Raw genomic sequence first — 57671 nt, forward strand, 5'->3', positions numbered from 1 at the left:
GTAGCCGTTTTCCCGGTCATGGTCACAATTACGAATTATACGTCTCCCTATACAAAGAACTCAATCTTTATGGCATGGTGGAGAATCTCTCCACCGTGAAACAGGTAATTAAACGAGAGATAACCAGTCAATTAGACTACTCCTATCTCAATCAAGTCTGGCCGGAATTTCAGCAAACCCTACCCACCACAGAAAATATCGCTAGAGTTATCTGGCAAAGATTAGCACCCTATTTACCATTGGTCAAAATTCAACTATTTGAACACCCCGAATTGTGGGCAGAATATCAAGGAAAAGATATGGAAGCAACTTTAACTATCAAAACCCATTTTAGTGCCGCTCATCGTTTGGCTTTACCGCAATTAACCCTCGAACAAAACTCGGAAATCTACGGCAAATGCGCCAGGGTAAACGGTCATGGTCATAATTATCACCTAGAAGTATCCGTGGCGGGAGAAATTGATCCCCGCACCGGTATGATTGTGGATCTAGGAGATTTACAAAAAGCGATCGATGAATTGGTAGTAGAACCCTTCGATCATACTTTTTTAAATAAGGATATTCCCTACTTTGCCGAAGTGGTTCCCACCGCGGAAAATATTGCCTTACATATCGCTCAACTATTGGAGGAACGGATCCGCCAATTAGGAGCCGAATTAGATAAAGTTAAACTAATTGAAAGTCCCAATAATTCTGCGGAAATCCACTGTCGTGGTTCGGTTCAAGCTCCCCGACAACTTCTAGAAAAAACCCTGACAGCCGTTTAATTGCCTGTTGGTGAAGGTGATTAGGGTGAGCATGGCTCACCCTGATGGATTTAATCAAACCCTAGTTAAACACTTCTCGCCATCCTCGCTTTCCTTTGCTTTGGCGCAAGGGAGAGGCTAAATCGACAATTTTCTCCAGCAGTTTCGGGGCCAATTTTTGACACCAAAGAGCTAGATGACTTTGCCAACCGACGACAATTTCCGTTTTTTCCCTATTTAACCCGGTAATTAGGGTTTGGGCGACTTCTTCGGCGCTCATCGGCTTTAACCATCGAAATAACTGCAATTCTCGCACCATATCCGTATCGGTTAAAGAGGGTAAGAGGGTGACAACTTTGATGTTGTGTTCCCGTAATTCCGACCTGAGAGCCTGACTAAAACCCAAAATGGCAAATTTGGTGGCCGAGTAGGTAGCGAAGCTAGGAGCGGCAATTTTACCCATCATGCTGGAAACATTGACGATGGTTCCCTGTCCCCGAATTGCCATCCGGCGGGCAATTAAGCGAGTAACTGTGTACATGGCCATCAGATTTAAAGATATTTCTGCTTGCACTTGCGAAAATTGCGATCGCAGAAAGGGGGTTTGATGGGCAATACCGGCACAGTTAACGAGGATATCAATGCCACGACATTCTTGCCAAACGCGGATAATTGAAGGACTAACAAGGTCATTTTCGGTTAAATCTAGGGCTAAAGGTGTGGCAATGACCCCTAGAGACTCAATTTCTTTGGCTAGTTTGTCTAATCGCTCTTGATCTCTGGCAACAATCACAATTCTGCTTAAACCTTGTCGGGCTAATTCTAAGGCGATCGCTCGTCCAATGCCCCGGGATGCCCCCGTGACTAGGGCTGTTTTTCCCTGTAATTTCATGATCAAACTCCTGTTTTAAGCAACAGTACAGAAATTTATTGGTTTTGCTTCTGAAATCTTTGATTTGTGCATCTATGCCCTACATAAGTAGCGAAGCAATCGGGGGATAGATGGATAGGTTAGGGTGCATGGGATTTTTCCTCCTTCAAAGCGCACTCTTGAACCCACGGTAACAGTTGTCTTTACAAACAGCAATCTTTTTTAACACTTTTCCGCAAAATCACTCGATCGGATGAACGCTCAGGGTGATCCTCAATCCTATGGAAGGGGAGCAGGGAGAGAGGAGAGGTAGGGTTGATTCATGAATCAACCCTACTATGAATCAACCCTAGGGGAGAGGGGCAGCAGAAAAAAAAATTGTGGTTCCACCCTATTGTTGATCTCAATTTAGGTGTTCAATGTCGGTAATAATCGGTAGAATCACCGTGATCTTTGTGCCTTTTCCTTCCTCACTTTCTATGTAAATTTGTCCTTTGTGCGCTTCCACACAGCGTCCGACAATGGCTAATCCTAATCCCGTTCCTTGAATATTATCGACATTGCTACCGCGATAAAAAGGTTTAAATAAATTTTCTTGATCTTTGCTGGGAATACCAATGCCTCGATCAATAATTTTAAAGACTACCTGCTCGGATTCGACAATAATCTTAAATTCTACGGGGTTTCCCTGTGGTGAATATTTGATAGCATTTCCCAGTAAATTTGTCAAGATATGTTTAATTAAATTAACATCCCAAAGTCCTCTTTCTAAGCTGCCCTCAATTTGGAAAATAATTGCCGATTGTTTTTCTGGCTTAACCATAAAAGATTCTACCAATTTCTGACAATAATCGAGCAAATCCACTGGATCAAATTGACAGTATAATCTCCCAGAATCGGCCCTACCAATTAATAACACTTCTGTGAGCAATTGATCCATGTCTTTAATGGCCGATCGAATCATGCGAAAATAGCTAACTTGCTGATCTTTTGTCAACCGATCGCGACTTTCTTCTAATAATCCAGCCGAGAGTAAAATTTTATTTAAAGGATTGCGAAAATCGTGAGATAACATGGAAACAAATTCAGTTTTTAACTGATTTAATTCCTGAGCTTTTTCCAGTTGATTAGTGCGTTCAATCACGCTCATTTTTAAAGCTTCGTTCGATTCTCGTAAAGCTTCCTCCATCTGTTTTCGCTCGATCGCATAACATAGCGATCGAGTTAAAATTTCTAAACTTACTTCTCTTTTAATTAAATAATCCTGCGCTCCCTGACGTAGTGCTGCCAAAGCTAAATTATCATCATTAGTATTAGTTAAAACCACGATTGGTAATTTCGGAGCCGTAATTAAAAGGGGAGCTAAGGATTCCAAATCCTGACTATCTGGTAAAGTTAGATCTAATAAAATTACATCAAAATTTGTTTGTTTTAAAAGAGAAATTGCCTCCGATAATCTTGACACATTAACCAGATGAAATTCTTTTTTTTCATTACCCTTAAGAATTTCCTTTAATAATCGAGCTTCGGCTAAATTATCCTCGATTAAAAGAACTTTTATATCCTGCGAGAGTCCCATTGTTTAATCAAGAGTTAAAGAGATTTGGGAAGTTAGGAAGTGGGGTGTGGGGTGTGGGGAGAATAAAGCTGCCTCCTGACTCCTGACTACTGACGACCGACTCCTGATAACTGATAACTGATCACTGATAATGATTCACTCCCCAGGTAAAGTAGCGGTTTCTAACCAAAAAGCCTCGATATTTTTGACAATTTTGAACAAATCGTTGAGATTGCGCGACTTGGTTATATAACAATTAACGTGCAGTTCATAGCTATAAAAAATATCCTCCTCGTTGCGAGAAGTGGTTAAAACCACCACAGGAATTCTTTTTAAACTGGGATCGTTTTTGATTTCCGCTAATACCTCCCGTCCGTCTTTTCTTGGCAAATTCAGATCGAGAAGAATCAGATTAGGACGAGGAGAATCGAGATACTCCCCTTCTCGACGCAGATAATCCATGGCGTTGACACCATCCCTAACGATAACTAATTCGTGCGGGACGGTGCTAGTTTTTAATGCCTCTTGGATGAGGCGAATATCAGCTTTACTGTCCTCCACTAATAAGATAATTTTGTGTGGCACGTCCTCGCCAGCGCTCACGCTCGTTACCTCCTAGGGGAATTGTAAAATAGAAAACCGCTCCTTTACCTAATTGGGATTCTACCCAAATTCGTCCGCGATGACACTCGATAATTTTCTTACAAATCGCCAAACCCATACCTGTGCCGGGGTACTCGTCGCGGGTGTGCAGTCGTTGGAAAATTACGAAAATGCGTTCGGAAAATCGGGGATCGATGCCAATTCCATTATCGCTGATAGAGAACAGCCATTCCTCCTCTTGACGTTGAGCAGCAATATGAATAGTGGGGGTTGCTTTTCCCCGGAATTTAATGGCATTACCGATGAGATTTTGGAACAATTGCATTAACTGAGTTTTATCTGCCATGACAATTGGCAAAGGATCAACGGTGATTATAGCTTGACTTTCTTGAATTCTCCCTTTCAGGTTAGCGAGAGCTTTTTCCAGTGCCAGATTAGCATCGATGGTATTAAACTCTACCGCCTGCATATCCACTTTTGAGTAAGCCAGCACATCATCTATTAATGTTTGCATCAAGCTGACACCTTCGACGGCAAAAGTAATAAATTCTTTAGCATCTTCGTCCAGTTCTTCGGTGTAGCGCATTTCTAGCAACTGCACATAGTTGGCGACTTGATTGAGGGGTTCCTGTAAATCGTGGGAAGCGACGTAGGCGAATTTTTTTAATTCGGCGTTTGATAGTTCCAAATCCCGCGCTAAACGTGCCAATTCATCGGCTTGTTTTAAGATGATATTGACGATCGCTTTTCGTAATTCTAGTGCGGCGTTAATTTCTACCGCTTTCCAGGGTAAAGATTTGAGGCGAACGGTTTCTTTCCAGAGGGAGAAAGATTTACGCGGACAGAGACGAATATTACCATCTATGGCAGTCGTTTTGATCGCTTTACCCGGATCACCACCCCAGTTCACGGTTTGAATTACTTCTGGACGAAACCAGAGGAGATAATTACGTTTAGAAATGGGAATTGCTAGTAAACCACTGGCAATATCTTTAAACTTACCCGCATCGGTATAAATTCGCGGCAAGGAATTAGTATAGTAAACATCTTCATGGACGTTTTTTTCTAGCCAAGTAATCAGATAATTTAGTTCTTCTTCGCTCGGTGTTACTCCAATTAAGGTATAATTGCCGCCTAAACAAATAGCGGCTCCTGTGGCTTTAGTTAGATCGAGCAGATTCGGTTTATGGGCAATTAATCCATCAATAAAGTTATTAGCTTCCGCCATATAATCGATTAATTGCGATTGCACAAAGCTTAATTTTACTCGATAGTCATAATCCTCGGTTTCTTCCCGTGCCGATATTTCCGAAAAAATCACTCTTCCTAAGAACTCACAGGCTTTACGGAGTTCGTAGGGTACATATTTAGGGGTGCGATGATGACAGGCAATAATGCCCCAGAGACGTTTATTTTCAATCAAAGAAATGGTTAGAGATGCTCCCACTCCCATGTTATGCAGATATTCTAAATGACAGGGAGAAGCACTTCTAAGACTGGACAGGGTTAAATTTAAGGGTTGTTGGGTTTCGGGATGAAGACTAGGCACTAGCTCGACGGGTTCAGAGGTAGCATCGGGAATCTGTCGAATCCAATTAGCGCTTAATAAATTTCGTGCCGGGAGAGGGATATCGGAAGCGGGATAACGTAAACCTAGATAGGGTTCTAGTTGCTCTATTTTGTCTTCTGCTATCACATCACCGTTATCTTCTTCGTCGAATTTGTATAACATAACTCGATCGAATCCTGTCATTTTTCGCACTTCTTTAACGATGATATTACAGAAATCTTTCAGGCTACGGGTGGCTTCAAGTTTATCGATCGAAGTTTTGGCTAGGTGATAGAATCTCAGGAAAGGAATGTTTTCATAGGAAATAGCTGGTTCTAACTCTAAAATCAGCATTTGTTCGGCGTTACGGTGGAAAATAGCATCAAAGACGGCAAAATCATCCCCTTTAACCCGCGCCCAAATTTTGGCAGGATTGAGAGCATCAAAATCGTTATTTTCTATGGCTGATTTTAGAGGATCGATCTGAAAGGGATCGAAGATTTCCTCTAGGGTTTTACCGATAATTTCCCCCGGAGAAATACCCAATAAACTGCGGCTATTATTGCTAGTTTGGCTGACTTTTAGCTCCGGTTCGCTGAGAACTAAAAGCACCCCGTGCGGTTGAATTCGGTTATAGAGATGGATCGGTTCCCGTTCGATCGAAGTTGGGTTAATTGTCTCGGTTATAACTTCCATGTGTATTGCCCCTAGAGGATTTTTGCCAAGTTGAAAACTCTTTGTTTATTAAAACTATTTCTTCTCACTTTCAGGGAGCGATCAAGAATAAATTTACTTCTCTTAATCCCAGGCCATCAAAAGTAATAAAACTTTAATTAATCAGTTATCTATCGATCGAGCAGTTCTGTTCAGTTCCCTTTATTATAATCAGTTTTTCTCTGAGAATCTAGGGTAATTTGTTAAGAATTAAGATTTAATGTTACAAGGGACGGATAATTCTTAATAAAAATATATAGTAGGGTGTGTTAGCGAAGCGTAACACACCAAAATCTAAGATTTAAATATGATAGCAACCCTTTTTTGTTAATTACCTGGAGGCAAAATATTATGATTGTTGATCATTTCTACCAGCTTATAAACATTGACAGGGAGACTAATTGGCGGATTAATCTTTTGTGCTTTTTCTGGAACTATTTTTGTTAAAAATTCATGTAATTTTTGCCATACATTTTTCTTAGTTTCTCTATCTTCGCCTTCGACTTCATTAATTCTCAACTCAGCCAGAGTAGCCAAAATTTCCTTGCGAAGACCATTATAGCCAACGATGTAAAATTTGTTAAGAGCTTCTAGGACTTCATTTAATTTAATCAGCAGAAATTGTTTAAACTCTTGCGTAATTTTGCTATCTTCAATCATTTGAATTAAACCTAAGATTTCTTCCCTTAACCTGTTCAAATCCTCTTTGCTTAAATATATTTGCTCAACATCTTCTACACAAGAAGGAAGCCAATGTAGAGCGTGCCAGTCAGGAGAGTTTAATGGATATGCTGAATGACTTAACCACTTTATTTGAAGTTGTGAAAATACACTAATTAATTCATCACTAATTTCTTTCATAAGTCTTTTATAGGAAGACTGTTTGTTTGAAGAAAAATATTGTAGTTGATCTTCTATGTGATAAATAAGCTGTAGTAATTGAATCAACCCTTTCTGAACAGAATCAGTGTCATTTTTCACTTCCATTGCTCTTGCTAAAACTGCTTGAACTGATTCGTCAGTTTCGTCTTGAGAACATCTTTGTAGGATAATTAATAAACGTTCGGCTGGATTATGAATCGGTAGAGTAGATGATTCCATAAATTTTATCAAAGGCTAGATTGGTAATGTATAGAACAATAGTATTGTAACTTATCATTTCTATTTTTACAGCAAGTTTGAGAGCCTATTTATGAAAGTAGGGTGCGTTAGACAATCCCTTGTTTTTAGGGAAAAAATCAAGAGCTAAATATTACCGTAACGCACCACAAAGAAAAGTGTTTGACTACTTTTATAAGCCGCTATGACGGAGGAGAGGCTCGGTACTAGGTTCACGACCGCGGAAAGCTTTAAAAACATTCATAGGATGGGAACTTCCCCCCATAGCTAAGACAGTGTCGCGAAAACGACGACCGATCGCTTTCACTGCTTCTTCGTTATCTAATCCTACTTCCTCGAAAGCGGCAAAAGCATCGGCACTGAGGACTTCTGCCCATTTATAACTATAGTAACCCGCCGCATAACCGCCAGCGAAAATATGTCCAAAAGAACACAAGAAAGCATCTTCCGGTAGGGGAGGAATGATCGTCGTCGTTGCCGCTAAACGCTGTCTGACTTGTTTAGGAGTTTCGCTGCCATTGGGTTGATAGCGATGGTGTAATTCCAAATCTACTAAAGACAAATGTAACTGACGCAGCATAGCCGAACCGCTCATATAATTCTTAGCTAGGAGCAGTTTTTGATAGTAATGTTCGGGGAGAGTTTCACCGGTTTGGTAGTGTTTGGCCATACTCATTAAAGTAGGGCGATCATAACACCAATTTTCCATAAATTGACTGGGCAATTCCACTGCGTCCCACTCAACGTTATTAATACCCGCCGCGCCAGAATAGTCCACAGTGGTTAACATATGCTGTAAACCGTGGCCAAATTCGTGAAATAGGGTAGTTACCTCCTCAAAGGTCATTAAACTGGGGTTTCCGTCCACTGGAGGGGTTTGATTGCAGATTAAATAAGCCACAGGTAAACGCACCTCGGTGCCGGTTTTGGCCCGACCGATACAGACATCCATCCAAGCACCGCCGCGTTTTTCGGCGGGACGACTGTAGGCATCGAGGTAGAAATAGGCGATTTTTTCGCCCTTTTCGTCGTTAATCTGGAAATAACGCACATCGGGATGCCAGATAGGTGCTTTACCGTCGGCAGCGATAATTTCTACCCCAAAAATCCGTTTAGCGAGGCTAAATATGCCTTCTAAAACCCGTGGTAGGGGGAAATAGGGGCGTAATTCCTCGGCACTAAAGTTAAACTTGGCCTGACGCTGTTTTTCTGACCAATAGGCTATATCCCAATTCTTGAGATCGTCGGTTCCCGCAAAAGTTTTTAAGGCCTCTAAATCCTGTTTTGCCGCTTCATAGCTTACTTGGCGCAAATTGTCAAGCAATTTCTCGATTTCATCCACAGAATTGGCCATTTTCCGGGCAAGACTGACCTCGGCGTAGGTACTATAACCTAGAAGATGGGCCTGTTCCTGACGAAGTTGCAAAATGCGATCGATTAAGGGATTATTATCCAATTCTCCCAGATCAGCCCGACTAACGTAGGCTTTATAGAGTTTTTCGCGCAATTCCCGATTATCGCTGTACTTCATAAAGGGGAAATAACTGGGAAAATCGAGGGTAATCACCCAGGGGCCAGTTTCGTTGCTGGCGTTAGTTTCTCCTTGGGTGCGGGCGGTTTGGGCGGCTAAACTGAGGAGACTAGGGGGTAAACCGGCGATATCTTCTGGGGTTGTTAGTTTTAGTTGAAAAGCTTTGGTGGCATCGAGGAGGTTATTAGAAAATTTCGTGGTGATTTCCGCTAATTCCAGTTGAATCGCGTTAAATCTGTCTTTTTTCTCCCCTACCAATCCCACCCCAGCCAATTGGGCATCCCGCAGGGAAGCTTCGACAATGCGCTGTTGTGCCTCGTCTAATTGCCCCCAGCTTTCCCCTTGGCGCAGGGACAAAAATGCTTCATAAATGGGTTTACTTTGGCTTAAACGGCTAATAAACTCGACTACCTGTGGTTGTACGGTTTCGTAAGCTTGACGCAATTCTGGGCTATTTTTTACCCCCATCAGATGACCGATAATCCCCCAACTCCAGCTTAAACGTTCTTCAATCCGGGTGAGGGGTTCGACTAATTTTTCCCAGGTGGGGGTAATCTGCGCTTCTAGTTCGGTTAATTCTCTGGCCAGTTCCTGCAAAAGTTGCGTCATGCCAGGGACAATCAGGCCGGGTTGGATTTGGTCAAAGGCCGGTAATCCTTGACCGGCAAGCAGCGGGTTACTGGTATTCGTCATAATTTTTGGTCTGGAAGGGTGGGTAATCTGTATCTTTTACTACCCTAACCCAAATCCCCGACCATCTATCCGGGCGATCGAACGCCGGAGCTTTTTCAGTGGGGTGTAGGGTGTGGGGTGTGGGGTGTGGGGTGTGGGGTGTGGGGTGTGGGGAAAGAAACCTCTTTCATCTGTGGGGGTGAAAATTTTTTCATTGGGACTGCCTCTGTTGATCAAAGATAAGCAAAAATTATTTATTGACTGCAAAAACTTGAGAATATTTAAATTAACATTCCGCAATATTTACAAATTCTTAAGAATTAATTGAGAAGGATTTTTATTTAACAACGATGTTACAAGGGTTACAGCGATTTGATAGAATTTCACAATGGGTTATTTTGTGCTTTTTTGGGCAGCAATGGTTGAAACCCTTGCCACACCTAGAAGGTGATCCTAATTAAGACGGTCAAATCAGTCAATTTCACCCATAACGATGATCTTTTTTTTGTGTAGTTTTATTGCAAAAAAAAAGTTTTTTTGACAAAAAGCACAAAGTATGATACTACCCAACGTATTTCTGGCTGCGAGTAATTATTGTAGAGGGGGAGAAAGGAGAAGGGAGAGGGGAGAATAAATAAAAATAATCTCCCTACCCCACACCCTGTCCCTAGGAAAAACTTCTTCAGCAAACCCTAGTTAAGGCCTGCTCGATTCTCTGACTATCGAGGGAGCGGCCGATAAAGACCAAGCGAGTTTGCCGCGTTTCCGTGGATTGCCAGGGTCGATCAAAGAAAGAATCAAAGCGATCGCCGACTCCCTGTAACACCATACGCATCGGTTTGTTGGCCACGTTAACAAATCCCTTGACCCGATAGATTTCTTCTCGGGCCACCAATTCCTTGATCCGTTGGGTCAAAATTCGGGCATCTACGGGAGAATCGAGGCAAAACTGCACAGAATTGATATCCTCATCGTGATCGTGTTCTTCCTCGTGATCATGATGACTAGGACGACTAGCTAAATTATCCTCGACGGCGGCATTAAATCCCAATAGCACATCGGGGCTAATTTGTCCATCGGCACAAGTAACTATTTTTACCGTCGATCGCAGTTGTGTTTTCAGCCAATTAATAATTTTTTCTAATTCAATTTCGCTGATGAGATCGGTTTTAGTTAGGAGTACCAGGTCAGCGCAGGCTAACTGATCCTCAAATAACTCCTCAATAGGCGTTTCGTGTTCTAAATTGGGGTCTGCTTGCCTTTGTGCCGTTAAAGCATCTAAATCCGCCACCAGACGACCCCTAGCGATAGCAAAACCATCCACCACGGTGATTACTCCGTCCACCGTCGCACCGTTGCGGATTTCCGGCCAGCGAAAAGCTTGAACCAGAGGTTTAGGTAAAGCTAATCCGGAAGTTTCGATCAGCATACAATCCAACTGTTGCCGTCGCTCCAGCAATTTCTGCATGGTGGGGAGAAATTCTTCCTGTACTGTGCAGCACAGACAACCGTTGGTCAATTCCACAATATTATCGTTGGGGTTGTCGTCGCAGGTCTGACAACTTTTCAACAAATCACCATCAATTCCCACTTCTCCGAATTCATTGACCATAACGGCCACCCGTCGGCCTTGATTATTTTGCAGTAGATGACGGATGAGGGTAGTTTTTCCCGCACCCAGAAAACCCGTGATCACAGTAACTGGAATTTTATGCATAGATAGGGCGATCGATCATGTTTCTAGATCAATGTATCAGACTCTCGGTCTAGGGTTGAGGGTTTCAGCACTAATTCTTTAGGATTGCCCCACCAATTGCCGGACTGTCACAAACTGGCTGAAATTTTCCTAGTTAGTCGTTATTCTGTTAGAAGTTTCAGCCGGCTAAATAATCGCTGAAGAACTTTTGTGGGAGTGGATCATGTTACAACGTCTTTTTTTAGCCTTTACCCTCGCTTTTCCTCTTTATTTAAGCATTGCTATTCAACAAACTTCTCCTCTAGCTGATAGAATAAATCGCCCTTCTTCTCGCGGAATCAATAAAATTGAGCAGACGGTAAAAGCTATCCAAAAGCAATTAAAACAAGAGCATTCGGTTCAATTAGATTAAGAGGAGAGATAAAACTCCTCTTTTTCACTTTTGATTTGACAAATTACTTGCCATTTGCTGCGGGGGTTGGTATTCGGGAACTAAATCTTGTAGGGACTTAACTAGGCCCTGACGGTCATTAACTTGAATAGAATTAAGCAGTTGTTCTAATTTGATTTGCAATTCCTCCCAAGCAAGAAAGTGTTCATGAGCGCAAAAAATCTTTGGGTGAGAGGTGGGACGAGCTTTATCGGTATCGATTAATAATTCTTCGTAGAGTTTTTCCCCCGGTCTTAATCCCGTGATTTCAATATCGATATCTTGCCCTAATTCCAAGCCACTTAAACGAATCATCTGTAGGGCCAAATCGTAAATTCTTACCGGTTCACCCATATCTAACAGGAATACCTCACCCCCCTTAGCCATGGCTCCCGCTTGTATAACCAAACGCACCGCCTCTGGAATAGACATAAAATAGCGAATAATATCGCGATGGGTGAGGGTAATATTCTTACGTTGGGCGATTTGTTCCCGGAAACGCGGCACCACGGAACCGCTACTATCGAGAACATTGCCAAAGCGGACGATCGCGCAACAGGTGGAACTGTCGGGTAAAGCGGCCAAAGCTTGCACGACTAACTCAGCACAGCGTTTGCTGGCCCCCATAATGTTAGTTGGTCTGACGGCCTTATCGGTGGAAATAAGAACTAAATTACTAACTGAATTCTCGATCGCGGTCTGAGCGACATTTAAACTGCCCCAAACATTAGTGTAAACCCCCTGACTAGGATTGGCTTCCACAAGGGGAACGTGCTTATAGGCGGCCGTGTGATAAATTGTCTCAATCTGGTGTTGTTGGATGACTCGGTCTAGATGATTGCGGTCGAGAACATTGCCTAGATAGGCATACTTGCGTAAATCGCTATAATTTTCGCTTAAATCAAGATCGATTTTGTAGAGAGAAAACTCGTTTAATTCGTAGATTACCAGGCATTTTGGGTTGAGGAAGGCGATTTGTCGGCATAATTCCGAACCGATGGAACCACCACCCCCGGTGACTAACACCGCTTTACCGGTGACATTTTTTCCCAAAAGTTCGGGATGAGGTAGAATTTCTTCCCGTCCTAATAATTCCGAGACATCGACACTGCGAATCTGATTGATGGTCGTTTCTCCCGATAAAATTTTTGAGAGGGGAGGAACGGTTTTAATGTCGATGGGTAAAGTTTCTAGACTTTCGATGATTTGCCGCTTTCTGGCCTTGGCTACATTAGGAATAGCGAGAATAACCCAGTCAAAGGCTGTTTTTTGGTGCAGTAGTGCCAATTGAGAGGGGGGATAAACCCTAAAGCCTTGGATCACTCGGTGCTGCAAATCGGGATTATCATCAACAAAGGCCAATAAACGATAGTGGGGGTCATTTTGTAGGGAACGTGCCAATTGACGACCCACAACCCCCGCACCATAGATAACAATTGTCGGTTCTCTATCCACACTACTGACGTAAATATTCAGACGGTGAAAGACAGAACGAATCAACAATCTCACCCCGATAACCAATACTAGGGTTAACAATGCGTCGATAATCAGGACTGAACGCGGCAAAAAGGCATCCCCTTGAAAGTAGGCCAGAATGATTAAAAACCCTGAACTATAGAGAACCGCTTGCAGTACGGAGGAAAGAAACTCTAATCCTGTATAACGTACTACGGGACGGTAAATACCTTTGAGATAGAAAACTAGAGTTTTAATGGCAATTAAGCCCAATATTGGCTCTAAAAAAGGTCTAATTTCCCGATATTCGAGGCTCAGATTCAACCTGAGAGAGAAGGCCAGATAGATGGTTAGACAAAAAACAAGGCAGTCGGTGATCATTAAAAGAGATCGCTTCGATGACCTAGATAGGTAATTAGCCAATTTAAGGATTTTGTTCGCCAGTTTTCTATACATTATCCAATTGATTAATTAATCTTAAGGTAAATTACTTGGCTCCTCTCGACTTTGTCTGGTAATCAGTGCTTATTATTCGGACGAGTCTTGCTAGGCAAGGCTTTGAAGAATATATTTACGGAAAACTACCCCTATTCTTCTCTCTTCCATACACAAACGAGAAGAGCCAATATTTTTTATAACAGTAGCACTGTCCGTCTTTCCGCAACATAATATCACCTAAATCCAATTATGTCAAGCGGCGGGATTTGTCAAGACTTTGGCTCTCTTAGGTTTGGTGGGCAAAATATATTCTAAGATACAGTCCTGCTGGCGAGGGAGTGGAGGGAACCACTCCAGACACAGAGGACACAAAGATTGATCACTTCTAGAGTAAGTTAAACTGGTCGCAACGCGCTCGCTACGCGAGATCACACAAAGAATAAGAGAGCCGGACTTTTTTCCTTTTAGCAACTTTTCATCGCTCCCCAAAAATTTTTTGCTCCCCCAAACTAGCCGATAGATGACCGCTAGTCAAGGGTTACAATCAAGAATTGATGCAAAAATTTATCGAGTCAAGTTATGAGTAATCAGTACGATGCGATCGTGATTGGGTCGGGAATCGGGGGATTGGTGACAGCGACGCAATTAGCGGCAAAAGGAGCAAAAGTCTTGGTTTTAGAGAGTTATCTGATTCCGGGGGGCAGCGCGGGTTATTTTGAACGAGAGGGTTATCGTTTTGATGTGGGTGCTTCGATGATTTTTGGTTTTGGCAAAAAGGGGACGACTAACCTCTTAACCAAAGCTTTGGCAGCGGTGGATATGAGTATCGAAACCATTGCCGATCCCGTCCAGATCCATTATCATCTCCCGGACGGATTAGACTTAAAAGTTCATCGCGACTACGAACAATTTTTACAGGAATTAATTAGCCATTTTCCCGCAGAAAAAACCGGTATCCGGCGCTTTTACGATGAATGCTGGCAGGTGTTTAATTGCCTCAATAGTATGGATTTACTATCATTGGAAGAACCCCGCTATCTGACTAGGGTTTTTTTCCAGCATCCTTTATCCTGTTTGGGATTGGTCAAGTATTTACCCCAAAATGCGGGAGATGTGGCCAGAAAATATATTAAAGACCCGAAATTATTGAAATTTATCGATATGGAATGTTATTGTTGGTCGGTAGTACCCGCCGATCGCACTCCGATGATTAATGCGGGAATGGTCTTTAGCGATCGCCATTACGGGGGAATTAACTATCCCCGGGGGGGAGTGGGACAGATTGCTCTCAAGTTAGTCGCGGGATTGGAAAAAGCTGGTGGTGAAATCCAGTATCAAGCGAGAGTGAATAAGATTATTTTAGATGCAGGACGGGCGATCGGGGTAAGATTGACCAATGGTAAAGAATATTACGCGAAAAAGATTGTTTCTAATGCCACCCGTTGGGATACCTTCGAGAAACTACTCCCCCCGGAATCTCTCCCGGGTAGCGAAAAAAAATGGCAAAAACGCTATCAAAAATCCCCCAGTTTCCTGAGTTTGCATCTGGGAGTTAAGGCCGATGTATTACCATCAGGAAGCGAATGTCACCATATTTTACTAGAAGATTGGGAAAATATGGAAGCAGAACAGGGAACTATCTTTGTTTCTATTCCTACCTTACTCGATCCCTCCCTAGCACCTCCAGACCATCATATCATTCATACTTTCACCCCTAGCTGGATTGATCAATGGCAAAAACTGCCCCCCCAAGAATATCAACAGAAAAAAGAGGCCGCTGCTCATCGTCTCATCGAGCGCCTGAAAAAACTCTTTCCCAAACTAGATACAGGATTAGATTATATCGAAATTGGCACGGCCCGCACCCATCGCCGCTTTTTGAATAGAATCGATGGCAGTTATGGCCCAATACCGCGAAGAAAACTGTTAGGTTTATTAGGAATGCCCTTTAATCGCACAGCTATTCCTAATCTTTATTGTGTGGGAGATAGTACCTTCCCCGGTCAAGGATTAAACGCGGTGGCCTTTTCTGGTTTTGCTTGCAGTCATCTTCTATCGGTAGATCTGGGTTTACCCCGTCCCAGAGATTAAAAACTGAAAATCCGGATTTTTACCGGCGAATTCGGAAACGGGAAGGTAACACTTGACAGCATTTCTCAGATAGATGAAGCACATTTTTGCGACTGGAATCCTTGCTTCGGCAAGGTTTAATTTATACTTCACCTTGACGAGAAACGCTGTAGATCGGTTTTGCTGATAACTGATAACTGATAACTGATAACTGATGCTTACTCCCTTTGATTCCTCGAAGTCTTTACATTGGCAGCAAAGCTTGCGATCACCGATTGTTCGTCAATTGGAGATATTTAGCTTTACAACGCAGTTTTTGACTTTTTTGCTCTGGGATCGTCTAACGGGGGCTAATAGGGGCAAAAAACGGCAAAGGAGAGCGAAATGGTTAGTTGATCGCCTCATGAATTTGGGACCAACTTTTATTAAAATTGGACAATCTTTATCGACGCGAGCAGATTTAATTCCGCTCGAATATATCGAACAATTAACCCAATTACAGGATCGAGTTCCCGAATTTAATAGTCAAGAAGCGATCCGAGTTATTGAAACAGAATTAGGACAACCCCTAGATAATTTATTTGCAAGTTTTACCGTGTCTCCCCTCGCTTGTGCCAGTTTAGGACAAGTACATCGAGCGCGGTTATTAAGTGGGGAAGAAGTCGTTATTAAGGTACAAAGACCGAATCTAGAAGGACTATTTAATCTCGATTTTGAATTGTTGCATCGTCTCACCCGTTGGTTAAATATTTTACCCGTGGTGAAAAAATATAATTTAGAAGCTATATATCAAGAATTCTTTGAACTACTCTTTCAAGAAATCGATTATATTCATGAGGGCAAAAATGCTGATCGCTTTCGGGAAAATTTTAAGAATTATCCTCAAGTAAAAGTCCCTTTAGTTTACTGGCAATATACCACCCGCAAGGTATTAACTTTGGAGTATGTACCCGGGATTAAAGTCGATGATCGAGAGACTTTACTAGCTAATGGTATTAACGTAGATGGGATTATTCAACTGGGGATTTGTTCCTATCTCAAACAACTATTACAGGATGGTTTTTTCCAATCGGATCCCCATCCGGGTAATATGGCAGTTAGTCAGGAAGGGGAGTTAATTTTCTACGATTTTGGCACAATGTTCGAGTTAAAGTCCGTCGCTAAAGATCAAATGATCGAAACCTTTTTCGCTGTCTTGAGAAAGGATACGGAAACAGTCTTAAAAACTCTGGTGTATATGGGTTTAATTGAACCCGTTAGAGATCTGCAGCCCGTGCGAAATATCGTCCAGTTTCTCTTAGATGAATTTCGCGATAAACCGGTAGATGTGAGGGTCTTTGAACAAATTAGCGATCAAGTGTATTTAATGTTTAAACAGCAACCTTTTCGCTTACCTCCCCAAATGACTTTTATTATTAAATCTGTCACCACTTTGGATGGGATTGCCCGCTCTTTAGATCCTCAGTATAATTTATTAGCAGCTAGTCAACCTTTTGTGAAAAGTCTAGCGGTATCAGGAGGAACTACCAACACCATGCTTACCCTAGCTAATCAAGCTCGCACTTTTCTTAAACAACAATGGCAAAAAGGTAATAAAAACGAAAGAATGATCCGTCAATTAGAGGAAAAAATCGAGCGAGGAAATTTAGTTTTTCAAGTTAAGTCACGCGAAAATGAGCGACTTCTGAAAAGAATTTATCTGGGAATTAAAGTATTAATCAATGTCTGTCTATTGGGATTTAGCATTATCTCAGCCATATTTTTATTAGACACCAACTATAGCAAACTAGCTATTATTCCCTTCAGTTTAGCGGGGTTATTTGGTTTATTTTTTTTGCGTTCTTCCCTAGCTTTATTGATTCAGGAAAGATTAGATAAAATGTTAGATAAGTAAATAATTATCATTTTTATTAGTAGATGGTTTTTGTTATCCGCAACAAAAATTAAAGTTTGACAGGCTGTCTGTTGACAAGATTTTCCAGAAGTTATCATAATGAAAATGTTTTCATTGCACCCAGCAGCAAGAGGACAAGAAAATGTTATTAAAATCTTTAGCCCTTGGTTCCCTTGTCGGATTATCCTTAGTTACATCTATCCCAGTCTTGGCTAATCCTTCCCTTTCTCCAGTACAAACTAACGAAGCAATAATCGCTGTCGGTCAACAAAAATCCGATTTATTTGTTAATTTAACCACCGATGATCCTTGGCGAGCTGCAATGGCCATTGGTGTCGCCACCAATATGCTGAAAAAAGGTCACTCAACCACCATTTTTTTGAATATTACAGGGGTACACCTGGCAGCGACGACCATTCCTCAACACACTAACGGTATCACCGGTAAAACCCTGCAAGCAATGTTAGTAGATTTCATCAGTCAAGGGGGAAAAGTCTTAATTTGTCCCTCCTGTATGAAACAAGCAGCCATAAAACCCGAAGATCTAATTGCCGGTGTGGTGACAAGTTCCCCCGATTCCCTAGAAGCAAATTTATTTAAGGAAACGGTTAAAGTAATTAGCTGGTAATCGAGCATTTTCTAGAGAATATCGAGGCTGCCTCTCAATGTTGTCTGAGATGCAGCCAGATAACTGGATATTCTCCCCTCGTAATGGTGATTTAAATCACTGTTTAATCCAAGCTGATGGCCAAATACCGCCAATTTCGAGACCAGCTAGACGACTAGAGGCATTTATAAGGGTTTTACCACGACTATCAGCCAATTTTATCGATAATTTACCTTTGAGTGTATCTTGACAAGCAAAACAGAGACCTTTTTCCGTGGGTACACGCACGCGATCGGGAGGATGGTCACTGATCCCGATTAAGACAATGGTATAATTCTCGTTGGTTGCCCTCATTTCCCAGTATCCCCAGGGTTGCACTGTCCAAGTTAGTTGAGAATTCCAGATATCAAACTTATAAAAGCGATTTTGCCAGTGAATACCGATAATTCCCACCGATTCCGTCCAGTTAAGAACTTTCCGGGTAGAACCCACTGCGGTTAAGGTTAAATCGGGATTTTCAGGGAAAGCATTACAATTAATCCAAAACCACTTTTCGGGGAAAGAATAACCCCAATTTTTCTCGCTATAAAAAGGTACATTCTCAAATTGATAATTTTTTCCCCGATGGGTAATCATTCCCGTTGCTAAACCATGAGCAGTTAAAATCTGCCAACCCGGGTCAAAAATCGGTAAATAAGATAATATTCCTGCTGTTGCTTGGGGTGGACGCTTGTTATCTCCCCAAGTGTACCTAGTTTCAATGCGATAATCCCATTGACAGATTTCTCCAGTGACGGGATCATAAATTCGTCCTTGCTGCTGGTTTGCCGTTGCTTGATAACCTTCTCGAATAGACTCAAAAAAATCTGACGAAGAAAGCAGACGGGGACGGATTTTTAAGTTAGTTTTTCCCCAATGGATAATGGCTAATTCCTGACGACTTGCCCAAAATTTATCCGTATCGGGAAAAGTGCGACAAAGATAATTAGATTCTATGGCTAAAATTTGTACTGCTCCGCCGCTATTGACTTGACCGCCCCTTGGGTCTTGAATAGAATACATAAAGGCGAATCCATCGGCTAATTGCGGAATCATGACTCGGAAGTACCAACCTTCAAAGAATCGGGAAGTGATACCATCCCAATGGTAGCCAGAATGAGGGGGTTGTGAAGACATCTATGGGTTTATCTTTAGGTATTGATTTTGGCACATCGGGAGCGCGAGCGATTGCTATTGATTCTAGCAAAAATATCGTCGCTGAGGTTCATTATCCTTTCACTAATGCCAATTTTCAGGATTGGCAAAAGGCCCTATTTTATTTATTGGATAATCTAGGGGATTCGGTGCGTTCAGAACTTAAATCGATCGCAATTAATGGTACTTCCTCGACGGTGTTATTATGTGATAATTGGGGTAATCCTCTTTCTGAGGCCATATTATACAATGACGGGCGAGGAATTGGGTTTTTAGAAGCAATTAAAGGCATTGCACCCCCTCACCATCCCGTGATTATTGCTACCTCCAGTTTAGCTAAATTACTTTGGTGGAGTGAACAAGAAATTTTTTCGCAAGCGCGTTATTTTCTCTCGCAAGCGGATTGGTTAGCATTTCTCCTGCACGGTAAACTGGGAATTAGTGATTATCACAATGCCTTAAAGTTAGGTTATGATCTCGAAAATCTCTGTTATCCCGATTGGTTAGAGAATTTACCGATGTTTAATTTATTACCGCAAATTTTTGCCCCGGGTACAGCGATCGATACTATTAAACCAGATTTAGTGACTCGTTTTGCTATCCCGAAAGATTGTTTAATTTATACGGGAACCACCGACAGCATAGCGGCATTTTTAGCCAGTGGTGCTAATTCTTTAGGGGATGCAGTGACATCTTTAGGTTCAACTTTAGTCTTAAAATTATTAAGTAGCCAGAAAGTTGATGATAGTAACTATGGCATCTATAGTCATCGTTTAGGAAATTTGTGGTTAACCGGTGGGGCATCTAATACGGGGGGAGCAGTGTTAAAGAAGTTTTTTTCTCATGAAGAATTGAGAAATTATAGTTTAGCAATAGATGGACAAAAAGAAAGTAATTTAGATTATTATCCTCTACTAAAAGCGGGCGAGCGCTTTCCCATTAATGATCCTTTTTTACCTGCAAAACTGACTCCTCGCCCCGATAATCCTCTAGAATTTTTGCATGGTTTACTAGAAAGTATTGCCCGCATTGAAGCTTTAGGTTATCAGCGTTTACAGGAATTGGGGGCCAATAAATTAGAGCGAGTTTATAGTGCCGGTGGTGGGGCAAAAAATCCGACTTGGAGAATAATTCGTCAGCGTCATTTAGGGGTTCCCGTGCTTTTATCTCAACAGGATCAAGCAGCCTATGGTACTGCCTTATTAGCACAGCAATCGGTTACGCTATTGAAATAGTCTCATAAGTAGGATTTGCGGCAAAAAGCTTGTTGGTGGGGTTAGGAGTTAGGAGTCGGTCGTCAGGAGTCAGGAGATAGGAGATTATTTTATTTATTCTCCCCACACCCCACACCCCACTCCCCACTCCCCACACCCTACACCCTACACCCTTCGTTAATTAACCATAATAGGGTGGCTCATTACCCGGTTTCCATTTGATATTACAGCCTAAACTGGGTTTTTGCTCCGTCGGCACCGGTTGACCGGCTAAAACCTTGTCAATAGCGGCCCGGAGATCTTTGCCTGTCACCGGTACACCATTACTAGGACGACTATCATCCAATTGACCGCGATAGACTAGAATGCGCTGACTATCAAAGAGGAAAAAATCGGGAGTACAGGCTGCCGTGTAAGCTTTCGCCACTTCTTGGCTTTCGTCATAGCATAAATTGAATTTAAAGTCAAGGGTTATCGCCATTTTTTTCAAATTTTCCGGCGAATCATCGGGATATTTCTCCACGTCATTAGAACTAATGGCGAGGATGCCCAGATTGGTGTTAGCATAATCGCAACCTAGACGGGTAAGTTCTTCTTGAATGTGTTTAACAAAGGGACAATGTTCACAGAGGAAGATGACTAACAGAGCGGTTTTAGCCGCAAAGCTGTCCAGAGAAATAGTTTCACCCGAAACCACATCGGGTAAGGCAAAACTGGGAGCTTTTGTCCCCAAATCTAACATTGTGGACTCGGTGCGTGCCATAAAGTTTTTACTCTTTTCTATAGGGAGAACTGAGATTTTTATAACATTTCATGCTTCATCACGCAAATTTAACGCCTTAGACACCATCAGTGAACAGTAAACAGTAAACAGTGAACTGATAACTGATAACTGATAACTGCCATAACCTACTGAAACTGATCTGACCAATTTTCGATCACACGCTGACTTTCGCGAGCAATAACTAAAGCGTTATCGGGGACATTTTTAGTGATAGTTGAACCAGCGGCCACGGTGACATTTTTTCCTAATTTTAAAGGGGCCACTAAAACACTATTTGCCCCAGTTTTTGTGCCACTGCCGATCATAGTTTGGTGTTTTTTCACGCCATCGTAATTAGCAGTAATTGTTCCCGCACCAACGTTCACTTTTTCCCCTAAAGTGGCATCTCCCAGATAGGATAAATGGGCAATATTGGTTTTATTGCCGATGTCACTTTTTTTAATTTCAACAAAATTACCGACTCGACAATTAGCCCCAATTTTCGCTTCTCCGCGCAAATGAGCATAGGGACCGATGCGACAACCAGAATCCACCTGACTATCAGAAATAACCGAAAATAAGACCGTTACATCGCTGCCTATCCGACTATTTTCGATTAAACTCCCCGGACCTATACGACAACCGGAAGCGATTATCGTCTCACCGCGCAGATGGGTTTGGGGTTCGATAATCACATCGGGACTGAGGGTGACAGTATCCTCAATGGTGACACTATCGGGGTCAATTATGGTGACTCCAGCGGCCATCCAATCATCTTTGACTCTAGTTTGCAGGATATCATAGGCGGCGGCCAATTGTTTGCGATCGTTAATGCCGCTAATTTCTAAACAATCCTCCACATCCACAGCCATGACGGGATCGAGAAAATTGACCACATCTGTGAGATAGTATTCACCTTGATCGTTATTGGGAGTTAAATTAGGCAGTATCGCCGCTAATTTTGACCAATTAAAGCAGTATATACCCCCATTAACCCGGTGGTTTTGTCGTTGGGCATCGGTACAGTCTCTTTCTTCGACAATCTGCTTAACGAGATTATTGCCATCACAAAAAACTCGACCGTAACCTTTCGGGTTAGGGAGGTTAGCAGTTAAGAGGGTGGCAGCGTTACCATGGTTTTTATGAATCTGGAGAAGATTTTGCAAGGTTTCGGGACGCAACAGGGGAACATCGCCATTTAAGACCAACAAATCCCCCTGAAAGTCCTCTAAATGGGGGATTAACTGCTGAATAGCATGGCCAGTGCCTAACTGTTCCTTTTGTTCAACAAATTCGATATCCGCAAGATGCTGTAGAGTATTTCGCACCTGTTCCCCTTCATAACCGATAATTACCAGTTTTCGCCGGGGATGCAAGGATTCGCTGACATTAAGTACCCGTTCCACTAGCGATCGACTGCCGAGGGGATGTAAAACTTTCGGAAGGCTGGACTTCATTCGGGTTCCCTTACCCGCTGCTAAAATTGCTACCGCTACCATGGTCATGCTTGCCAATATCGTTCGCGACTGAGTATATCGCACTCCGATCCCCTTGGTTGCAAGAATTTTTCCCCTCTTTCATCCTGTGCCAGTTGAGAAACTACCATAAAAAGGTTTTCTTTAAGACATTGTCAAGGTACTATACACAAATTGAAACAATTGAACATAATCAGCACTCTATAGATACCGCTATGACAACTGTACTAACTAAGGAATCCTCCGCCATGAAACAGATTCGCACCACCTACCAAGCTGACCAACAGGTGAAATACCTGCATCTAGAAGCGGAAATCGAGGTACTGCTGCAACAACTGCAAAACCTCAAGCGCAAAAACCAAGAGAATCAAAACCTAAATTAAAGAAAATTTCCCTAAGAATTCTCAAATCCCACCCTCTTACTAGCGAGAAGGTGGGAAAATGTTTTTTGAGAATTCCAGATAGGTGTAGATTAATGATCAATTTTGCCTTACAGCAAGCCTTCGCCCGTCGTCATGCCCTGAAAGTGATTAGTGGGTTAAATAATTTCGATCGCTCGCAGGTTCTCTCAGTAGTTAAAGCCGCTACAGCCGGAGGAGCAACTTTTGTCGATATTGCCGCTAATGCTGACCTAATTGGGTCCGTAAAAGCCTTGACAAATTTACCCGTGTGTGTATCGGCCGTCGAGCCAGAATTGTTGGTGATGGCAGTGGCGGCCGGGGCTGATTTAATTGAGATCGGTAATTTCGATAGTTTTTATGCCCAAGGACGCATTTTTGAGGCGGCGGAAGTTTTAGCCCTAACCCGTCAAACTCGCGACCTACTGCCCGAAATTACCCTGTCTGTGACAGTTCCCCATCTGCTGCCCCTCGATGAACAGGTGAGACTAGCGGAAGCTCTAGTTAGTCAGGGTGCTGACATTATTCAAACCGAAGGCGGCACTAGCAGTCAACCCCGTCACGCCGGTATTTTGGGACTGATTGAAAAAGCTGCCCCGACTTTAGCGGCAGCCCACGCTATTTCCCATGCGGTTAAGGTTCCCGTCCTCTGCGCTTCTGGTTTATCCATTGTCACCGCTCCTATGGCGATCGCTGCTGGAGCGGCCGGTATCGGTGTTGGTTCGGCGATCAATCAATTGGATAATGAAGTGGCCATGGTGGCAGCCGTGCGCGGTTTAGTTGAATCTCTGCAAGCACAACCGGTCCATATTGGCAACTAGAACAATTTTTGTCTAGATACGGCAGAGAAGGGGCCGTTTTCCCTTCTCTTTTTCCCTCTGTCACCAGTTATCAGTTATCAGTTATCAGTTACCAGTTACCAGATGTGAGTTTGCAGTTATCAGATGTGAGTTTGCAGTTCACTGATTACTGATTACTGATTACTGCTCACTGAAAAGCCCCCCACCCCCATCAACTGTGGTAAAATGCGCTATGGCTCAAAACATTAGAGATAGAAGCACTCCACCATGATTCGAGATATCTTCATGCCCGCGCTCAGTTCCACCATGACCGAAGGAAAAATAGTTTCTTGGGTGAAGTCCCCCGGGGAAAAAGTCACCAAAGGGGAAACGGTGTTAGTGGTCGAATCCGACAAAGCCGACATGGACGTGGAATCGTTTTATGATGGCTATCTCGCTGTAATTTTAGTCGAAGCTGGCCAGGAAGCACCCGTGGGGGAAGCGATCGCCTATATTGCCGAAACTGAAGCGGAAATTGAACTGGCCAAAGCTCAGGGAAAAACCGCCGCAGTCGCCCCTAGCAAGCCCGTAGAGACCCCAGAAATCGCTCCGCCTCCCGTTTCGATCCCCGTCGCCGTCGTTAAAGATAATGGCCGTTTAGTCGCCTCTCCCAGGGCCAAAAAACTGGCTAAAGAATTAAAGGTGGATCTGAAAACCCTAGTGGGTAGCGGTCCCCACGGACGAATTACCGCCGAAGACGTAGAAAAATCGACAGGAAAAGTCAGCACCGCCCCCGCTCCTGTCATTACTCCCCCGCAACCCGTCAGCGTCCCTGTAGCGGCTCCTAAAGCCCCGATTCCAACCAGCGCCCCAGTCGGCCGGACTGTTCCCCTCACCACTCTACAAAAAGCCGTCGCCCAGAATATGTCGGTTAGCCTACAGGTTCCCACCTTCCAAGTGGGCTACACTATCACCACCGACCCACTGGATCAACTCTATCAACAGCTAAAATCCAAGGGTGTCACCATGACGGCCTTGTTAGCAAAAGCGGTAGCTAATACCCTCGCTAAACATCCGATCGTTAATGCCTGCTATAGCGACGCAGGAATTCAATACCACGGGGCGATTAACGTGGCTGTAGCCGTGGCTATGCCCGATGGTGGCTTAATTACGCCGGTTTTGCGCTCTGCGAACCAGATGGATATCTATTCCCTCTCCCGCAGTTGGAAAGATTTAGTCGATCGCGCCCGCAGTAAACAACTGCAACCGGAAGAATACAATAGCGGTACTTTTACCATTTCTAATCTGGGAATGTTCGGAGTCGATCGCTTTACCGCTATCTTACCCCCCAACCAAGGCGCAATCCTGGCCGTGGGTGCTTCCCGTCCCCAAATCGTCGTCAATAAAGATGGTTTATTCGGAGTGCAAAAACAGATGACGGTTAATCTCACCAGTGACCACCGAGTCATCTACGGGGCCGATGCGGCCTCCTTCCTGCAAGACTTGGCTAAACTGATCGAAACTGAGGTGCAGTCTTTAACTATGTAATCAAAATCTAGACAGCAGGAGCCAAGGGAGTTTCTCTCTAGCTCCTGTTTTGTTGTTACTAAAAAAATGTAAAGAATTAGCTAAAATGGGTTTAACCCTATCTATCACCCGAAACTATCGCCCAAACAAGGCCAAAAAAAGTGTTAATCTCAGGGAACTTTAAGATCTAAGCTAATATCGGTAAATTAACACTCAATTTCGCCCTATATATTAAGCCTACAATAATTCGTATTCCCACGCCCTAACGCCTACCCATAGGAAAAAATGATCACAGAGAATAGTCGCTTACGTTCAGAATTTTTAAATACACAGGTTATCACTCGCAATACAGGCAAAAAACTCGGCGTTGTTAAAGATATCCTAGTAGATATCGATCAACGAGAAGTATTTGCCCTGGGACTCCGCGACAATATCCTCTCCTTGTCGGGAATGCCTCAATATATGTATTTATCGAGCATCAGTCAGACAGGAGACGTGGTTCTCGTGGAAGATGATAACGTCTTGGAATCCGTCGATATCGATGCTTATACTCCCTTAATCGGTAGTGAAGTGATCACGGAAACCGGCGAACCTTTAGGCAAAGTCCGCGATTATCAATTTGATCCCCTCAGTGGTCAATTACATTCCATTATCATTGCTTCCCTGGGATTGCCTCTGATCCCCGAACAATTGATCAGTACCTACGAAATTTCTATCGAAGAAGTGGTTAGCAGCGGTCCGAATCGCTTAATCGTCTTTGAAGGGGCCGAAGAACGTCTCACACAGGTTAGTGTGGGGGTTTTGGAACGTTTGGGTATTGGTCGTCCCCCCTGGGAAAGAGAAGAGGAAGAAGCTTATTATACCCCCGCTGCTCGTCCAGAAAATCAGTTAGGTACGGGTATTCCCCTCCGCACCCCCGTGGAGGCCGCTAAACCCGTTGAGGAACGCTGGAGTGAGGATGAATGGGAAAAAGAACCCCTGCGTGCCACTCCCCCACCGCAAAAACGGGCCGAGGCTCGTTATTATGAGGAAGAATACGAGGAAGAAGAAGATAACTGGGGAGAAGCTCGCTCAGAACGCGCAGAAAGCTTTTCTCGTCCTCAGTACGACGATTACCAAGATAAGGCCGAGGATGATATGTGGGATGATGACGTGGAACCGGATTACAATCCCCCCCGGATCAATATCACCGAGAAGAAAAAGGAAAGAATCCCCGAATACGAAGACGGTTAATCTTTGACAGTCCCCCTATCCATTAGTTACATCTTTCTTAACATAAAATTTGACAAAAAAAGAAAAGTGTGCTATGTGGACTAAGGGGGTTCTCTGGGGGGACTAAATATTTTTGGTATCACTTCGAGTGCATTGATTTGTCAGACCTTATAGATGTTCAATGAACTCTTCAACTGTGACTTGGGCTTGTTTCAGAATTCCACTTAATGTACCAACCTTCAATTCCCGATGTACAGGGACAACACAACCGATTTTGCCCTCTTCGGTTTCTTTCTTCATCACAACATGGCTACCTGTTTGACGAACTTGCTCGAAGCCTAAGCGTTCAAGAGATCTAATTGCCTCCCCACTAGAGATTCGTGGCAGCTTAGGCATAACTAACCTCAATACTGGTCACAAATCTAGGGGATGTTTCTGGTAAGGTAAATTCCTCTAGGTAAAGCCGTGTGGCTTCTTTCAATCCAGCAATCGCCTGCTCAATTGTTTCTCCTTGATCTACTGTGCCAACTTCTGGACATTCAGCAATGTACATATTATCTTCTTTGTACAAAATAACAGTAAAGATGCGATTTTTCATGGTGTCTTATCATCTCCGGCTTACTCTGAAAATCATAACATAAATGTTTCCTAATCGTTTGGTTAGAAAATAGTTATGTTTCCTGATCATTGACCCAACTCAAGCTTTTTGAAAAACTCTATAAGATATTAAGTTATTAGTAATTAATCCAATATTGTCCCACCTTCCTAGAATTGAGTGAGAAGATTGTGCAAAAACAAGCGTAGAGTTGATTAATCATTGAAATAAATTTGCCCCAATCAAACCGACTCGATGAACTGCTCGATGTCCGATTCTTACGAACCAAATTTGAGCATAGGTCAATCGGGCTAAAAGTTGATCGGAAGCTGTGAGGCTGTCTTTTGCTACTTCAAAAGCCCCTGTTTCAATATCTATGGCTACAATCTTCCCATGATTGCCTTCCTCGACTTGGGGGCGCACCTGAGATTGATAAATCTCTTTACCACGTCGGGCGAATTCTTCTTTGCTGTAGCGGAGTTGATTAACTGTCATTGTCCTGACCCCGTTGCAACTTTTGCCCCTCTATTTTAACCTAAACATTGGCAATCTTCGCTAACATTCCCCAACTGGGACCACAAGAGCGGCATCGCATTTAGACTCACAGTTTCAATCAATGTGCATGGTGCGTTCCCCAAAATCGATCGCTGGAGCGGTAGAAGTTGCCTTAGGGAACGCACCCTACGGCGATTGCGATCGCAGTGCGTTATACCTTAGCTCTTCGCAGACGCAGTTCTCTGTAACTCTTCCCATCGAACTCCATGACGCAGGCTCGATCAAAAGAGCTTAGATACTCATTATTCATCAACTGCTCATGCGGGCGAAGCATACTTGCGCCGACGCTGCCATCTAAGACAAGTAAAAGCAATGCCTCATCAAATCCATCACGCCATTTCAGAATATTCCGTTCTTTGTCGTCAAGCGCATTCTGTATTAGTTCGTCTGTTGTTTCACCGACCCAAAAGCTATATGTGTAACTCCAATGAGGGGGGTGATCCCCTTCAAGTCGCATTACGCGAACATAGTCGATTTCTTCAGGCCAATCCGGCCCCCACAACTTTTCAGCACGCAAGGTGAAATAATCTCCAATTTTAGGATCATACTTCTCAACCAATTTCACTAGCATCTCAGCTATTTTTCTTTCTCGCCTTGCGATCAGGTCAGCATCACGATAACTGCTAAAGGATACCTGGACATCAATCCATTTGTCGCTACGCCTTGAATGAATGTGGGAACAAGTTTTAACTACAGATTCATATATGCCACGACGCTTACGTTCGCGACTGCCAGACCCCTCTTTCTCGTCATTGAATAGATTCCTGATTTCGATTCCAATCGTAATAGAATCAATTCTTGCTATGATATCGGGTCTTTCCAGGTGATCTGGCACGTGCAGTTCTGCGTAGTGGCTCAATCCTCCTGCATCACGAAATAGCTTGACTACGTTTAGCTCGTAAAGTTTTTGGCTTTCTCTGGTCATGGCTCTAATCGGTATAACTACATATTATACAGAAACTTTCTGCATAACAGTCTCCAGAGCAACGATAGGGGTCAACTTCCTGTATATCACCCCGTCTTACAACATATATACTCATTTGTCAATAGGTAGTAATATTTAATCTGCTTATACTTCGAGTTTTGGTCTGAAAATGGGCGATCGATAGTCAAGCGATCGAGAGATGGGGAACAACTTATACTAAATCCGTTGAGTATAGGCTACATATCAAGACAGACAAAAGGCACTCATGCAAAAGGGAGAATAAATAATCAGTCTTTAATAACCAGATTTAGGATTATTTAACCTTCAATCCGGGCTATCACCGGGCAACCAATCTTCGATCACCTGCGCGATAGTATAGGGACAAAACTCGGGAAAAATGCTGAGGACTAAACCTGTTTGTCTGGCGGCTTCTCGACGCGCTCTGGTGTATTCCTTATCCAAAATTTGCGCGGGATAACCGCGTAAACTGGGACTATCCTCTAATTTGCGACGAATTTGCGATCGCCCATCATTGATGGAATCCAGCCAACTATCGGAGTGCCGTTGGGGTTGATATTGCCACTTGAGCAGATGAAGCAAAATTCGCTCCATTTGAGAACCAATCGCACTGCGTTCACTTTTCCCCAAATCCTCGATTTCCTCGATTAAATGCTCCCAGTCAATGGCATCCCAGCGTTGTTCCCGCAAAAGTTGAGCCGTATCCCGGGCCCAGAGAATTAAATCGCAATCGTAGGTGGTTGGCATAACCGGTTCCCTGTTTTTCAAGCTTTTCGGGTCATCTCTCCTGTTGTCACGAGTACCATGATCAGAACCTCACCGACCCTGCAGCTACAGCAGCAGAAAAGCTGGTGATATCAGCCCCTGGGCCGAACAACTCGAAGCCTGAAACGTTCATGATGCCGTTGATTACATAGTTACCCGCACCCACCCCGGCAGTGATTGTGTAGGTGCCAGGATTGAAAACCAGCGTATCTTGACCGCTGCCTCCCTGAAAAGTTCCTCTGCCGAAGCCTTTCAGGGTGTCATCGCCTGCACCTAGATTCGTTATACCGCTTCCGGCGAAACCACCGATTAAGGCATCAACTAAGTCCCGGTCACTGCCTGTATCAATGGTGCCATCGTTGTAGATACCGATGCTGCCAGAACCCATGCCAGATCCGATGATGTTGTCCTCGCTGATGCCCGTGTTGATGGTGACACCGGTGCTAATGTAGATGCCGGTGCCGCCAGGTCCCGTTGCGGATCCTATGATGGTGTCTTTATCGGGGCTGGTGTCAATGCTGATGCCGGCATTGATGTTACCGCTGGTGGTGTAGATGCCATAGGCTTTACCAGTTCCCGTGATGCGGTCGTCGCCGCTGCTGGTGTCAATGGTTCCACTGTTGTAGATGCCATAGTTCATACCAGCTCCCGTTGCAGATCCCGTGATGGTGTCATTGCGGATGCCGGTGTTGATGGTGTAACCAACACTGTTGTAGATGCCATAGGTGATACCAGTTCCCGTTGCAGTTCCTGTAATGCTGTCGTTATCGGCACCGCTGCCAGCACTGATACCAGTATTGATGGTTCTACTGTTGTAGATGCCATAGGTGAGACCATTTCCCGTGATGCGGTCGTTGCCGATGCCAGTATTGATGCTGCCGGAAGTAAGGATGCCATGGATACCACCAGTCCCCACGATTTCGTCGGAGCCGATGCCAGTTTCGATGGCACCGCTATTAGTGATACCAGAGCTACCAGGGCCAGATGCCGTTGCAGTTCCTGTGATGGTGTCGTTATCGGCGATGGTGCCACTGCTGATGCCGGTGTTGATGGTACCCAGGTTACTGATGCCATAGGCGAGACCAGATCCACTGATACGGTCGTCGCCGCTACCAGTGATGATGTTCCTGAAGCTGTTGTTGTAGATGCCGGAACTGTCAGATCCCCCAGCAGCTCCCATAATGGTGTCGTTGTCGGCACCGGTGTCAATAGTGCCGGTGTTGATGATGCCATGGATGGCACCAGTTCCCGTACTTTCAGTGCCACCTGTGATACTGTCGTTGCCAGCACCAGTATTGATGGTGCCACCAGTGTTGTTGATGCCGGCCGTGACACCATAACCGTCTCCTGTAATGGTGTCGTTGCCAGTGCCAGTGTCGATAGTACCGTCATTACTGATGCCGTAGTAATGCCCCCACCCTCTGATGGCGTCGTTGCCGGTGCCAGTGTTGATAGTGCCGCGGTTGATTTGGATGCCGTCGCCGCCACTACGTACAGATGTATCTTTAACTCCTGCAATGTGGTCGTCACCGTCACCGGTGTCGATTCTGCCAGAGTGGTAGATGCCAGATGCACTCCCTGTGGCAATTCCCCCAATGATATCCCTACCGCTGCCGGTGAGGATAGTGCCGGTGTTGTAGATGCCGCACCAGCCCTCTCCCGTGATGCTGTCATCATCGGCGCCGGTGCCACCGGTGTTGATGGTGCCAGAGTTGTTGATGCCGTAGCCGCTACCAAAACTACGACCCTCGATTCGGTCGTTGCCGCTGCTGGTGTTGAGGGTGCTCCTGCTGTTGAGGCCGATGCCGCTGATACCAGATCCTGTAGGCGTAGTTCCAGTAATGCGGTCGCCGCCGGCCAAAGCATCGACAGTCACATCAGTCGGAACAAGCCAACCTTCTGGAGAGGAAGCCAAATCCGCACCTGCCGTGAACGTAAATCTTGTGCTAAGATCGTAAGCCATGATCTTAAGTTCTTTTTTGCTAATAGAAACGTCATGGTAAAACACATACAAGAATTTGTCAATAGGTAGTAATATTGAATCTACTTATACTTCGAGTTTTGACCTGAAAATGGGTGATCAGATCAATAGAGCAGCAATTATTGTAGTTGGGTTGACCCAAGGAAACCCAACCAAGAGTAACCTTTGGGGGGGTTGGGTTGCGCTTTTTCAAGCGAATTGAGCTATTTTCGCCCCAGTATTGTTTCGCCCAACTCAACCCACGAGGCGATGCGCTCTGCTACGCAGTGCCTTTGGCATCGCACTATGAAGGCTTAAAACCTAAACTGAAACCGAGTTGAATACAGACTGCTTTCTCTATTTCTTGCCAATAAACGTCTTCTAAAACACCCTGTTTATTCTTAATTCTTTGAGAATCTACAGCCCTCATTTGACTTAAGTTGATGTGTCGATCTCCGTCTAGTCCATTCTGCACTGTCGGGGTAATATTGACAACAAAAGGATAAGTCCTTTTCCCAGGCAACAATGGAGCAACTATTGTCGTTGTTCCATTTTGATTGCCAATATCGTTTTGTAAAATCAGGCAAGGGCGTTCTTTATCGGTTTCATAACCAACAACGGGTTTCAGATCGACCCACCATATCTCTCCTCGCTTATAGGTTAGTCTTCCATTAGGCATTTAGACCATCGCCCACTGCAATATCCCAGACAGAAATTTCTGCTTGCATCTCTGGATCATTGGCCTGATCTTTATAAGCATCTTCTAGCTCTTTCATAAAAACCCTTTTCTTCTCTTGCCAGAGAACATCATTGATAAAGCGGCTACGATTGCTTGCTAGTCGATCTACAAAGTCCAAAACTTCGTCGTCTAAGGTTATGCTAACTTTCTTACTCATTGCCCTAAACTGCCCACGACAGCCCAGTAGGATTAGCTCATCATACTAACTAATCCTACATTAATTGTCAATGCCTGCCTCTGATCTTTAAGTAGATTGAATGTCTAACGCTTGAACTCACCCGCCGTCACTAACTTTGGATGATAGCAGTAGTTTAGCAATTATTTTAGGTTGGGTTGACTCAAGGAAACCCAATAAAGAGTAACCTTTGGGGTGGTTGGGTTGCGCTTTTTCAAGCGAATTGAGCTATTTTCGCCCCAGTATTGTTTCGCTCAACCCAACCCACGAGGCTTAGACTCACAGTTTCAATCCATGAGCATGGTGCGTTCCCCAAAATCGATCAGTGGAGCGGTAGAAGTTGCATTAGGGAACGCACCCTACAAGATTGCGATCGCACTGTCAGAGGTAAGGTCAAAAAGCCTGTGAACCCTGTATCAATAACAGCATCAATTACTTGCCTCTGTTTACTCTCATTGCTTACGACTAACCTAAGCCTCGCCTCGCAGTTTTGATCAACAATTCCGTTCATCATAAAGTTAAAGCAGACGACCTACGCCAAAGCGGTGAACGCCTTTATGTCCAATTCGGACACGCCAGATTTGAGCATCAGGGTTTCGTTCAAGCAATCGATTAGAAGCAGTTATTGTGTCATTGGCAAGCTCAAAAGCACCTGTTTCAATATCTATGGCTACAATCTTCCCATGATTGCCTTCCTCGACTTGGGGGCGCACCTGAGATTGATAAATCTCATTACCACGTCGGGCGAATTCTTCTTTGCTGTAGCGGAGTTGATTAACTGTCATTGTCCTGACCCCGTTGCAACTTTTGCCCCTCTATTTTAACCTAAACATTGGCAATCTTCGCTAACATTCCCCAACTGGGACCACAAAGGCTGCATCGCACTTAGACTCACAACTTCAATCAATGTGCATGGTGCGTTCCCCAAAATCGATCGCTGAAGCGGTAGAAGTTGCCTTAGGGAACGCACCCTACAAGATTGCTAACCAATAACCTCAATGGTCCGGTGCATTGGGGTTGTTAGGTTCGCGATCGCCATGACTTTGGATCACGCCGACCATGAAAAATTGCGGTCACAACGACCCGACTTGAAATCACTCGATAGTAGACAGCATATGGGAATCGTCTGATGACTGCTCGTCGAATGTCCAGATAAACGATTGCATAAGACTCTGGCATCATGCCGATCTGATTGAGTAAGTCATCTACACAATCAATAAATTCATCACCCAAACCAGCTTGTTGACTCTCATACCAATCATAGGCATCGCTGAGGTCGTCACGGACTTCTGGACGAAATACCAGTACATACTTCATGCTTGCTTTCTGACTGATGCTTTCATCTCTTCCCAGGTGAGGACGTTATCGGGATCATTATTATGACCCTCAATCCGCTGATCGAGTTCGTGTTTTTGCGCCTCGGTTAAATCAGGATACACCTGTTCCACTGCAATACTGTCCCAAATCGCTTGAACCAGAAGGATTCTATCCTCAACACTTAAAGTTGTAATTTCATTTAGTGTAGCTGCGATATCCATACAGACAAGCTCCCGATTCAGATTGAGCGAGTAGTTCTAACAAGTTGTCATGGGTTCGGACTTGAAGCGTTAGTTTAGGCATACATAGTGATGACTCAAATACTAAGCGACCTGACTATATATTATAGGTCAACTTTCTGCATAACAGTCTCCAGAGTAACGATATGGGTCAACTTTCTGTATGTCACCCCGCTCTACAACATATATAGTCATTTGTCAATAGGTAGTAATATTTAATCTGCTTATACTTCGAGTTTTGACCTGAAAATGGGCGATCGATAGTCGAGCGATCGAGAGATGGGAATGACCACGACTTTAGGGGATTATGCAAGGGTGAACAACTTATCAGCAGGTTTCCGGGGGGCTAAAACCATAATCTGGGAGATTCCGGGCATCTCCGCAAGTCAGCTAAGAGCCATTGACCCCAGAAAAAATCTTCAGCCCCATAACCACTATAACTAATAGCCGTTCCCCAATAACTGATCACTGAGAGACAGCTAAACTAAAAAGCCGTGCTAAAATCAGCATATCTAGGGTCGCTTGTGTAGGTGATGGATAGGCTATGTTTGAAAGATTTACGGAAAAAGCCATTAAAGTAATCATGCTCGCCCAAGAAGAAGCCCGCCGCCTTGGCCATAACTTCGTGGGAACAGAGCAGATTTTACTAGGACTAATTGGAGAGGGAACGGGAGTTGCCGCCAAAGTCCTCAAGTCCATGGGTGTCAATCTCAAAGATGCGCGCGTGGAGGTGGAGAAAATCATCGGTCGCGGTTCCGGATTCGTAGCCGTGGAAATTCCCTTCACCCCCAGAGCCAAAAGAGTTTTAGAACTCTCCCTCGAAGAAGCCCGTCAACTGGGCCATAACTATATTGGCACAGAACATCTCCTTTTAGGACTAATTCGCGAAGGGGAAGGTGTGGCCGCTAGGGTTCTGGAAAATCTCGGCGTGGATCTCTCGAAAGTTCGCACCCAGGTGATCAGAATGTTAGGGGAAACCGCCGAAGTGGCCGCTGGTTCATCTTCCCAAGGTCGCACTAAAACCCCCACTCTTGACGAATTCGGTTCCAATCTCACCCAAATGGCCAGCGAGGGTAAACTCGATCCCGTGGTCGGCCGGCAAAAGGAAATCGAGCGCGTTATCCAAATTCTCGGTCGTCGTACCAAAAATAACCCAGTCCTAATCGGGGAACCGGGGGTAGGTAAAACAGCGATCGCAGAAGGATTAGCCCAACGCATCGCTAACAAGGATATTCCCGACATTCTCGAAGAAAAACGGGTTGTCACCCTCGATATCGGCTTGTTAGTGGCGGGAACCAAGTATCGCGGCGAATTTGAGGAACGCCTCAAAAAAATCATGGACGAAATTCGCCAAGCGGGTAACGTCGTCCTTGTGATCGATGAAGTTCACACTCTCATCGGTGCCGGGGCAGCCGAAGGGGCGATCGATGCGGCCAATATTCTCAAACCGGCTTTGGCCCGAGGAGAACTGCAATGTATCGGGGCGACGACCTTGGATGAGTACCGCAAACATATCGAACGGGATGCGGCTCTAGAAAGACGTTTTCAACCGGTTATGGTCGGTGAACCCTCCGTAGAAGAAACGATCGAAATTCTCTACGGTCTCCGGGAACGCTACGAACAGCACCACAAACTAAAAATCTTAGATGAGGCCCTGGAAGCGGCGGCGAAATTGTCCGATCGCTACATTAGCGATCGCTTCTTACCGGACAAAGCGATCGATTTAATCGATGAAGCTGGTTCGAGAGTGCGCTTGATTAATTCCCAATTGCCACCGGCAGCCAAGGAATTAGACAAGGAACTGCGGCAAATTCTCAAACAAAAAGATGACGCGGTGCGCGGTCAAGACTTCGAGAAAGCTGGGGAATTGCGCGATCGGGAAATGGAAATCAAAACCCAGATCCGGAATCTCGCTTCCACCAAAAAAGGCGAAGATGGCAACGATGAACCCTTTGTGGATGCCGAGGAAATCGCTCACATCGTCGCTTCTTGGACTGGGGTTCCCGTCAATAAACTGACCGAAACCGAATCCGAGAAACTGCTGCACATGGAAGATACCCTACATCAGCGTCTCATCGGTCAAGAGGACGCGGTTAAAGCGGTGTCTCGTGCCATTCGTCGCGCTCGCGTCGGTCTAAAAAATCCCAACCGTCCCATTGCTTCCTTTATCTTCTCTGGTCCAACGGGGGTAGGTAAAACCGAGTTAACTAAGGCTCTGGCCGCTTATTTCTTCGGTTCCGAAGATGCGATGATCCGTCTCGATATGTCGGAATACATGGAACGGCACACGGTTTCTAAGTTAATCGGTTCGCCTCCGGGTTATGTTGGTTACAACGAAGGGGGACAATTAACGGAAGCGGTGCGTCGTCGTCCTTATACGGTGGTGCTATTCGACGAAATCGAAAAAGCTCACCCCGATGTCTTCAATATGCTTCTGCAAATCCTTGAAGATGGACGTTTGACCGATGCCAAAGGTCGCACGGTGGACTTTAAAAATACCCTGTTGATCATGACCTCGAACATCGGTTCTAAAGTCATCGAGAAGGGTGGCGGTGGTTTAGGTTTCGAGTTTGCCGATAATCAAGCCGAAGCCCAGTATAATCGCATTCGATCGCTGGTTAATGAGGAATTAAAACAATATTTCCGTCCGGAATTCCTCAACCGTCTCGATGAGATTATTGTCTTCCGTCAACTCAATAAGGAAGAAGTCAAGGAAATCGCCGAAATCCTGCTCAAGGATGTGTTTAAACGTCTGACAGAACAAAATATTACTTTGTCTGTCACCGATAAGTTTAAAGAACGCTTGATCGAGGAGGGTTATAATCCGGCCTACGGCGCTCGTCCCTTACGTCGTGCGATTATGCGTCTATTGGAAGATGTTCTGGCTGAGGAAATTCTCTCCGGACGGGTTTCTGGTGGGGATACGGCTATGGTCGATATCGATGAGGAAGGTAAGGTGAAAGTAATTTCCGGTGAAAGACGTGAGTTAATCGCTCCCGTGATTGAATAAATTCTTACTGGAATTAGTTAAATAAAAGGTGGGCTTTTTGCTCACCTTTTCTCGTAAAAATAGGGGAAAAAAGTGCGATGAAAGTTTGGGTTGTGGGTTGTGTTTTGTTATTTTTGTTGGTGGAATTTTATCAGTGGGCCAAGGGGTTTATTTTGCCTTTACCTCTCTATATTTTTGCTGGAGCTTTATTATCGATCACTTCTAATTATTCTCAAGATATGAGCAATTTATTTGCTAGAAATGAACAGGTTTATAAAACTGCTAGTTTAACTGATATTCCTGACATTTTGACGGCAGAAACCGCAATTACCAGCCTAGAAGCGGCAGCATTAGAGGATAGTAAAAAGCGGGATCGCTGAATCAAGACATGAATACTAAATTGTGCCTCCTATCTACAAGTTACCTTAGTGCTAGGTTTTAAAAATTGCCTAGAGGGAAATTGATACTTAAAATCAGCAACGCCCTATAACTTTTCAAACAGCTTCTAAAAATAGATGGTCATGAAAACAGTCATAAAATTAGCTCTTATTGCCCTACTCTGGATAACAATAATCAATCCTGCCAACTTACCTCCAGATACCGATGCTAGGCTAAGAATGGCCCATGCCCTGTGGACGGGAACTGAAGAAGTTTCTTTACCCCCAAATTATCGTCCTTCCTCTCGATTAGACCATGTTGGTGTTTTAGGAGTAGATGGAAAACGATATGAAGCTTATGATATAGGACAATCCTTATTAATGTTGCCCGCAGATTGGATTGGCACCCAACTCTCTAAAGTTTTTCCTAGTATTAAGCCTTATTTATTAAGAGAATTTGCGGTTAGTTTTCTTGTAGTTATCCCTCTAAATGTATTAGTTGTTATCTCCTGTTATTGGTTACTTAGACTATTTGATTTTCAGGAGAAAATTGCGGCATCTGCCAGCTTGATTTGGTTGCTAGGTACTACCGTTCTCCACTATGCACAAACTTTTCAACAAAATAATCCAGTCCTACTTTGTGTGATTTTAGGTTATGCTTGTGCTTTGGCTTATATTAAAACTAACAAAGTACCTTATGTTTTTTTGAGTGGATTGGCAATCGGAGCGGCTATTATAATTCGCTCGACAACTATCATTTATGCTCTCACGGTTTTTGGTTTTCTAATTAGCTGTCTAATTTATGAAAATTTCAAGCTGAATCAAATCTTTAAAACAGTCATACTCTGGAACGTCGGCTTATTTCCCTTCTTTTTTGTGAGTAGATTATTTAATTACTTACGCTTTGGGGATTTTTGGACAACGGCAGCATCCTTGAGCATTGAGCAAATACGCAATGGAGCAATCTTTTCAGGGTTGCCAGAATTGCCCCCTAATTATCCTTTCATACACCCTCCCTACGTTGGTATTCTCGGCGTTCTCTTCTCACCAGCTAAAAGTATATTTATTTACGACCCCTTTCTTTTACCATGTTTAGTATTGGGGATTATTTTATTTAACAAATTAACACCTTATATAAGAATATATTTTATTTCCTCAATTTTCGCACTTGTCTTTCATATTATATTAACCAGTACAATGGATTTCTGGCATGGAGATGGTTCTTGGGCTGCTCGTTATCACGTTACCTCTGTTCAACTACTGCTTCTCCCATTAATAGCTTTGCTAATCTTAGAGATGTTATCAGTTAATCGGCTCAAACGATGGTTAATTAGCGGTTTGGTTGTTCTTTCCATTTTGGTTCAATTTACTTCTCTTGTCTTTGACCCTAGTGTAAATAGTGGTGTGGTCATCTTTGCAGAACCAAAAAGTTTTTTGAGGTTTCGTTTAGCTGAACGTATCGACAGTGTTAGTTGCTTCATTGGTCTTTCTCGATCCCAAAGTTGCTTAACTGAGGAAAAGTACAGTAAGTCCGCTCTCGCCAGTAGGGTGTATTTCTGGCCCCTTAAATCCAACAAAGCGCAAGGATTGCTCTGGAAAATTTGGGGACTCCTCTTGATCACAGCCTTGATCAGCACTCTACTTTTCCTAGTGATTGGGTAGTAAGTACCTAAGCAAAATTAATTACACATTTCGATAAAGCTTTTGCCTCTTGCCTATTGCCTCTTGCCTGTTTTCACTAGGAAATTTATTTTGCATGACTACTTAGTGATGGAAACTTAATACCTTGCTTGTCCCTTACGTCGTGCGATTATGCGTCTGTTGGAAGATGTTCTGGCTGAGGAAATTCTCTCCGGACGGGTTTCTGATGGGGATACGGCCATGGTCGATATCGATGAGGAAGGTAATACCATTTCTCTAAATGAAAACTACACATCGAATTTAAATCCCCCTTTAAGTTCCCCTTTTTAAGGGGGATTTAGGGGGATTAAACTGGGAGCATCCCAATTATGTAATGAGTATAAATGCTCAGAAGGGTAAGAAGGCTTTTGTAGTAACGATTCTGGTTCCAATCACACAATTTAGAGAACCGTTGAAAATCTATGAACTCCCGAAAAGGCTTGCCATATAAGTATTTCGCATCTAAGTACAATTGCTTATTGCAAAAGTGGGATGCTCCCGATTAAACTTCTGTAGTCAGACTTTGGAGAATTGGTATAAGGTGAAAGTAATTTCCAGTGAAAGACGTGAGTTAATCGCTCCCGTGATTGAATAAATTCTTACTGGAATTAGTTAAATAAAAGGTGGGCTTTTTGCTCACCTTTTATTGTAAAAATAGGGGAAAAAAGTGCGATGAAAGTTTGGGTTGTGGGTTGTGTTTTGTTATTTTTGTTGGTGGAATTTTATCAGTGGGCCAAGGGGTTTATTTTGCCTTTACCTATCTATATTTTTGCTGGAGCTTTATTATCGATCGCTTCTAATTATTCTCAAGATATGAGCAATTTATTTACTAGAAATGAACAGGTTTATCAAACTGCCAGTTTAACTGATATTCCTGACATTTTGACGGCAGAAACCGCAATTGCCAGCCTAGAAGCGGCAGCATCGGAGGATGGTAAAAAGCTATCAAATTAGGCGGTTTTGTAGAATTGCCATGTCATAACTAGGGTAAAAATTACTAAAACTAGCCAAGGAACTAAAATTAAATTGCGTTTATCAGTAAAGAAAAAGGGAAATAAATCGACTCTTTGAATTAATGGTGTAGCTTTAGGAGAATTTGAGCTCTCTATACACCAAGAGGAGGTGAGTAAACAAGTAATGTTACGAAAACGACTACCTAGTCGAAATTCTTGATGGGTTTTGGGAGGAGCAAAGAAAATCATACCTAGATTACTGACTTCTGTATTAGAAGATAAACTAACGGAGGCTATTTGAATAATAAAAGCAATAATAAGGGCCGTAATAATTAACCAACGTCTCCAATGAAAATTGGATAACAAATACTGAATTAAGAGAGCGATTAGGGGAATCAATAATAGATGAATAGAAGTGACTTGGTAGCGCGCTCCCCATGCAGAGTCTCCATGCCAAAAATCAAAACGGCTAGTAGCTAAGGTAAAGAGAATAAGATTCAATAAAGCTGTCAATATATAGCCACGAAGATAGGGAGATAATGTTTTCCATACATAAACTGTCAACATTAAACAAGGTAGAAGCAGTGGATCGTATATGAAAATGCTTTTAGCTGGAGAAAATAATACTCCTAATATTCCGACCGAAGGGTGATTAATCATTGGATAATTATCTGGCAGTTTTGGTAAACCCTCCAAAAAAGGATCGGTATTTATAGTATCAATATCTATTACCCTCAACGTCCAAAATTTTCCAAATCTTTGGAAGTTAAAATATTGGTTGATTAACATAACAGGAATAGCACCTAATATCGAAATAGCAAGAGACTGTAATATAGTCAGCCAACTTTTTCTTTTATATAGTAAAATACCAAACAAAAATAATAGAGTAGTTGCTATATGAATAATACTGGTGGTTCTAACTAAAAAAGCACAGCCCAAAGCAACTCCACTTAAATAAATATTGATAATCTTGTTATTTTTTAGATAATTAAAGATAGCAATATAAGCCAAAATAACAAATAATAAAACTTGATTATTTTGTTGATTATTTTGAGCATAATTTAAAACCGTGGTAGTGAGCAACCAAGTCAGGCTAGAAATTGTAGCTATTTTTTCGCTAAATTCTAGCTTAATCAACAAATAGTAAGCTGAAATCACCACTGCTATGTTAATGGGGAGAAAAATTAACCAGTTAACAACAAATCTTCGGCTCAACTCTTCGGGAATTCTGGGAATAAGTTGATGTATCGTAGTTCCTAGCCAATCCCCCGGTAACATTAATAAAGATTGACCTACTTCATAGGTATAATAACGTTTACCATCTCTACCTATAATTCCAATTTTATTGTCCATACGAGTGAGAGGCTTATGGTTAGTATCTAGTTGAACTTCAGGCTCTCCCGTCCAGATAGTATGGGTTATACTTAAGCGGACTAAAGTATCTGCACGCATGATGAGACCAGTGTTAATCACCGCCAGCCATAAAAATGTTATTAAACTAATTTTTATGATGTTTCTTTTTGATAAGTTGTTCATTTTTTATCTACTCCTGTAAAACCATATTGAGGCAGTTGATGTCCTGATAATGTATTTAATCCTTCTCCATACTAACCTAAGTTCGGGATAAGCCGAAACCCTAATTTTATCCTAGCCAGTCAGCCCTATTCTTTCCTGGAATTCAACGACACTACAGCGTGCGTCATCCTGAATGCTGTACTCGCTACCGAAAGCGATTTGTAAGAATAAGATACTGTACAAAATGGAGAATACGATGCTGAGACTGAACCAGAAGGTTCTGGAAAGCATCAATTCTCTTAGAGGAGTGAGTTCTAAAAAATACGGCTCTTCCGGTTTCTGTGTGGAAACGAAGCCTATACTGATAGTTTCTTCGGCAAAATAGTCGTAAAAGTCTTTCTCCGTCAACATTTCACGATTCCATAAGCAAAAATTATCACACAAAGTCGAGAAGAGCCAAAATACGAGTTCTTTGTCTGCATAAATACCTTATTAAAGGTAAAATACTTGTACGTTTTATACAAGTATTTTACCTTTAATATGGATACCCGAAGAGCTAGGATGATTGTCGATTTCTTGCTATTTTTAATTTGCCATTAGGATCTAGCCTAAATAATCTTTTAGATGCCCTAGAATTTCACTATTTCTAATCATAAAAAATTTCATGGCAATTATAAATAGTAAAGTCAAGAGAAAGTATTATTTCTTGCCATCTATAAGCTTTAGAACCATATTAACTGTTACTTTATTAGATAAAAGATTGAGGACTAGAGTGATTGTTATTGATGCTTGACATTTGCTTAGTTGATAGGTTGATCAGGAAAAATGGTAATGAATTATCTGGGAATTTTGATTGCAAAAAAAATCAATAAAGACCACTATTTTCGATTAAAAGTCCATTTTTTATGGGCAATAAAATTATAAATAGTCATTAGTATAGTAAGGATTATGTAAGCGTACAAGTACCATACTTTCAATAAATCAACCAAGAAATACATAGCGATAGCGACCGCAAAAGAACTAGAAAGCATGATCCCATGATACTTGATTAATTCTCCCAAAATACTTCCAATTTTTATTCGTCCTGTAAATGTATATTTTCGATTCAGATAGAATCCCAATGTATTTACATAGAACATTTGCACGAAAATCGAGAGAACGTAATGCAATTTTAGGTAATTGGTTAAAAGGTATAGAATTAGTATATTTTGGAATGAACAAAAGACACCCACAAGGCAAAACCTAAAAAATGAGCTTCTGAATAAACGATTAACCGCAATAAATTTCATGTTAAACCTAATCGTTACTAAATTATATTAGCTTTTAGTCTAGCAATTATGCGCTCATGGATGCGCGAATATCGTAAGTATTTGTAAACTCCTAAAAAACCAAGCGAAAAACTCGATAGGAGTAACTTAATTAACTCTAATCGAGAACCTTTACCATGCGCCATCCTCGCTAAAATAGTATTCACTTGTATTGAGAATTCAGCAAGTGATCGAATTCTTTTTTTTCTGTAAGCTGACACGTCCCATCTATCTAGACAGTCGTGAGCAACCACATTCAATTGATTATAAAACTCTCCAGTTTTGGAGCTTCTGACAACGGTTTGAGAGCTTGAATGAATGCGGAATGCACTCAATGGATAAGGATAATAAATGATTTTTTCATCTCGTTTATGAAAAGCGATTTTTAACCAGAGATCCCAGTCGGCTGTATACCAAAGTTTTTCGTTCATTCCCCCCACCTGTAAAGCAATTTCTCTTTTAAAAATTGGAGCAGGAATGGAGATAAAATTTTGAATCAACAGGCTCTCGATTAAAATATCTCTATCAACATATTTTGGAAAAGCTGGTAAAGGACAAGTCCATAAACCTAACTTTTTCCCTCGGTCATTGATAAAGATTGAAGGGTGTAAAAGTAAGTCGGTATCTGGATAATCATTAAGGATTTTCTTGATTATTTTTAAACGATTGTTCAACCATAAGTCGTCTTGATGTAATAAACATACATAGTCTCCCGAAGCATTCTGTAAAGCGAAGTTAGTGTTAGCAACCCAATTGCCTATCCTTTTACGCTCGAAAAGCTTGATAGGAATTTTATCCTCGTAATTTTTGATAATAGATAAAGTTCGATCAGTAGAGCCATCATCAATGATAATATACTCGACGTTTCTCTCATTTTGTTCAAGGATTGAATTAAGAGTATCCTTTAGATACTTATCTCCATTATAAGTGGGAATTAATACGGACAACCACAGATGATCATTCATAAAGACTTTTTGAAATAACACTATTATGAAGAAATTTTAATTAGAAAAACAATATTGTTTTTCCAAGGACGAACGGTAGACTCAAGGAGAATCGATTGTTTACCAAAGAGTTTATATATCATATCTCGAAATTGTTTGGTAGTTTTATACTTGACCTTATCACCAGTAATATACCGCTCAAATAGATAGCATAAATAATGGATCGGTGAATTATTTTTACACCAATCCTTGAGAATAATATATCCGTTAGGTTTTACGGATTTACCAGCGTAAGTTAAGAATTCTTCATGCATTGACCAAGGAACATGGTGCATAACATCACTAATGACGACTAAATCGACACTTTGGGGGGTTTCTGCAACGAATTCTTGAATTGATTTTTGTTCAAACCGAACATGATCGAGATTTCCTTGAAACATCCGTCCTACTCTAGGAGTAATATCGATTCCTATAATATGTGAACTAGGATAGGCACTCGCTAAAAGTTCAGTTAAAGCACCTTCCCCACAGCCTAACTCTAGAATTATCTCAGGATTAACCCATTTATGGATTTGATGAGTTAAATCAGCTAGATCAATAAAAATGTTTCGATAAATATCAGAAATTGGTTTTTCCCAAGGACCTAACAAGTTCCGAACAAATGTTCCTATCGGCATAAAAATTAGTTAACCCCCTATAAGTTTATCTTCGGCTGTTTTCATCTTTGTTTTAGTCCCAAAACACTTAAAAAGAAACTGGAAAAAATCACCCGTACTGCCAAGGCTAAAGCGGGTACGAAAGGAATGACAATTCCCATGGCTACGGCTGGACATAAGGCTCCATAAAGTCGAGCATTCCAAGTGTATAAAGCATACACTGAACCGCCTATATCTAGTAAAAATAAAATTACGCCAATGAGCAATGGAGAAGTTAGCAATTTTTCTAATTTTACTCTTGGTTTGACTAGAAGTATTCCATGCTTCTAGATGCTCATCTATAACAGATTCTAACTGTTGTCGAAAATCTTGGATATAAGAGCTACGAGTAACGGTTTGGGAATGAGAATGAATGCGAAAGACCGATAAGGGCTTGGGATAGTATATTATCTGTCCATCTTGAGCTAATTTTAGCCAAAAATCCCAATCAGCCGTGTACCATAGTTTTTCATCCAAACCACCTACTTTTAAAGCCATCTCTCTCTTAAAGATTGGTGCGGGAATAGAGATAAAATTCTGCACTAACAATTTACTAATCATCTGCTCCGAACTAATCATTATTGGATAAGAAGGTAGAGGACATCGCCATAGTCCTAATTTTTGCCCTTGTATATTGACAAATATAGAAGGATTAAGAATTAAATTGGCCTCGGGAAATTGAATGGTTAGCTTTTTTAAAATCATCAATCTCCAGGTTAGCCACATATCATCTTGATGTAAAAAACAGACATAATCGGCTCGGGCCATATTGAGTAGATAATTAGTATTAGCTACCCAGTTTTTTTGCGGTTCCCTTTGAACAATTTTTAGGGGAATTTTGGTTTGAAAATACTGGAGTATTGCCAAGGTTTCATCTGTTGAACCATCATCAATAGCCAGACACTCTATATCAAAATCATCTTGAATAGCAATAGAGTTTAGGGCTTTTACTAAATATTTTTCCCCATTGTAAGTGGGAATTAAAACTGACAGCCAAGGTTTACTCATATTCTTTGCTCTGGTAATTTTATTTCTCTTTTTGACTTAAAGAGACAAATTCATTATACTTAAATAATTTGCCCACTATCCGTGGAAAAGGGAAAGAGTATTGTTTAATAATTTTGGAATCAAGTTCTCTAGCAATTGCTTTCAATTTAGCAAAATTCATAAATTCTACATGGGTTGCATCACTCTTGAAACCAGCTTCTTGAGGAGTTATTATAACTAATTTGCCATGATTTTTTAACAAATAAACATAGTCATTAAGTAAATTAATTACCTCTAAATAACTCATGTGTTCTGCGACGTGGGCTAATAAAATAGAATCAAATTTTTCTGGTTCATCAAATGATGACTGTTGAAATTCCTCCGGTGTGAAAGCCATGAAGCCCCTAGCCCGGCAGACTTCAACTGAGTGAAAATTGTGGTCAATACCAATTCCATTTCCTTTCAGATTCATCAGATTACGGCCTATTCCACAACCAATATCGAGAGTAAAACCTAAATTTAGTCTCTGAAGATTCCAACGGTAAGGAGCTTGAACATCCAATATTTCTTTCCATTTTGCTGTCTGTTTATTTAGCAATCGTTCGGAGTAGGACTGATTTTTTGTATCCTGATTAAAAGGATTGATTTTCCTGTTCATAAGTTTTCTGAGCGGCTAGAGAAGTGAGAGACAACTAGGTATAATTCCGGGTAGGTTAATTATTTTCTCTTCAGTTGCAAAACACTTAAAAAGAAACTGGAAAAAATCACCTGTACTCCCAACGCTAGAGCGGTTACGGAAGGAATGACAATCCGCATGGTCACGGCTGGATCTAAAGCCCCATAAAGTTGTGCATTCCAAGTATATAAAGCATACACCGAACCGCCTATACCTAGTAAAAATAAAATTACGCCAATGATCAATCCCACCTCCAGATTAATATAACGTAAAAATCGTCTTAATTTTCGGTCTTCCGGTAATAAACCTTCGCTGATAGCAAAAGCTTTTGTGAAGACGGCAAAACTGACGATTTGAAAGCCAATAATCAAAGCTGTGGCTGAATAGAGAAGGGTGTGAACTTTCGGTTGAGGAATAAACCAAATCGTCGCCACAAATCCCAGAAACATTAAAGCCAGTCCAGGGTACAGAAACAACCAGCGAGGACTATACATTAAGAGAAATCGGAGATGTCGCCAGCCATCGCGCCAAGTTTTTAGGTGGGGAGGACGACTACGACCGTCAGGGGATAAAGTGGTTGGTACTTCGGTAATTTTCAGACCGTAGAGGGATGCTTTCACCACCATCTCGCTGGCGAATTCCATGCCAGTGGTGCGTAGGTTCAATTGTTCGATCGCCTGTTTACTAAACCCGCGCAATCCACAGTGAAAATCACCACAGGGGCTGCCAAAAAATAACCGTCCTAACCAAGTCAAGACAGGATTGCCCAGATGCTTATGCAATACTGGCATCGCTCCTGGTTTAATTCCCCCCTGAAAACGATTGCCCATCACCAAATCGTAACCCTGTCGCAATTTTTCTAGGAAAGGCGAAAGATTAGTAAAGTCATAGCTATCATCGGCATCCCCCATAATAATATATTGACCTTTGGCGGCGGCGATCCCCCCCCGCAGGGCGCTACCATAACCCCTTTCCGGGATGGGAACCACCCGCACCCCTGAATTAGTGGCAATTTCTCGGGAACCATCGCTACTGCCATTATCGGCGATTAGCACCTCCCCCGCAATTTTGTGTCGTTCCAGATAATCTCGCGCTTTGCCGATACAGGTGGCCAGGGTTTCCGCCTCGTTGAGACAGGGCATGATGATCGATAATTCCAGAGTAGGTATCTGCTCATTAGAGGCGGCATCTGCCATGACCTGATTTTCTAGCATAACAATGGCGGTGGAGTCTTTTTGCCCAAGAGTATAACAGGATTATTGACGTTTGTAACAACAAATTTTTGATTGCTCAATAGTGCTGCCTTAATTGATTGGCTTGTCTTTGTCCCCAATAACCTATAATAAGTGGGCTGTTCATTATCTAGATTTCCGAAGCTATCTTAAGCTAGACAGGACCTTCAGCATCCCAACAACGGGGTTTAGATTACGAACAGCTTAGGGCAAAAATTTGGCAACCCAGAGAAAATGATACTGAAAAATTAAAAACTGAAGTTTATCTTGATTTCAGAGCAATAAACCTTAGCTATATCAAGCTGAAAATCGAAATGACCTTAAAAGTTTAGTTGTAACATATAAGTTTAGAATTGATAGTGCCGATAGCAATGGATTACTGGGGAATAAATAACGTGAAGCTGCGGGGAAAAATGCCATATCGACTGCAACATACAAAAATAAGCGCAGTAAAATTATAGATAGGGCAAAAGAAATAATCAATACATATTGATTAAGAAGTTGGGAGTGAACAGGTTTAATCAAGTAATAGACGAATAATATTACAAAAGATATCATTCCAATAATATTGATGATCTGAATTAAAGGAGTGATCCTGATCTGGTTTAAATAGAAAATAAGGTCTTTATTTAAATCTCGTTGATTAACTAGATAAGTTCGACGATGTGCCACTCGATTAAATATTGATCTCATTTCAGGAGTTACTCGAGGATCATCCGTATTTTGTAAGAATCTATTACTGACTCGTGGCAAAAATAAATATCCACTCATTTTAGTTAATGAATGAGGAAATTTGTTTAGCCAAAATCCTATATCTATAGGATCAAAAGAGAAAGTTTTCCTGTTAATTATTTGATAGTTAAATGCCTCTTGCAGTTCAGAATTAATTTGAGTAAAAACTTGATACATACTCCTGTCTTCTGTTAAATTGCTTCTTCTAATTGCTTCTATTGTTGACCAGTGCACCCAATCAATTGTTACTTCTATATTAGTATCTTTTCCACCGAGTGTAGTAACTTTCCTAGCTAATTCTTCTTCGATTAGAGATTTTACTTGATTCAACGTTGGACTCACTTGATAAGCCATTTTTAATTGTTTACGATTTATATTGACAAACTCAAAATCATCGATATTTTGACCATCATCTATACTCTGAATCTGGGAAAAAGTTTCTTTGAAAGCCGATGATTGACCAATGGATAATGCCGGTAATTCTAGAAAAAAAGTATTTAATAAAGTAAAAAATGTAGTAATTAATAAACTTATAGCGATGGGAATAATACAAATCGGCAAAGCTTCTCGAATAGCTCTTGCTATATTCATTCTATTTCTTAATACAAGAATAACAAAAACAACTAGGTAACTCAGCAAGAACACTATCTGCTCTGGACGGGTAATGAATATTATTCCTAAACACAATCCACCAAGGACAGAAAATATTAGTTTCTTCGCTAAATTTTCTGACATAACAGTTATGATGGTTAAAGCCAAAAGGATATGATATAAGCTAATGGCTATTGTTTCAGTTACAATAGTATTGAAAACCATAAAAGTTGTTATATGAAAAGTTAAAATTGCAAAAACGACTAAGCAGATATATCGAGGGATTTTTAGTAATCTAAAACTAAAAACCAATAAAATATTAGAGATAGTGTAAAAAATCTCATGACTAATTCTTAGAGGAAAATTCAGAAAATTAGAAACCATTATAAATATTGGATATCCTGGCATATAATCGATTATTGCCTTAGCTTTATTAGTAGGGAACCAAATATTCTGATCTGCCATTAACGCATAGAGCAAGCAATCTCTTGGATGCCCTAAAACTTCACTGTTTCTGATTAAAAAAAACTTAATAATGATAATTGATAAAATCCCACAAGCAAAGAATAATTTATTTATATCTTCGGAAAATATTCTCGTCAATAATTGTTTTTTTAGCATAATATTTACCGAATTCAGATTACTTTGGCAATAACTTGGGTTAGACGATAGTAACTACTATATCGAATAGAGATAAACTGTCCTCACATATTCAAATCCCTCATGATCATAGTCCCCTTTCTAGGATAGTAACCACCCGCGCCCCTGAATTAGTGGCAATTTCTTGGGAACCATCGCTACTGCCATTATCGGCGATTAGCACCTCCCCCGCAATTTTGTGTCGTTCCAGATAATCTCGCGCTTTGCCGATACAGGTGGCCAGGGTTTCCGCCTCGTTGAGACAGGGCATGATGATCGATAATTCTAGAGTAGGTATCTGCTCATTAGAGGCGGCATCTGCCATGACCTGATTTTCTAGCATAACAATGGCGGTGGATTCGTTTTGCCCAAGAATATAACAGGTTATGTACAGCAGTGTACCAAATTGTTAGCACACAATCTGCTTAGGGACTTGCGCTTTGATAATGTACCATTTAGGGCTGGTCTTATTCTTCTACAGAGCGATTGTCTGGCTGGGATATTATTCCCACGCAAGTCCCTTATTCTTTTTTCTCTGAGCGGCAATCTCTACCTGAAGTTGAATTGCGATCGCTATGTTGGCCTCTCTGACTCTCTGACTGGGAGCATCTCATTTATGCAAGTGAGTAATTATACTTGTACCTAAAACTGGTTTCTAGCAAGGCTTTCAAAATAGCTTGACATAAAAACCTGATTTAGAGGTTACAAAGGTGAGATGCTCCCTCTCTGACTTTCTTGATTGGGCAATTTAACCCAAATTTTCCAGCAACTGAAATTCTGATGCTATCCTCGCCAGCCTACCTGATTATTTGCTAGAAGTCATGGCCAAATCTCCTTAACCCCAACTGACGTTACATTTACTCAAAAGCTATATCCTTGGCACTGAATTTTTGATGCGTCCGGGACGCATCCCACAGCCAAATATCGCCAATTTCCCCCTAGGCTTTAGGTCTTAAATAAACTAGAGACTGTTGCCAAATTAAAGTGGGTTTATCGTAGTGATCGACTAGGTATAAACAGTTAGCATCTTGCCAAAGGATGCGACCAACGAGCAGATCATCGGTGCTTAACTTAATTTCTACTTCCCGTTTCTCTTGAATATAGCTCTGTACTTGTTTAATACTCGGCAGACCAGGATCGAATTGAGACATAATGAGTTTATCGATGAGGTGTTCATCCTCTATTATTCCTGTTGAGTAGCTTTTATTGACGATGAAAATCCCCTTCACCAAATATCAAGGCCTGGGCAATGATTTTATTTTGATAGATAACCGTCACAGTCCCGAACCCCTGATCACACCAGAAATAGCCGTGGCTATGTGCGATCGACATTTTGGTATCGGTGCTGATGGCGTGATTTTTGTGCTTCCCGGCCAAGCAGCAACCGACTACACCATGAGAATTTTTAACTCTGATGGTTCGGAACCAGAAATGTGTGGTAACGGTATTCGCTGTCTAGCCCAATTTATCGCCCGTTTAGAGGCTAACAACGCCATTGGCCGCACCTATCGCATTCATACTCTAGCAGGAACGATTATTCCTCGTTTAGAGGCTAATGAACAGGTAACGGTTGATATGGGACCGCCGCAATTACTAGGCAGTGAAATCCCCACCACTTTGGTGAAGGGGTCAGAAAAAGTCCTCGCGGTTCCCCTAGAGGTGGAAGGCAAAGATTGGTTAATTACTTGCGTTAGTATGGGTAATCCCCACTGTGTCACTTTTGTGGATGATCTGGCCTCTATTCCCCTAGAAACTATCGGTCAAAAATTTGAGCATCATCCGGTTTTTCCCCAACGGACTAATGTGGAGTTTGTGGAGGTAATTGGGCCGGATTATATGAAGATGCGTGTCTGGGAGAGAGGAGCGGGAATTACTCTCGCTTGCGGTACTGGTGCTTGTGCTGTGGTGGTGGCGGCCGTGTCAACGGCTAAATGCGATCGCCATTGTACCGTGGAACTGCCCGGTGGTTGTCTTCAGATTCACTGGTCGGACACCGATAACCGGGTTTACATGACAGGTCCTGCTAAAGCTGTTTTTGAGGGCATTTACGCCATCTAAACCAACCCGTCGGGACGGGGACTGAACTCCCCGAACAGCGCGACAGGATTGTTAATTCTTAGAGACTGGTAATCCAAGCAATAATTCCTTTACCAGTTAACAATTCAATGGCTAAAAGAGAGACAAAGCCAATCATAGCTAGTCTGCCATTCAATTTTTCAGCTTTTTTGGTAAAACCGAGACTGCTAGAACTATCAACGTACATTTTCGGTTCAACAGCAAAATTATTCAGTCTTCCTTGTTCTTCGGTGGTGTAGCCGCGGGCAGTCATGGGGAGGCTCCTTTTGTATGCTTATGTTAAGAAGTGTAACACATTGTTAAGTTATGTTGCAAGTTTTAACAAAAAATTTCTGGAGACTCAGAAAACCTCGATGAGGTGGTCAGTCAACGGCAGGATTCTAGGCTGTCAGGGTAGTGCTATAGTTCTATCTCCTCTGGGTTTATCGATGAAATTTTGCCTTTTTCTTGACAAATTAGTCAGATTGTGATAATAAAGAGGTGTAAACTCGTTCGCCTAATCAGGGGAAAGACAAAAACTATCTTAAGGTCGCCAGAGGAGTCCCGTTAAACCGTACAGGAGTTAGCGGGGGATAAATTGCCACCAAAAGCGAACCCGATTTTAGGGAGTCAACTGACCTTGAGTGAAGATACTCGAAAGGGTAAGTGTGGGGAGAATAGGGAAAAACCACTAGGAAAAACCCGAATAAAATCTTAAGATGCGGAGTGCCTAGTAGCCGTAAGTAACGATCGCGCTCACTGTTTTTGTAAATTCTATGGCAGAGATTAGCCCAGAGATCAACCTCATGCAGATAGCGACTATACTCAACCAATATCGATTTGAAATGAGAGGATACAAAGCGCAGGAATTAATCGAGCGCTGGTTGCCTACCTATTCGCTAAATTGGATTCGCATGGCGATTTTAGAGGCACTCTATCAGGGACGTTACAAAGTCATTTCGGTGGAGGAAATCCTCAAAATTTGGCACCGTCGCGGCCATCCTACCTTTCATTTTACGGGGGAATTCGAGCGATTGGTTTGTAAAAACCTGCCAGATTCCCAGTTAAATGGCAAAAAAACGGTATTTATCCCTAAACAGGAAAAGATCAATATACTTTCTGCCACCCTTGAGCGGCCTGATCCAGAGCCACAAGCGGAAGCCACGAGTAAAGATGCTTTATTCAACTTAGAAACTTCTCTTTTTGATGATCCTCGCAAGGGGATGAGTGATTTGGATGAGTTATTCTCGCAGTTAACCCCGGAAATGCCCAAATTCCCTGAATTAGAATCATTGCCTAAATCCCCTAACGGTCATGGAACTAGGGAGAATTTTTCGGTTAATTTTAAGCCAGTAATCGATGAGTTTATCCCTTTGTTAGACCCTTCGGAATTATATCCCAAATTAAAAGCTGTGGCTCGATCGCAGTATAAGTAGGGTTGGCTGAAAAAGTTTTTCCTAGGGGCAGGGTGTGGGGTGTGGGGTGTGGGGTGGTGGGGTACTGACACCAATTAATTCCCCGCCCTCAAGAAAAAAAATCGCCTTGACGATTAGAATAGAGTTAACTTTTCCCCTCAAGGCTCTGCTCAATTAACTAGATTATGACATCCTCCTATTTTGGTCTAGAAACCGAAGAAAATAAACTAATTAACTCTAATAATCTCTCGTTCGCCGCTTCTCTTGGTATTCATGCCCTAATTTTAGCGATTATCTTACCTAATTTCCTCAATAATCCAGCGCAGGAGCCAAAAAAAGAGTTACGCAACGTCAATCTGATTGAATTGAACCCTCTAGAGCAGTCACGTCTTCCCAGTCTCGACTCCTCCCTGTCCAGCTTACCGGAACTGCCTAACCCCAATTCGTCCTCTTCCTCTTTGCCTCCTCTCCCCCCCATGGATGGTATCCATAACAGCACCTTACCTCCTTTACCCTCGGTTTCTTCCCTTCCCCCTTTACCTTCTTTACCTGCTTTACCTCCCCTCTCCTCCTTACCCTCCGTCAATATCTATTCTCCTCCCGTGGCATCTATTCCCTCTCTGGGTAGATTACCGATTCCTCGCAATTTTCCCACTTCTACCCCCAGTTTACCTAGTCCTCCTTCTGTTCCCACGCTGCCAGAGAATAATAATCTGCCGAGGGAGACTAATAACCAGCAGCTCCGGCCTGAATTCGATCCCTACCAAGATAATCTAACTTTAGATAGATTGCGAAATTCGCCCCGTAGTGCATCGCAACAGGCACAGGAACAATTAAACAATTCCTTGGCCCGCACTTCGGAGCCGAATGGTCAATCGCCCATTGATGAACAGCGTCGTCAACAATTAATGTGGGAAATGCGGGAACGTTTGCGCTCCCTGGAGGCGGATAAAAGCAATACCAGTAACGAGGAGGCCATGAGAAATCAGGTGGATTGGCTGGCCAGAGTCCAAAAAACTAATCCTAACGCCTTAAATGAACTAAATCAGCCCAATCCGGGCAGCAGAGGCATAACTACCGTCAATTTAACCGGTAATTATCCCGCTACAGCTTGTTCCCGTCAATTAGCGGGGACGGCGGTTTATGGGGTGACGGTGGATGGTCAAGGCCGCATCAGCAGTGAACCCCAGTTAATTAAAAGCGCTGGCTTCCCGATTTTCAATCAACAGGGGGCTAGGGAAGTACGCTTAACTCGCTTTAATAATCCCAGTGGTGAGTCGAGAATCTATCAAGTGAGCGTCAGTTTTGCCCCTAACCCAGAAGTGTGCCGAGGTGCGATCGCTAATCCCCCAAAACCGGAGGGTAGTAACCTCAATACGCGTAACTCCCCCCCCGTAACGCCGGCAATTGAAACCCCGCCTCGTCCTAATCAAACCCCGCAACCCGCCGTTAGTCCCCAACCGGATAACGTCAACCCCCCCGCAACCACAGGGCCAAATCCAGTCCCAACCCAGCCAGAACCGCCCAAAGAAGCGATAATCGAAGAAAAAGCCCCGGAAACTCCTCCCCAAACCCCCGCTCTTAATCAGCCGGAGGGTTCCCCCGCTAGTCCCCCCACTAGCCAAAATCCTCAACCTGTCAGCGAGGAAGCTTTACCCCCCGGTCCGCCGGCGGAAGCTAAAACTGAACCAGAAAGTTAGGCCTTTTCAGTGATCAGTTATCAGATATGAGTTTTAAGTTCACTGATTACTGAAAAAAACTCTCATCTTCCTAGTCAATGATTCGATCCCCCCTTAATCCCCCCTTAATAAGGGGGTGCCGATCCCCCCTTAATCCCCCCTTAATAAGCTATCCCTTATAGGGATCTTTCTTAACAATTTTTGCAGTAAGCACTCCAACCCTTATCCTGACTTGATTTCAGTTTTTTCTTTGTCAGTAAGGGTGTCAACAAGGAATATTACAAATTGTTAACCGAGTCTTGAAAGCCTTGTGCTACAAAGGTTTGAAATGTTAAGAAAGATGTGACTAAAGGACAGCTTAATAAGGGGGGCATCTGATAATTTTTAACGGCTACCTACTTATTTTTACTTAAATGATTTCCACTTCCCAGCTCCCCGATTCTTTTGTCTCACCTTGCCGTCGCGCCTCCGTTAGTCGTACTACCAAAGAAACCGATGTAGAGGTGACGATCGATCTTGATGGTAGCGGCAATTGTCGCGCCCAGACAGGAATTCCCTTTCTTGATCATATGTTGCAGCAAATCGCCTCCCACGCTGCGATCGATCTCGATGTGCGCGCCACCGGAGATCTAGAAATTGATGACCATCACACCAATGAAGACGTGGGAATCACCCTTGGACAAGCTTTACTGCAAGCTTTGGGGGACAAAAAAGGCATCGTCCGTTTCGGGCATTTTGTCGCCCCTCTCGATGAAGCTTTAGTGCAGGTTGCCCTCGATTTTTCCGGTCGTCCCCACCTCAGTTATGGTCTAGAAATTCCCACCCAAAGAGTGGGAACCTACGATACTCAGCTAGTGCGGGAATTTTTCGTTGCTTTGGTCAATCACAGTCAAATGACCCTACATATTCGCCAATTAGACGGGATTAATTCCCATCATATTATTGAGGCTACTTTTAAAGCTTTTGCCCGGGCGATGAGTATGGCCATAGCGATCGATCCCCGTCGCGCCGGTATAATTCCCAGTTCTAAGGGCGTTTTATAGAAGCACTGCTTAACCGAATTGACGTTAGCTTAAAAGCCCATAATTTGAGCCACTTGCGTTAATTCGGGAGCAATCCCAGATTTTAGTTGGTTATTGCTGTGTTTTACCGCCGAATCTGGGTCTTTTAGTCCATTTCCCGTTAAAACACACACTACGGTGGCCCCATCGGGAACCTGTTGATGCACTTTTAATAATCCTGCCACAGAAGCGGCGCTGGCTGGTTCACAGAAAACCCCCTCTTGGCCCCCTAAAATCCGATAGGCTGCCAATATTTCCTCATCGCTGACCGCGTGAAATTGCCCTTGACTAGCGTGACTAGCGGCCCAAGCTTTTTCCCAGTTAGCGGGGTTGCCGATACGGATAGCCGTGGCCAGGGTTTCGGGATGGTCAACCGGTTGTTTGGAGATAAAAGGGGCAGCCCCGGCGGCCTGAAAACCCATCATCTTCGGCAGTCGGTCACATTTGCCTATCTGGTGATACTGACAGAATCCCATCCAATAGGCGCTAATATTGCCCGCATTACCCACGGGAATACATAACCAGTCGGGGGCATTACCCAAGACATCGACAATCTCGAAAGCCGCCGTTTTTTGACCCTCTAAACGGTAGGGATTGACGGAATTGACTAAAGTTACGGGATAATTTTCTGATAGTTGGCGGACAATCTTGAGGGCATCATCGAAGTTGCCATTAATAGCGATGACTTCGGCTCCGTACAATAAAGCCTGGGCTAATTTTCCTAAGGCCACATAACCGTCGGGGATAATCACAAAGGCCCGCATCCCGGCCCTTCTTGCATAGGCTGCCGCCGCCGCCGAGGTGTTCCCGGTACTGGCACAAATCACCGCTTTTGCCCCTTCTTCTTTAGCTTTCGAGATGGCCATGGTCATGCCCCGGTCTTTAAAGCTGCCGGTGGGATTTAAACCATCATATTTGACAAAAACCTTGACATCGCGCCCGATTTGTGCTGAGAGATAAGGGGCGGGGATCAGGGGTGTATTGCCTTCTAGGAGGGTAATTACAGGGGTTTTACTGCTTACGGGCAGAAATTGGCGATATTCTTCGATCAAACCGCGCCAGCCGCCGATAGACAAGGATTTAGTGGGTGATTGGGGGATCGATCGAGAAATAGTTGTCATAGCCTTAAGGATACAGATTTGATTAGATAGCCCAGCTTACTATTTTATCGAATAAGCAGGCCAAAAAATTAATCTCGATCGCCCGATTGGGATTCATGGGGTTTAAAACAGGGATGCGGAAAGATAAAAGGTAGTAACAGCCAATAAATGGACTTTTAGGCAAAAAAATGTCATTTTATCGCTTAAGCAGGCCAAAAAATTAATCTCGATCGCCCGGTTGGGATTCATGGGGTTTAAAACAGGGATGCGGAAAGATAAAAGGCAGTAACAGCAAATAAATGGGCTTTTAGGCAAAAAATTGTTATTTTATCGCTATAAATCTGATTTTTTGCCTTTTTTGTCTTTCAGAGGTTGATTTAATTAGGATTGGCTGAATAAATCTAAAAACCTTCTGAAAATCGGTAAAACCCCACACCAACCAACAAACTTTTTCAGTAAACCCTAATTAGCAGTAGTGCCAGATTAATTTCTTAGCTAGGATGGGCAAGAGGCAGCTGGAAGAAATTCTCCTGTCTCCTGTCACGGCTGCTGGCAGTAAGTAATTTTGCTGGCATCTGATATTCAAACTCAAGCAACTATGTGTCAACTTCTAGGCATGAATTGTAATGTCCCCACGGATATCTGTTTTTCCTTTGAGGGATTTTGTGCGCGGGGAGGAAAAACCGACGAACATCGAGACGGTTGGGGAATCGCTTTTTTTGAGGGTTTAGGTTGTCGAACTTTTATTGATGTTAAACCCTCGATCGCTTCTCCGATTGCGGAATTAATTAAAAACTATCCCATCCATTCTACCAATGTTATCGCCCATATTCGCAAAGCCACCCAAGGAGAAATTAAACTAGAAAACTGTCATCCTTTTCGGCGGGAATTGTGGGGGAAATATTGGGTTTTTGCCCATAATGGTAATTTAGAAAATTTCTCACCTGCTGCGGGAGATTTTTATCAACCAGTTGGGGAGACGGATTCGGAAAAAGCTTTCTGTTTAATTCTTAATACCCTGCGAGAGACTTTTCCCCAGGGCAAACCTTCCCTACAACAACTCTATCAAGTCCTAAAAACTATCACAAATTCTATCGCTTGTCAAGGAATTTTTAATTATCTTTTATCCGATGGTGAACATTTTTTTGCCCATTGTTCGACAAAATTAAGCTATATAATCCGTCAATATCCTTTTGCCGCTGCTCATTTAATTGATGAAGATGTGAGCGTTGATTTTCAAG

52 protein-coding genes and 3 pseudogenes (2 of these 55 cut by a window edge) are annotated in these 57671 nt (G+C 42.7%); 20 read left to right on the top strand and 35 right to left on the bottom strand.

From position 1 onward, the window contains the following. On the top strand, positions 1-767 hold the 3' portion of the coding sequence (locus ACQY1X_RS05310; RefSeq protein WP_002734811.1) for a 6-pyruvoyl trahydropterin synthase family protein. 100 nt of this gene lie to the left of the window's left edge; the window shows 767 of its 867 coding nt (coding positions 101-867); its start codon lies off the left edge, out of view; it ends in the stop codon at positions 765-767. Between the two features lie 61 nt (positions 768-828). Here ACQY1X_RS05310 and ACQY1X_RS05315 read toward each other — a convergent pair whose 3' ends face one another. The 7 genes from ACQY1X_RS05315 to cobW form a co-directional block, all read right to left on the bottom strand. Further along, on the bottom strand, positions 829-1638 hold the full coding sequence (locus ACQY1X_RS05315) for an SDR family NAD(P)-dependent oxidoreductase (protein ID WP_002777481.1): 810 nt from the start codon (positions 1636-1638) through the stop codon (positions 829-831). 382 nt (positions 1639-2020) lie between these two features. Then, a complete protein-coding gene (locus ACQY1X_RS05320; RefSeq protein ID WP_002777483.1) occupies positions 2021-3196 on the bottom strand; it encodes a hybrid sensor histidine kinase/response regulator in 1176 nt (391 codons plus the stop codon). 135 nt (positions 3197-3331) lie between these two features. After that, positions 3332-3778 carry a response regulator gene (locus ACQY1X_RS05325; protein ID WP_002758488.1) on the bottom strand — a complete coding sequence of 149 codons (447 nt, stop codon included), beginning with the start codon at positions 3776-3778 and terminating at the stop codon, positions 3332-3334. Next, complete coding sequence (locus ACQY1X_RS05330; RefSeq protein ID WP_430014123.1) at positions 3723-6023, bottom strand: ATP-binding protein; 2301 nt, start codon at positions 6021-6023, stop codon at positions 3723-3725. The genes ACQY1X_RS05325 and ACQY1X_RS05330 overlap by 56 nt, the downstream gene beginning before the upstream one ends. A gap of 345 nt (positions 6024-6368) precedes the next feature. Continuing rightward, complete coding sequence (locus tag ACQY1X_RS05335; RefSeq protein ID WP_430014124.1) at positions 6369-7142, bottom strand: hypothetical protein; 774 nt, start codon at positions 7140-7142, stop codon at positions 6369-6371. A gap of 190 nt (positions 7143-7332) precedes the next feature. Next, the gene (locus tag ACQY1X_RS05340; RefSeq protein ID WP_430014125.1) at positions 7333-9384 is read right to left on the bottom strand and encodes a M3 family metallopeptidase; all 2052 of its coding nucleotides are present in this window, start codon (positions 9382-9384) and stop codon (positions 7333-7335) included. A gap of 661 nt (positions 9385-10045) precedes the next feature. Continuing rightward, complete coding sequence (gene cobW, locus ACQY1X_RS05345; protein WP_002732696.1) at positions 10046-11080, bottom strand: cobalamin biosynthesis protein CobW; 1035 nt, start codon at positions 11078-11080, stop codon at positions 10046-10048. 202 nt (positions 11081-11282) lie between these two features. Here cobW and ACQY1X_RS05350 point away from each other — a divergent pair, with 202 nt between their 5' ends. Then, positions 11283-11471, top strand: a complete 189-nt coding sequence (locus ACQY1X_RS05350; protein WP_002732804.1) for a hypothetical protein — start codon at positions 11283-11285, stop codon at positions 11469-11471. 24 nt (positions 11472-11495) lie between these two features. Here the strand turns inward: ACQY1X_RS05350 and ACQY1X_RS05355 are convergent, their stop codons facing one another. After that, positions 11496-13325: a polysaccharide biosynthesis protein gene (locus ACQY1X_RS05355; RefSeq protein WP_002731766.1), complete on the bottom strand. Its 1830-nt coding sequence runs from the start codon at positions 13323-13325 to the stop codon at positions 11496-11498. 636 nt (positions 13326-13961) lie between these two features. On the opposite strand from ACQY1X_RS05355, the gene crtH reads away from it, so the two are divergent. The 3 genes from crtH to ACQY1X_RS05370 all read left to right on the top strand — a co-directional run bounded on the left by crtH (position 13962) and on the right by ACQY1X_RS05370 (position 17974). Further along, positions 13962-15473: a carotenoid isomerase gene (gene crtH / locus ACQY1X_RS05360; protein ID WP_002734584.1), complete on the top strand. Its 1512-nt coding sequence runs from the start codon at positions 13962-13964 to the stop codon at positions 15471-15473. Positions 15474-15666: 193 nt separating this feature from the next. Beyond that, a complete protein-coding gene (locus ACQY1X_RS05365; RefSeq protein WP_430015460.1) occupies positions 15667-17346 on the top strand; it encodes an ABC1 kinase family protein in 1680 nt (559 codons plus the stop codon). A 142-nt stretch (positions 17347-17488) separates the two neighbouring features. Next, positions 17489-17974 carry a DsrE family protein gene (locus tag ACQY1X_RS05370; protein WP_002777498.1) on the top strand — a complete coding sequence of 162 codons (486 nt, stop codon included), beginning with the start codon at positions 17489-17491 and terminating at the stop codon, positions 17972-17974. Positions 17975-18070: 96 nt separating this feature from the next. Here the strand turns inward: ACQY1X_RS05370 and ACQY1X_RS05375 are convergent, their stop codons facing one another. Then, entirely contained in the window at positions 18071-19129 is a 1059-nt protein-coding gene (locus ACQY1X_RS05375; protein WP_430015461.1) for a tocopherol cyclase family protein, read from the bottom strand. Positions 19130-19131: 2 nt separating this feature from the next. Between ACQY1X_RS05375 and ACQY1X_RS05380 the strand changes: the two genes are divergently transcribed. After that, positions 19132-20382 (top strand): FGGY-family carbohydrate kinase, encoded by a 1251-nt coding sequence (locus ACQY1X_RS05380; RefSeq protein ID WP_430014128.1) that lies wholly within the window; start codon positions 19132-19134, stop codon positions 20380-20382. A 160-nt stretch (positions 20383-20542) separates the two neighbouring features. Here ACQY1X_RS05380 and ACQY1X_RS05385 read toward each other — a convergent pair whose 3' ends face one another. Both ACQY1X_RS05385 and glmU read right to left on the bottom strand, forming a co-directional pair. Then, the gene (locus tag ACQY1X_RS05385) at positions 20543-21124 is read right to left on the bottom strand and encodes a thioredoxin family protein (RefSeq protein ID WP_287230265.1); all 582 of its coding nucleotides are present in this window, start codon (positions 21122-21124) and stop codon (positions 20543-20545) included. Between the two features lie 146 nt (positions 21125-21270). Next, entirely contained in the window at positions 21271-22623 is a 1353-nt protein-coding gene (gene glmU / locus ACQY1X_RS05390) for a bifunctional UDP-N-acetylglucosamine diphosphorylase/glucosamine-1-phosphate N-acetyltransferase GlmU (RefSeq protein WP_123231147.1), read from the bottom strand. Between the two features lie 191 nt (positions 22624-22814). On the opposite strand from glmU, the gene ACQY1X_RS05395 reads away from it, so the two are divergent. From ACQY1X_RS05395 to ACQY1X_RS05410, 4 genes are all read left to right on the top strand, one after another. Then, complete coding sequence (locus tag ACQY1X_RS05395) at positions 22815-22982, top strand: hypothetical protein (protein WP_002801704.1); 168 nt, start codon at positions 22815-22817, stop codon at positions 22980-22982. A gap of 92 nt (positions 22983-23074) precedes the next feature. Further along, positions 23075-23818 carry a DUF561 domain-containing protein gene (locus tag ACQY1X_RS05400; RefSeq protein ID WP_016514650.1) on the top strand — a complete coding sequence of 248 codons (744 nt, stop codon included), beginning with the start codon at positions 23075-23077 and terminating at the stop codon, positions 23816-23818. Positions 23819-24064: 246 nt separating this feature from the next. Continuing rightward, positions 24065-25324 (top strand): dihydrolipoamide acetyltransferase family protein, encoded by a 1260-nt coding sequence (locus tag ACQY1X_RS05405; protein ID WP_430014129.1) that lies wholly within the window; start codon positions 24065-24067, stop codon positions 25322-25324. Positions 25325-25588: 264 nt separating this feature from the next. Next, positions 25589-26536 (top strand): PRC-barrel domain-containing protein, encoded by a 948-nt coding sequence (locus tag ACQY1X_RS05410; RefSeq protein WP_430014130.1) that lies wholly within the window; start codon positions 25589-25591, stop codon positions 26534-26536. 147 nt (positions 26537-26683) lie between these two features. Here ACQY1X_RS05410 and ACQY1X_RS05415 read toward each other — a convergent pair whose 3' ends face one another. The 12 genes and pseudogenes from ACQY1X_RS05415 to ACQY1X_RS05470 all read right to left on the bottom strand — a co-directional run bounded on the left by ACQY1X_RS05415 (position 26684) and on the right by ACQY1X_RS05470 (position 33785). Next, complete coding sequence (locus ACQY1X_RS05415; protein WP_430014131.1) at positions 26684-26911, bottom strand: type II toxin-antitoxin system HicA family toxin; 228 nt, start codon at positions 26909-26911, stop codon at positions 26684-26686. Continuing rightward, complete coding sequence (locus ACQY1X_RS05420; protein ID WP_002734849.1) at positions 26904-27113, bottom strand: type II toxin-antitoxin system HicB family antitoxin; 210 nt, start codon at positions 27111-27113, stop codon at positions 26904-26906. Before ACQY1X_RS05420 ends, ACQY1X_RS05415 begins: the two co-directional genes overlap by 8 nt. A gap of 216 nt (positions 27114-27329) precedes the next feature. Further along, positions 27330-27605, bottom strand: coding sequence for a hypothetical protein (locus ACQY1X_RS05425; protein ID WP_002801699.1), 276 nt, complete (start codon positions 27603-27605; stop codon positions 27330-27332). Between the two features lie 211 nt (positions 27606-27816). Beyond that, positions 27817-28590: a hypothetical protein gene (locus ACQY1X_RS05430; RefSeq protein ID WP_149978555.1), complete on the bottom strand. Its 774-nt coding sequence runs from the start codon at positions 28588-28590 to the stop codon at positions 27817-27819. Between the two features lie 324 nt (positions 28591-28914). Next, positions 28915-29355, bottom strand: coding sequence for a DUF29 domain-containing protein (locus ACQY1X_RS05435; RefSeq protein WP_008199593.1), 441 nt, complete (start codon positions 29353-29355; stop codon positions 28915-28917). 61 nt (positions 29356-29416) lie between these two features. Beyond that, a complete protein-coding gene (locus tag ACQY1X_RS05440; protein WP_430014132.1) occupies positions 29417-31336 on the bottom strand; it encodes a beta strand repeat-containing protein in 1920 nt (639 codons plus the stop codon). A 301-nt stretch (positions 31337-31637) separates the two neighbouring features. Next, positions 31638-32012: a type II toxin-antitoxin system PemK/MazF family toxin gene (locus ACQY1X_RS05445; RefSeq protein WP_008199596.1), complete on the bottom strand. Its 375-nt coding sequence runs from the start codon at positions 32010-32012 to the stop codon at positions 31638-31640. Continuing rightward, complete coding sequence (mazE, locus tag ACQY1X_RS05450) at positions 32005-32229, bottom strand: type II toxin-antitoxin system MazE family antitoxin (RefSeq protein ID WP_004158853.1); 225 nt, start codon at positions 32227-32229, stop codon at positions 32005-32007. The genes ACQY1X_RS05445 and mazE overlap by 8 nt, the downstream gene beginning before the upstream one ends. A 394-nt stretch (positions 32230-32623) precedes the next feature. Next, a pseudogene (locus tag ACQY1X_RS05455) lies at positions 32624-32761 on the bottom strand (clan AA aspartic protease); the annotation flags it as partial. Between the two features lie 4 nt (positions 32762-32765). Continuing rightward, on the bottom strand, positions 32766-33032 hold the full coding sequence (locus tag ACQY1X_RS05460; RefSeq protein ID WP_002733164.1) for a hypothetical protein: 267 nt from the start codon (positions 33030-33032) through the stop codon (positions 32766-32768). Positions 33033-33267: 235 nt separating this feature from the next. Further along, the gene (locus ACQY1X_RS05465; protein WP_052275568.1) at positions 33268-33564 is read right to left on the bottom strand and encodes a type II toxin-antitoxin system RelE/ParE family toxin; all 297 of its coding nucleotides are present in this window, start codon (positions 33562-33564) and stop codon (positions 33268-33270) included. After that, entirely contained in the window at positions 33561-33785 is a 225-nt protein-coding gene (locus ACQY1X_RS05470) for an addiction module protein (protein ID WP_008199613.1), read from the bottom strand. The genes ACQY1X_RS05465 and ACQY1X_RS05470 overlap by 4 nt, the downstream gene beginning before the upstream one ends. A 562-nt stretch (positions 33786-34347) precedes the next feature. On the opposite strand from ACQY1X_RS05470, the gene ACQY1X_RS05475 reads away from it, so the two are divergent. The 5 genes and pseudogenes from ACQY1X_RS05475 (at position 34348) to ACQY1X_RS05495 (ending at position 39803) form a co-directional block, all read left to right on the top strand. Then, positions 34348-36813: an ATP-dependent Clp protease ATP-binding subunit gene (locus ACQY1X_RS05475; RefSeq protein WP_002777520.1), complete on the top strand. Its 2466-nt coding sequence runs from the start codon at positions 34348-34350 to the stop codon at positions 36811-36813. A 77-nt stretch (positions 36814-36890) separates the two neighbouring features. Continuing rightward, on the top strand, positions 36891-37172 hold the full coding sequence (locus tag ACQY1X_RS05480; RefSeq protein ID WP_430014133.1) for a hypothetical protein: 282 nt from the start codon (positions 36891-36893) through the stop codon (positions 37170-37172). Between the two features lie 141 nt (positions 37173-37313). Next, complete coding sequence (locus tag ACQY1X_RS05485; protein ID WP_430014134.1) at positions 37314-38831, top strand: glycosyltransferase family 39 protein; 1518 nt, start codon at positions 37314-37316, stop codon at positions 38829-38831. Between the two features lie 120 nt (positions 38832-38951). After that, positions 38952-39140, top strand: a pseudogene (locus ACQY1X_RS05490) (hypothetical protein); the annotation flags it as partial. Positions 39141-39521: 381 nt separating this feature from the next. Beyond that, the gene (locus ACQY1X_RS05495) at positions 39522-39803 is read left to right on the top strand and encodes a hypothetical protein (protein WP_002733870.1); all 282 of its coding nucleotides are present in this window, start codon (positions 39522-39524) and stop codon (positions 39801-39803) included. On the opposite strand, the gene ACQY1X_RS05500 is transcribed toward ACQY1X_RS05495, so the two are convergent. From ACQY1X_RS05500 to ACQY1X_RS05545, 10 genes and pseudogenes are all read right to left on the bottom strand, one after another. Further along, positions 39800-41338 carry a glycosyltransferase family 39 protein gene (locus tag ACQY1X_RS05500; RefSeq protein WP_002731671.1) on the bottom strand — a complete coding sequence of 513 codons (1539 nt, stop codon included), beginning with the start codon at positions 41336-41338 and terminating at the stop codon, positions 39800-39802. The two genes, ACQY1X_RS05495 and ACQY1X_RS05500, sit on opposite strands and share 4 nt — an antisense overlap. A gap of 857 nt (positions 41339-42195) precedes the next feature. After that, positions 42196-42606 carry a GtrA family protein gene (locus ACQY1X_RS05505; protein WP_043998691.1) on the bottom strand — a complete coding sequence of 137 codons (411 nt, stop codon included), beginning with the start codon at positions 42604-42606 and terminating at the stop codon, positions 42196-42198. 17 nt (positions 42607-42623) lie between these two features. Further along, a complete protein-coding gene (locus tag ACQY1X_RS05510; protein WP_430014135.1) occupies positions 42624-43589 on the bottom strand; it encodes a glycosyltransferase in 966 nt (321 codons plus the stop codon). Positions 43590-43612: 23 nt separating this feature from the next. Next, positions 43613-44245 carry a class I SAM-dependent methyltransferase gene (locus tag ACQY1X_RS05515; protein WP_004158847.1) on the bottom strand — a complete coding sequence of 211 codons (633 nt, stop codon included), beginning with the start codon at positions 44243-44245 and terminating at the stop codon, positions 43613-43615. Between the two features lie 9 nt (positions 44246-44254). Continuing rightward, positions 44255-45271 (bottom strand): glycosyltransferase, encoded by a 1017-nt coding sequence (locus ACQY1X_RS05520; protein ID WP_012268128.1) that lies wholly within the window; start codon positions 45269-45271, stop codon positions 44255-44257. 19 nt (positions 45272-45290) lie between these two features. Next, positions 45291-45908: a class I SAM-dependent methyltransferase gene (locus tag ACQY1X_RS05525; protein ID WP_004158845.1), complete on the bottom strand. Its 618-nt coding sequence runs from the start codon at positions 45906-45908 to the stop codon at positions 45291-45293. A gap of 59 nt (positions 45909-45967) precedes the next feature. Then, on the bottom strand, positions 45968-47140 hold the full coding sequence (locus ACQY1X_RS05530) for a glycosyltransferase family 2 protein (protein ID WP_430015462.1): 1173 nt from the start codon (positions 47138-47140) through the stop codon (positions 45968-45970). A 315-nt stretch (positions 47141-47455) separates the two neighbouring features. After that, positions 47456-49102 (bottom strand): hypothetical protein, encoded by a 1647-nt coding sequence (locus tag ACQY1X_RS05535; protein ID WP_430014137.1) that lies wholly within the window; start codon positions 49100-49102, stop codon positions 47456-47458. A 112-nt stretch (positions 49103-49214) separates the two neighbouring features. Then, positions 49215-49463 (bottom strand): annotated as a pseudogene (locus ACQY1X_RS05540) (glycosyltransferase); the annotation flags it as partial. A 595-nt stretch (positions 49464-50058) separates the two neighbouring features. Further along, positions 50059-50271, bottom strand: coding sequence for an Hfq-related RNA-binding protein (locus tag ACQY1X_RS05545; RefSeq protein WP_002733331.1), 213 nt, complete (start codon positions 50269-50271; stop codon positions 50059-50061). Positions 50272-50332: 61 nt separating this feature from the next. Here ACQY1X_RS05545 and dapF point away from each other — a divergent pair, with 61 nt between their 5' ends. Then, a complete protein-coding gene (dapF, locus tag ACQY1X_RS05550; protein ID WP_430015463.1) occupies positions 50333-51178 on the top strand; it encodes a diaminopimelate epimerase in 846 nt (281 codons plus the stop codon). A 58-nt stretch (positions 51179-51236) separates the two neighbouring features. On the opposite strand, the gene ACQY1X_RS05555 is transcribed toward dapF, so the two are convergent. Then, on the bottom strand, positions 51237-51449 hold the full coding sequence (locus tag ACQY1X_RS05555) for a chlorophyll a/b-binding protein (RefSeq protein ID WP_002732553.1): 213 nt from the start codon (positions 51447-51449) through the stop codon (positions 51237-51239). 502 nt (positions 51450-51951) lie between these two features. Between ACQY1X_RS05555 and ACQY1X_RS05560 the strand changes: the two genes are divergently transcribed. The 3 genes from ACQY1X_RS05560 (at position 51952) to hisB (ending at position 55312) form a co-directional block, all read left to right on the top strand. Beyond that, complete coding sequence (locus ACQY1X_RS05560; RefSeq protein WP_016516244.1) at positions 51952-52611, top strand: hypothetical protein; 660 nt, start codon at positions 51952-51954, stop codon at positions 52609-52611. A gap of 164 nt (positions 52612-52775) precedes the next feature. Next, on the top strand, positions 52776-54290 hold the full coding sequence (locus ACQY1X_RS05565) for a TonB protein (RefSeq protein WP_430015464.1): 1515 nt from the start codon (positions 52776-52778) through the stop codon (positions 54288-54290). A gap of 392 nt (positions 54291-54682) precedes the next feature. Beyond that, on the top strand, positions 54683-55312 hold the full coding sequence (hisB, locus tag ACQY1X_RS05570) for an imidazoleglycerol-phosphate dehydratase HisB (RefSeq protein WP_430014139.1): 630 nt from the start codon (positions 54683-54685) through the stop codon (positions 55310-55312). A gap of 29 nt (positions 55313-55341) precedes the next feature. Here the strand turns inward: hisB and thrC are convergent, their stop codons facing one another. Next, positions 55342-56451: a threonine synthase gene (gene thrC / locus ACQY1X_RS05575; protein WP_430015465.1), complete on the bottom strand. Its 1110-nt coding sequence runs from the start codon at positions 56449-56451 to the stop codon at positions 55342-55344. A 577-nt stretch (positions 56452-57028) separates the two neighbouring features. Here thrC and ACQY1X_RS05580 point away from each other — a divergent pair. Continuing rightward, positions 57029-57671: the 5' portion of a class II glutamine amidotransferase gene (locus tag ACQY1X_RS05580; protein ID WP_430015466.1), read on the top strand. The gene runs 128 nt beyond the window's last position; only the first 643 of its 771 coding nucleotides appear in the window; the start codon lies at positions 57029-57031; its stop codon lies off the right edge, out of view.

Source organism: Microcystis protocystis FBCC-A270 (genome assembly GCF_050500235.1).
Classification (GTDB): domain Bacteria; phylum Cyanobacteriota; class Cyanobacteriia; order Cyanobacteriales; family Microcystaceae; genus Microcystis; species Microcystis ichthyoblabe_A.

Bases quoted from the DNA above. Each gene is read 5' to 3' on its own strand.
- ACQY1X_RS05315 (WP_002777481.1), bottom strand. From the start codon at position 1,638: ATGAAATTACAGGGAAAAACAGCCCTAGTCACGGGGGCATCCCGGGGC.
- ACQY1X_RS05320 (WP_002777483.1), bottom strand. From the start codon at position 3,196: ATGGGACTCTCGCAGGATATAAAAGTTCTTTTAATCGAGGATAATTTA.
- ACQY1X_RS05330 (WP_430014123.1), bottom strand. From the start codon at position 6,023: ATGGAAGTTATAACCGAGACAATTAACCCAACTTCGATCGAACGGGAA.
- ACQY1X_RS05335 (WP_430014124.1), bottom strand. From the start codon at position 7,142: ATGGAATCATCTACTCTACCGATTCATAATCCAGCCGAACGTTTATTA.
- ACQY1X_RS05340 (WP_430014125.1), bottom strand. From the start codon at position 9,384: ATGACGAATACCAGTAACCCGCTGCTTGCCGGTCAAGGATTACCGGCC.
- cobW (WP_002732696.1), bottom strand. From the start codon at position 11,080: ATGCATAAAATTCCAGTTACTGTGATCACGGGTTTTCTGGGTGCGGGA.
- ACQY1X_RS05350 (WP_002732804.1), top strand. From the start codon at position 11,283: ATGTTACAACGTCTTTTTTTAGCCTTTACCCTCGCTTTTCCTCTTTAT.
- ACQY1X_RS05355 (WP_002731766.1), bottom strand. From the start codon at position 13,325: ATGATCACCGACTGCCTTGTTTTTTGTCTAACCATCTATCTGGCCTTC.
- crtH (WP_002734584.1), top strand. From the start codon at position 13,962: ATGAGTAATCAGTACGATGCGATCGTGATTGGGTCGGGAATCGGGGGA.
- ACQY1X_RS05365 (WP_430015460.1), top strand. From the start codon at position 15,667: ATGCTTACTCCCTTTGATTCCTCGAAGTCTTTACATTGGCAGCAAAGC.
- ACQY1X_RS05370 (WP_002777498.1), top strand. From the start codon at position 17,489: ATGTTATTAAAATCTTTAGCCCTTGGTTCCCTTGTCGGATTATCCTTA.
- ACQY1X_RS05375 (WP_430015461.1), bottom strand. From the start codon at position 19,129: ATGTCTTCACAACCCCCTCATTCTGGCTACCATTGGGATGGTATCACT.
- ACQY1X_RS05380 (WP_430014128.1), top strand. From the start codon at position 19,132: ATGGGTTTATCTTTAGGTATTGATTTTGGCACATCGGGAGCGCGAGCG.
- ACQY1X_RS05385 (WP_287230265.1), bottom strand. From the start codon at position 21,124: ATGGCACGCACCGAGTCCACAATGTTAGATTTGGGGACAAAAGCTCCC.
- glmU (WP_123231147.1), bottom strand. From the start codon at position 22,623: ATGGTAGCGGTAGCAATTTTAGCAGCGGGTAAGGGAACCCGAATGAAG.
- ACQY1X_RS05395 (WP_002801704.1), top strand. From the start codon at position 22,815: ATGACAACTGTACTAACTAAGGAATCCTCCGCCATGAAACAGATTCGC.
- ACQY1X_RS05400 (WP_016514650.1), top strand. From the start codon at position 23,075: ATGATCAATTTTGCCTTACAGCAAGCCTTCGCCCGTCGTCATGCCCTG.
- ACQY1X_RS05405 (WP_430014129.1), top strand. From the start codon at position 24,065: ATGATTCGAGATATCTTCATGCCCGCGCTCAGTTCCACCATGACCGAA.
- ACQY1X_RS05410 (WP_430014130.1), top strand. From the start codon at position 25,589: ATGATCACAGAGAATAGTCGCTTACGTTCAGAATTTTTAAATACACAG.
- ACQY1X_RS05415 (WP_430014131.1), bottom strand. From the start codon at position 26,911: ATGCCTAAGCTGCCACGAATCTCTAGTGGGGAGGCAATTAGATCTCTT.
- ACQY1X_RS05420 (WP_002734849.1), bottom strand. From the start codon at position 27,113: ATGAAAAATCGCATCTTTACTGTTATTTTGTACAAAGAAGATAATATG.
- ACQY1X_RS05425 (WP_002801699.1), bottom strand. From the start codon at position 27,605: ATGACAGTTAATCAACTCCGCTACAGCAAAGAAGAATTCGCCCGACGT.
- ACQY1X_RS05430 (WP_149978555.1), bottom strand. From the start codon at position 28,590: ATGACCAGAGAAAGCCAAAAACTTTACGAGCTAAACGTAGTCAAGCTA.
- ACQY1X_RS05435 (WP_008199593.1), bottom strand. From the start codon at position 29,355: ATGCCAACCACCTACGATTGCGATTTAATTCTCTGGGCCCGGGATACG.
- ACQY1X_RS05440 (WP_430014132.1), bottom strand. From the start codon at position 31,336: ATGGCTTACGATCTTAGCACAAGATTTACGTTCACGGCAGGTGCGGAT.
- ACQY1X_RS05445 (WP_008199596.1), bottom strand. From the start codon at position 32,012: ATGCCTAATGGAAGACTAACCTATAAGCGAGGAGAGATATGGTGGGTC.
- mazE (WP_004158853.1), bottom strand. From the start codon at position 32,229: ATGAGTAAGAAAGTTAGCATAACCTTAGACGACGAAGTTTTGGACTTT.
- ACQY1X_RS05460 (WP_002733164.1), bottom strand. From the start codon at position 33,032: ATGACAGTTAATCAACTCCGCTACAGCAAAGAAGAATTCGCCCGACGT.
- ACQY1X_RS05465 (WP_052275568.1), bottom strand. From the start codon at position 33,564: ATGAAGTATGTACTGGTATTTCGTCCAGAAGTCCGTGACGACCTCAGC.
- ACQY1X_RS05470 (WP_008199613.1), bottom strand. From the start codon at position 33,785: ATGGATATCGCAGCTACACTAAATGAAATTACAACTTTAAGTGTTGAG.
- ACQY1X_RS05475 (WP_002777520.1), top strand. From the start codon at position 34,348: ATGTTTGAAAGATTTACGGAAAAAGCCATTAAAGTAATCATGCTCGCC.
- ACQY1X_RS05480 (WP_430014133.1), top strand. From the start codon at position 36,891: ATGAAAGTTTGGGTTGTGGGTTGTGTTTTGTTATTTTTGTTGGTGGAA.
- ACQY1X_RS05485 (WP_430014134.1), top strand. From the start codon at position 37,314: ATGAAAACAGTCATAAAATTAGCTCTTATTGCCCTACTCTGGATAACA.
- ACQY1X_RS05495 (WP_002733870.1), top strand. From the start codon at position 39,522: ATGAAAGTTTGGGTTGTGGGTTGTGTTTTGTTATTTTTGTTGGTGGAA.
- ACQY1X_RS05500 (WP_002731671.1), bottom strand. From the start codon at position 41,338: ATGAACAACTTATCAAAAAGAAACATCATAAAAATTAGTTTAATAACA.
- ACQY1X_RS05505 (WP_043998691.1), bottom strand. From the start codon at position 42,606: ATGAAATTTATTGCGGTTAATCGTTTATTCAGAAGCTCATTTTTTAGG.
- ACQY1X_RS05510 (WP_430014135.1), bottom strand. From the start codon at position 43,589: ATGAATGATCATCTGTGGTTGTCCGTATTAATTCCCACTTATAATGGA.
- ACQY1X_RS05515 (WP_004158847.1), bottom strand. From the start codon at position 44,245: ATGCCGATAGGAACATTTGTTCGGAACTTGTTAGGTCCTTGGGAAAAA.
- ACQY1X_RS05520 (WP_012268128.1), bottom strand. From the start codon at position 45,271: ATGAGTAAACCTTGGCTGTCAGTTTTAATTCCCACTTACAATGGGGAA.
- ACQY1X_RS05525 (WP_004158845.1), bottom strand. From the start codon at position 45,908: ATGAACAGGAAAATCAATCCTTTTAATCAGGATACAAAAAATCAGTCC.
- ACQY1X_RS05530 (WP_430015462.1), bottom strand. From the start codon at position 47,140: ATGCTAGAAAATCAGGTCATGGCAGATGCCGCCTCTAATGAGCAGATA.
- ACQY1X_RS05535 (WP_430014137.1), bottom strand. From the start codon at position 49,102: ATGCTAAAAAAACAATTATTGACGAGAATATTTTCCGAAGATATAAAT.
- ACQY1X_RS05545 (WP_002733331.1), bottom strand. From the start codon at position 50,271: ATGTCTCAATTCGATCCTGGTCTGCCGAGTATTAAACAAGTACAGAGC.
- dapF (WP_430015463.1), top strand. From the start codon at position 50,333: ATGAAAATCCCCTTCACCAAATATCAAGGCCTGGGCAATGATTTTATT.
- ACQY1X_RS05555 (WP_002732553.1), bottom strand. From the start codon at position 51,449: ATGACTGCCCGCGGCTACACCACCGAAGAACAAGGAAGACTGAATAAT.
- ACQY1X_RS05560 (WP_016516244.1), top strand. From the start codon at position 51,952: ATGGCAGAGATTAGCCCAGAGATCAACCTCATGCAGATAGCGACTATA.
- ACQY1X_RS05565 (WP_430015464.1), top strand. From the start codon at position 52,776: ATGACATCCTCCTATTTTGGTCTAGAAACCGAAGAAAATAAACTAATT.
- hisB (WP_430014139.1), top strand. From the start codon at position 54,683: ATGATTTCCACTTCCCAGCTCCCCGATTCTTTTGTCTCACCTTGCCGT.
- thrC (WP_430015465.1), bottom strand. From the start codon at position 56,451: ATGACAACTATTTCTCGATCGATCCCCCAATCACCCACTAAATCCTTG.